50 protein-coding genes (1 of these 50 running past the window's edge) are annotated in these 57,671 nt (G+C 53.7%); 30 read left to right on the forward strand and 20 right to left on the reverse strand.

Annotated features, from left to right (window positions below):
- Positions 1 to 35 precede the first annotated feature (35 nt).
- Positions 36 to 242 carry a cold shock domain-containing protein CspD gene (gene cspD, locus ACF8D4_RS12970; protein WP_025011178.1) on the reverse strand — a complete coding sequence of 69 codons (207 nt, stop codon included), beginning with the start codon at positions 240 to 242 and terminating at the stop codon, positions 36 to 38.
- Positions 243 to 638: 396 nt separating this feature from the next.
- Here cspD and clpS point away from each other — a divergent pair, with 396 nt between their 5' ends.
- Positions 639 to 947, forward strand: coding sequence for an ATP-dependent Clp protease adapter ClpS (gene clpS, locus ACF8D4_RS12975; protein WP_025011177.1), 309 nt, complete (start codon positions 639 to 641; stop codon positions 945 to 947).
- A 33-nt stretch (positions 948 to 980) separates the two neighbouring features.
- Entirely contained in the window at positions 981 to 3,239 is a 2,259-nt protein-coding gene (clpA, locus tag ACF8D4_RS12980) for an ATP-dependent Clp protease ATP-binding subunit ClpA (RefSeq protein WP_028781435.1), read from the forward strand.
- 191 nt (positions 3,240 to 3,430) lie between these two features.
- On the opposite strand, the gene infA is transcribed toward clpA, so the two are convergent.
- The 3 genes from infA to aat all read right to left on the reverse strand — a co-directional run bounded on the left by infA (position 3,431) and on the right by aat (position 5,140).
- Entirely contained in the window at positions 3,431 to 3,649 is a 219-nt protein-coding gene (gene infA / locus ACF8D4_RS12985) for a translation initiation factor IF-1 (protein WP_005500725.1), read from the reverse strand.
- Positions 3,650 to 3,729: 80 nt separating this feature from the next.
- Positions 3,730 to 4,440, reverse strand: a complete 711-nt coding sequence (locus ACF8D4_RS12990) for an arginyltransferase (protein WP_025011175.1) — start codon at positions 4,438 to 4,440, stop codon at positions 3,730 to 3,732.
- Positions 4,430 to 5,140: a leucyl/phenylalanyl-tRNA--protein transferase gene (aat, locus tag ACF8D4_RS12995; protein ID WP_025011174.1), complete on the reverse strand. Its 711-nt coding sequence runs from the start codon at positions 5,138 to 5,140 to the stop codon at positions 4,430 to 4,432. The genes ACF8D4_RS12990 and aat overlap by 11 nt, the downstream gene beginning before the upstream one ends.
- A 53-nt stretch (positions 5,141 to 5,193) precedes the next feature.
- Between aat and ACF8D4_RS13000 the strand changes: the two genes are divergently transcribed.
- Positions 5,194 to 5,673, forward strand: coding sequence for a glycine zipper 2TM domain-containing protein (locus ACF8D4_RS13000; protein WP_025887702.1), 480 nt, complete (start codon positions 5,194 to 5,196; stop codon positions 5,671 to 5,673).
- Between the two features lie 76 nt (positions 5,674 to 5,749).
- Here ACF8D4_RS13000 and ACF8D4_RS13005 read toward each other — a convergent pair whose 3' ends face one another.
- A complete protein-coding gene (locus ACF8D4_RS13005; protein ID WP_025887704.1) occupies positions 5,750 to 6,103 on the reverse strand; it encodes a hypothetical protein in 354 nt (117 codons plus the stop codon).
- 237 nt (positions 6,104 to 6,340) lie between these two features.
- Between ACF8D4_RS13005 and ACF8D4_RS13010 the strand changes: the two genes are divergently transcribed.
- Complete coding sequence (locus ACF8D4_RS13010) at positions 6,341 to 7,093, forward strand: Nif3-like dinuclear metal center hexameric protein (RefSeq protein WP_044734619.1); 753 nt, start codon at positions 6,341 to 6,343, stop codon at positions 7,091 to 7,093.
- A gap of 68 nt (positions 7,094 to 7,161) precedes the next feature.
- Here the strand turns inward: ACF8D4_RS13010 and metG are convergent, their stop codons facing one another.
- The gene (gene metG / locus ACF8D4_RS13015) at positions 7,162 to 9,192 is read right to left on the reverse strand and encodes a methionine--tRNA ligase (protein ID WP_107004916.1); all 2,031 of its coding nucleotides are present in this window, start codon (positions 9,190 to 9,192) and stop codon (positions 7,162 to 7,164) included.
- A 159-nt stretch (positions 9,193 to 9,351) separates the two neighbouring features.
- Here metG and apbC point away from each other — a divergent pair, with 159 nt between their 5' ends.
- Genes apbC through ACF8D4_RS13060 form a run of 9 tightly spaced genes read left to right on the forward strand, consistent with a single transcriptional unit; the run spans position 9,352 to position 16,321 of the window.
- Complete coding sequence (gene apbC, locus ACF8D4_RS13020) at positions 9,352 to 10,467, forward strand: iron-sulfur cluster carrier protein ApbC (protein ID WP_025011170.1); 1,116 nt, start codon at positions 9,352 to 9,354, stop codon at positions 10,465 to 10,467.
- Positions 10,468 to 10,479: 12 nt separating this feature from the next.
- Positions 10,480 to 11,118: a uridine kinase gene (udk, locus tag ACF8D4_RS13025; protein WP_025887708.1), complete on the forward strand. Its 639-nt coding sequence runs from the start codon at positions 10,480 to 10,482 to the stop codon at positions 11,116 to 11,118.
- A 30-nt stretch (positions 11,119 to 11,148) separates the two neighbouring features.
- Positions 11,149 to 11,730 carry a dCTP deaminase gene (gene dcd, locus ACF8D4_RS13030; protein ID WP_045283850.1) on the forward strand — a complete coding sequence of 194 codons (582 nt, stop codon included), beginning with the start codon at positions 11,149 to 11,151 and terminating at the stop codon, positions 11,728 to 11,730.
- Positions 11,731 to 11,744: 14 nt separating this feature from the next.
- On the forward strand, positions 11,745 to 12,578 hold the full coding sequence (gene pabC / locus ACF8D4_RS13035) for an aminodeoxychorismate lyase (protein WP_144167626.1): 834 nt from the start codon (positions 11,745 to 11,747) through the stop codon (positions 12,576 to 12,578).
- A complete protein-coding gene (gene mltG, locus ACF8D4_RS13040) occupies positions 12,575 to 13,582 on the forward strand; it encodes an endolytic transglycosylase MltG (RefSeq protein WP_025011167.1) in 1,008 nt (335 codons plus the stop codon). The genes pabC and mltG overlap by 4 nt, the downstream gene beginning before the upstream one ends.
- On the forward strand, positions 13,582 to 14,214 hold the full coding sequence (gene tmk, locus ACF8D4_RS13045) for a dTMP kinase (RefSeq protein WP_025887713.1): 633 nt from the start codon (positions 13,582 to 13,584) through the stop codon (positions 14,212 to 14,214). Before mltG ends, tmk begins: the two co-directional genes overlap by 1 nt.
- A 25-nt stretch (positions 14,215 to 14,239) precedes the next feature.
- Complete coding sequence (gene holB, locus ACF8D4_RS13050; protein WP_392465224.1) at positions 14,240 to 15,151, forward strand: DNA polymerase III subunit delta'; 912 nt, start codon at positions 14,240 to 14,242, stop codon at positions 15,149 to 15,151.
- Between the two features lie 10 nt (positions 15,152 to 15,161).
- Entirely contained in the window at positions 15,162 to 15,488 is a 327-nt protein-coding gene (locus ACF8D4_RS13055; protein WP_025011164.1) for a PilZ domain-containing protein, read from the forward strand.
- Between the two features lie 44 nt (positions 15,489 to 15,532).
- A complete protein-coding gene (locus ACF8D4_RS13060) occupies positions 15,533 to 16,321 on the forward strand; it encodes a TatD family hydrolase (RefSeq protein WP_146507606.1) in 789 nt (262 codons plus the stop codon).
- 369 nt (positions 16,322 to 16,690) lie between these two features.
- Here the strand turns inward: ACF8D4_RS13060 and rsmF are convergent, their stop codons facing one another.
- Entirely contained in the window at positions 16,691 to 18,094 is a 1,404-nt protein-coding gene (gene rsmF / locus ACF8D4_RS13065; RefSeq protein ID WP_392465226.1) for a 16S rRNA (cytosine(1407)-C(5))-methyltransferase RsmF, read from the reverse strand.
- Positions 18,095 to 18,165: 71 nt separating this feature from the next.
- Here rsmF and ACF8D4_RS13070 point away from each other — a divergent pair, with 71 nt between their 5' ends.
- Positions 18,166 to 19,392 (forward strand): nucleoside recognition domain-containing protein, encoded by a 1,227-nt coding sequence (locus ACF8D4_RS13070; protein WP_107004913.1) that lies wholly within the window; start codon positions 18,166 to 18,168, stop codon positions 19,390 to 19,392.
- Positions 19,393 to 19,454: 62 nt separating this feature from the next.
- Here the strand turns inward: ACF8D4_RS13070 and ACF8D4_RS13075 are convergent, their stop codons facing one another.
- The 3 genes from ACF8D4_RS13075 to ACF8D4_RS13085 are packed head-to-tail and all read right to left on the reverse strand — an operon-like array spanning position 19,455 to position 23,329.
- The gene (locus ACF8D4_RS13075) at positions 19,455 to 22,076 is read right to left on the reverse strand and encodes an MlaD family protein (protein WP_392465227.1); all 2,622 of its coding nucleotides are present in this window, start codon (positions 22,074 to 22,076) and stop codon (positions 19,455 to 19,457) included.
- On the reverse strand, positions 22,054 to 22,692 hold the full coding sequence (locus tag ACF8D4_RS13080; RefSeq protein WP_025887715.1) for a paraquat-inducible protein A: 639 nt from the start codon (positions 22,690 to 22,692) through the stop codon (positions 22,054 to 22,056). The genes ACF8D4_RS13075 and ACF8D4_RS13080 overlap by 23 nt, the downstream gene beginning before the upstream one ends.
- Positions 22,682 to 23,329 carry a paraquat-inducible protein A gene (locus ACF8D4_RS13085; protein WP_037475773.1) on the reverse strand — a complete coding sequence of 216 codons (648 nt, stop codon included), beginning with the start codon at positions 23,327 to 23,329 and terminating at the stop codon, positions 22,682 to 22,684. The genes ACF8D4_RS13080 and ACF8D4_RS13085 overlap by 11 nt, the downstream gene beginning before the upstream one ends.
- Before the next feature lie 196 nt (positions 23,330 to 23,525).
- Here ACF8D4_RS13085 and ACF8D4_RS13090 point away from each other — a divergent pair, with 196 nt between their 5' ends.
- From ACF8D4_RS13090 to ACF8D4_RS13150, 13 genes are all read left to right on the forward strand, one after another.
- Positions 23,526 to 23,813, forward strand: coding sequence for a YebG family protein (locus tag ACF8D4_RS13090; RefSeq protein ID WP_025011161.1), 288 nt, complete (start codon positions 23,526 to 23,528; stop codon positions 23,811 to 23,813).
- A gap of 13 nt (positions 23,814 to 23,826) precedes the next feature.
- Positions 23,827 to 24,285, forward strand: coding sequence for a GAF domain-containing protein (locus ACF8D4_RS13095; protein ID WP_044734609.1), 459 nt, complete (start codon positions 23,827 to 23,829; stop codon positions 24,283 to 24,285).
- Positions 24,286 to 24,548: 263 nt separating this feature from the next.
- Positions 24,549 to 25,208 (forward strand): RNA chaperone ProQ, encoded by a 660-nt coding sequence (gene proQ / locus ACF8D4_RS13100; protein ID WP_025011159.1) that lies wholly within the window; start codon positions 24,549 to 24,551, stop codon positions 25,206 to 25,208.
- A gap of 30 nt (positions 25,209 to 25,238) precedes the next feature.
- On the forward strand, positions 25,239 to 27,302 hold the full coding sequence (gene prc, locus ACF8D4_RS13105; RefSeq protein ID WP_107004912.1) for a carboxy terminal-processing peptidase: 2,064 nt from the start codon (positions 25,239 to 25,241) through the stop codon (positions 27,300 to 27,302).
- Positions 27,303 to 27,427: 125 nt separating this feature from the next.
- Entirely contained in the window at positions 27,428 to 30,013 is a 2,586-nt protein-coding gene (pepN, locus tag ACF8D4_RS13110) for an aminopeptidase N (RefSeq protein ID WP_107004911.1), read from the forward strand.
- An 8-nt stretch (positions 30,014 to 30,021) separates the two neighbouring features.
- Entirely contained in the window at positions 30,022 to 30,237 is a 216-nt protein-coding gene (locus tag ACF8D4_RS13115) for a DUF2835 domain-containing protein (RefSeq protein ID WP_025011156.1), read from the forward strand.
- 315 nt (positions 30,238 to 30,552) lie between these two features.
- Complete coding sequence (locus tag ACF8D4_RS13120) at positions 30,553 to 32,607, forward strand: DUF1302 domain-containing protein (RefSeq protein WP_028781454.1); 2,055 nt, start codon at positions 30,553 to 30,555, stop codon at positions 32,605 to 32,607.
- A gap of 13 nt (positions 32,608 to 32,620) precedes the next feature.
- Complete coding sequence (locus ACF8D4_RS13125; RefSeq protein WP_025887720.1) at positions 32,621 to 33,988, forward strand: DUF1329 domain-containing protein; 1,368 nt, start codon at positions 32,621 to 32,623, stop codon at positions 33,986 to 33,988.
- An 89-nt stretch (positions 33,989 to 34,077) separates the two neighbouring features.
- Positions 34,078 to 35,118 (forward strand): YCF48-related protein, encoded by a 1,041-nt coding sequence (locus tag ACF8D4_RS13130; RefSeq protein WP_107004910.1) that lies wholly within the window; start codon positions 34,078 to 34,080, stop codon positions 35,116 to 35,118.
- 12 nt (positions 35,119 to 35,130) lie between these two features.
- Complete coding sequence (locus ACF8D4_RS13135) at positions 35,131 to 37,440, forward strand: RND family transporter (protein WP_392465231.1); 2,310 nt, start codon at positions 35,131 to 35,133, stop codon at positions 37,438 to 37,440.
- A 265-nt stretch (positions 37,441 to 37,705) separates the two neighbouring features.
- Entirely contained in the window at positions 37,706 to 42,553 is a 4,848-nt protein-coding gene (locus tag ACF8D4_RS13140; RefSeq protein WP_392465233.1) for an NAD-glutamate dehydrogenase, read from the forward strand.
- Between the two features lie 61 nt (positions 42,554 to 42,614).
- Positions 42,615 to 43,634 carry a quinone-dependent dihydroorotate dehydrogenase gene (gene pyrD, locus ACF8D4_RS13145; protein ID WP_028781458.1) on the forward strand — a complete coding sequence of 340 codons (1,020 nt, stop codon included), beginning with the start codon at positions 42,615 to 42,617 and terminating at the stop codon, positions 43,632 to 43,634.
- Between the two features lie 186 nt (positions 43,635 to 43,820).
- The gene (locus ACF8D4_RS13150; RefSeq protein ID WP_025011151.1) at positions 43,821 to 44,354 is read left to right on the forward strand and encodes a cell division protein ZapC; all 534 of its coding nucleotides are present in this window, start codon (positions 43,821 to 43,823) and stop codon (positions 44,352 to 44,354) included.
- A gap of 54 nt (positions 44,355 to 44,408) precedes the next feature.
- Here ACF8D4_RS13150 and ACF8D4_RS13155 read toward each other — a convergent pair whose 3' ends face one another.
- Entirely contained in the window at positions 44,409 to 45,290 is an 882-nt protein-coding gene (locus ACF8D4_RS13155; RefSeq protein ID WP_101059960.1) for a LysR family transcriptional regulator, read from the reverse strand.
- Positions 45,291 to 45,399: 109 nt separating this feature from the next.
- On the opposite strand from ACF8D4_RS13155, the gene ACF8D4_RS13160 reads away from it, so the two are divergent.
- Both ACF8D4_RS13160 and ACF8D4_RS13165 read left to right on the forward strand, forming a co-directional pair.
- Positions 45,400 to 46,263 carry an MBL fold metallo-hydrolase gene (locus ACF8D4_RS13160; protein WP_392465235.1) on the forward strand — a complete coding sequence of 288 codons (864 nt, stop codon included), beginning with the start codon at positions 45,400 to 45,402 and terminating at the stop codon, positions 46,261 to 46,263.
- Positions 46,257 to 47,003 (forward strand): DsbA family protein, encoded by a 747-nt coding sequence (locus ACF8D4_RS13165; RefSeq protein ID WP_101059958.1) that lies wholly within the window; start codon positions 46,257 to 46,259, stop codon positions 47,001 to 47,003. The genes ACF8D4_RS13160 and ACF8D4_RS13165 overlap by 7 nt, the downstream gene beginning before the upstream one ends.
- A 195-nt stretch (positions 47,004 to 47,198) precedes the next feature.
- Here the strand turns inward: ACF8D4_RS13165 and hisIE are convergent, their stop codons facing one another.
- From hisIE to hisG, 8 genes are all read right to left on the reverse strand, one after another.
- Positions 47,199 to 47,849 carry a bifunctional phosphoribosyl-AMP cyclohydrolase/phosphoribosyl-ATP diphosphatase HisIE gene (hisIE, locus tag ACF8D4_RS13170; protein ID WP_392465237.1) on the reverse strand — a complete coding sequence of 217 codons (651 nt, stop codon included), beginning with the start codon at positions 47,847 to 47,849 and terminating at the stop codon, positions 47,199 to 47,201.
- Positions 47,850 to 48,145: 296 nt separating this feature from the next.
- On the reverse strand, positions 48,146 to 48,919 hold the full coding sequence (gene hisF, locus ACF8D4_RS13175; protein WP_044734598.1) for an imidazole glycerol phosphate synthase subunit HisF: 774 nt from the start codon (positions 48,917 to 48,919) through the stop codon (positions 48,146 to 48,148).
- Positions 48,901 to 49,638 carry a 1-(5-phosphoribosyl)-5-[(5-phosphoribosylamino)methylideneamino]imidazole-4-carboxamide isomerase gene (hisA, locus tag ACF8D4_RS13180; protein ID WP_345855208.1) on the reverse strand — a complete coding sequence of 246 codons (738 nt, stop codon included), beginning with the start codon at positions 49,636 to 49,638 and terminating at the stop codon, positions 48,901 to 48,903. The genes hisF and hisA overlap by 19 nt, the downstream gene beginning before the upstream one ends.
- Positions 49,635 to 50,297 (reverse strand): imidazole glycerol phosphate synthase subunit HisH, encoded by a 663-nt coding sequence (gene hisH, locus ACF8D4_RS13185; RefSeq protein WP_392465239.1) that lies wholly within the window; start codon positions 50,295 to 50,297, stop codon positions 49,635 to 49,637. The genes hisA and hisH overlap by 4 nt, the downstream gene beginning before the upstream one ends.
- Positions 50,297 to 51,364, reverse strand: a complete 1,068-nt coding sequence (hisB, locus tag ACF8D4_RS13190) for a bifunctional histidinol-phosphatase/imidazoleglycerol-phosphate dehydratase HisB (RefSeq protein ID WP_392465241.1) — start codon at positions 51,362 to 51,364, stop codon at positions 50,297 to 50,299. Before hisB ends, hisH begins: the two co-directional genes overlap by 1 nt.
- A gap of 43 nt (positions 51,365 to 51,407) precedes the next feature.
- Positions 51,408 to 52,511 carry a histidinol-phosphate transaminase gene (gene hisC, locus ACF8D4_RS13195; RefSeq protein WP_392465242.1) on the reverse strand — a complete coding sequence of 368 codons (1,104 nt, stop codon included), beginning with the start codon at positions 52,509 to 52,511 and terminating at the stop codon, positions 51,408 to 51,410.
- A gap of 5 nt (positions 52,512 to 52,516) precedes the next feature.
- Positions 52,517 to 53,905 (reverse strand): histidinol dehydrogenase, encoded by a 1,389-nt coding sequence (gene hisD / locus ACF8D4_RS13200; RefSeq protein ID WP_392465244.1) that lies wholly within the window; start codon positions 53,903 to 53,905, stop codon positions 52,517 to 52,519.
- Positions 53,906 to 53,908: 3 nt separating this feature from the next.
- On the reverse strand, positions 53,909 to 54,805 hold the full coding sequence (hisG, locus tag ACF8D4_RS13205) for an ATP phosphoribosyltransferase (protein ID WP_025011635.1): 897 nt from the start codon (positions 54,803 to 54,805) through the stop codon (positions 53,909 to 53,911).
- A gap of 553 nt (positions 54,806 to 55,358) precedes the next feature.
- Here hisG and ACF8D4_RS13210 point away from each other — a divergent pair.
- A complete protein-coding gene (locus tag ACF8D4_RS13210; protein ID WP_392465246.1) occupies positions 55,359 to 57,299 on the forward strand; it encodes an ATP-dependent DNA helicase in 1,941 nt (646 codons plus the stop codon).
- A 120-nt stretch (positions 57,300 to 57,419) separates the two neighbouring features.
- Here ACF8D4_RS13210 and hemB read toward each other — a convergent pair whose 3' ends face one another.
- Positions 57,420 to 57,671, reverse strand: partial view of a porphobilinogen synthase gene (gene hemB, locus ACF8D4_RS13215; protein WP_062793790.1) — the end only. It continues 759 nt past the right edge of the window; only the last 252 of its 1,011 coding nucleotides appear in the window; the start codon falls outside the window, past its right edge — the gene reads right to left on this strand; the stop codon is at positions 57,420 to 57,422.

The following is a 57,671-nucleotide window of genomic DNA, read 5'->3' on the forward strand; positions in this document are numbered from 1 at the left end:
GATAACCCCGCCTTTTTTCATCTCTGTTCACCCGGTTATTTAACTGGAGAGATAGCCGAGGCATGCATACCTTTTGGGCCCTTCTCAACTTGAAATTCAACAGGTTGGCCTGCTTTTAGAGTTCTGTAGCCTTCCATTTCAATGGTTGAATAGTGCGCAAAAACATCCTCACCACCTTCATCAGGGCAGATAAACCCGAATCCTTTGGCGTTGTTGAACCATTTAACAGTTCCGCTTGCCATACTTCCACTTCCTTCTATTGTCTGCTTCCCAGTAAGATAGTAAAACTTTTGAGCGCTTTAGCAGGCGCTCAGATAACAGAATGTAAGCAGTGTTGCTGGATGTCAAGCTTAAGTTAACAAAAAAACAACATTGTATTTGTTACTGTGCGTATACGGTTTTGCCATGGTGGCACTTTATCGGTAATGCCTACCTGGAACATCTTAGGCTTATTCTCGGCGTATACGTTTTAACCGATTGAAAAATAAGCATGAGTTAGAAACGCCTTAGACAAGCGCCGCCGCGCCAGAGTATAGTGTGATAAAGGGCAATACCGCCCAGGGCCCGCCAAGCGGTACTTTGAGACATGGCCGGGCATAGTGTTGGTAGAAGCCAAGTTGAGAGGCTAATATTGAATCATGGGTAAGACTGGACAGATAGAACGTGTGGAGGAAGGGGTTGAGCAGGAATTGCAACCACCTCCAATGTATAAAGTGATTCTGAACAACGATGACTATACCCCAATGGACTTTGTTGTGGAGGTACTGCAGCTGTTCTTTCGCAAGAATGAACAGGAAGCCACAGACATTATGTTGACCATACATCATCAGGGAAAAGCGGTTTGCGGCGTTTACCCGTTCGGGATAGCCGAAACCAAAGTGGTTCAGGTGAATCAGTTTGCAAGACAAAACCAACATCCGTTACTGTGTTCGTTAGAGGAAGCTTAACCAGCCTGTCTCTGTAGTTTTTAGGGGGTGCGTATGCTGAACAAAGATCTTGAAGTGACCTTGAACCTGGCATTCCAACAAGCCAGAGATGCCCGTCACGAATATATGACGGTTGAGCACCTACTGCTGGCGCTGACCGATAACCCCGCCGCAAGGGATGCCTTGCTCGCCTGTGGCGCCAATATCGACCGACTCAAGGAGGAGGTCGCCAACTTTATTACCCAGACCACACCCATTATCAGCGATCCCGATGATGAACGTGAGACTCAGCCGACACTGGGTTTCCAGCGGGTGCTGCAACGGGCAGTGTTTCATGTGCAGTCGTCAGGCCGCAATGAGGTGACCGGCGCCAACGTGCTGGTAGCCATTTTCAGTGAGCAGGAGTCCCAGGCGGTTTATCTGCTGCGTCGTTACGATATTACCCGCCTGGATGTGGTGAATTATATTTCTCACGGCTTTGCCAAGAACGATGAGGCCGATGCTCCGGGGTCGCAGGAAAGCCTGGAAGATCAATCCGAAGCCACAGAAGAGCGCAGTATGCTGGCTCAGTTTGCCAGTAATCTCAATGAGATGGCCAAGCAGGGCAAGATAGATCCGCTTATCGGCCGCGATAACGAAATTGAACGCTCGATTCAAATTCTTTGCCGTCGCCGCAAGAATAACCCGCTGCTGGTGGGCGAGGCCGGCGTCGGAAAGACCGCCATCGCCGAAGGTTTGGCCTATCGGATAGTCAATGAGTCTGTGCCTGAGGTGATAAGCGAAGCGACCGTCTACTCTCTGGATCTCGGTGCGCTGTTGGCCGGCACCAAGTATCGCGGCGACTTCGAGAAACGCTTCAAGAGCCTGCTCAAGGAGTTAACAGCGGATCAGAATGCGATTCTGTTCATCGATGAAATTCACACTATTATCGGTGCCGGCGCGGCATCCGGTGGGGTGATGGATGCATCCAACCTGCTCAAGCCCTTGCTCTCCAGCGGTAATTTGCGCTGTATGGGCTCCACTACTTTTCAGGAATATCAAAGTATTTTTGAGAAGGACAGGGCACTGGCGCGGCGCTTCCAGAAGGTGGACATTCACGAGCCTTCGGTGGCCGAAACCACCAAGATACTTCAGGGGCTCAAGAGCCGTTATGAAGAACATCATGGGGTGCGTTATACCCTGGCGGCCTTGGCCAGCGCTGCCAGCCTGTCGGATAAGCATATCAACGACAGACATCTGCCGGACAAGGCCATCGATGTGATCGACGAAGCGGGGGCGCGGATGGCGATGATGCCACAGAGCAAACGCAAGAAAACCGTGGGTCAGAGCGAGATTGAAACCATTATCGCCAAGATGGCCAGGATCCCGGAAAAAACAGTGACTTCTTCCGAGAAGGACTTGCTGAAAAACCTGGAACGCAACCTGAAGATGGTGGTGTTCGGTCAGGACAAGGCGATAGAGAGTCTCAGCGCGGCGATTCGGCTGGCACGCAGTGGTCTTGGCAATGAAAACAAACCTGTGGGGAGCTTCCTGTTTGCCGGCCCAACCGGGGTGGGTAAGACAGAGGTGACCAATCAGTTGGCGGCTTGCCTCGGGCTCAAGCTTATCCGCTTCGATATGTCCGAATATATGGAAAGCCATACTGTGTCGCGTTTGATTGGCGCACCTCCGGGTTATGTCGGCTACGATCAGGGTGGTTTGCTGACCGATGCCGTGATCAAGACGCCTCACTGTGTGGTGCTGCTCGATGAAATCGAAAAGGCGCATCCGGATATCTATAACCTGCTGCTGCAGGTAATGGATCACGGTACTTTGACCGATAACAATGGGCGCAAGGCGGATTTCCGCAACGTGACCCTGGTGATGACCACCAACGCCGGGGTGCAGGAAACTGTGCGTAAGTCCATTGGCTTCAAACAGCAGGATCACAGCCAGGATGCGATGTCGGAGATCAATAAGGTGTTCTCGCCCGAGTTTCGCAACCGACTCGACTCCATTATCTGGTTCAACCATCTGGATATGACCATTATCGCCAAGGTGGTGGACAAGTTCCTGGTCGAGCTGCAGGCACAGTTGGATCAGAAAGGGGTGACGCTGGAAGTCAGTGATGAAGCCAGAACCTTGCTGGCCGAGAAGGGTTACGACAAGACCATGGGGGCCAGACCTATGGCCAGAGTGGTCAAGGATCTGCTGAAACGGCCGCTGGCCGATGAAATCCTGTTTGGTAAACTTGAGTCCGGTGGCATCGCCCATGTGGATGTCAAAGATGGCGAACTGGAAATCAACACGGAAGCGCCGGAGAAGATCTCCTGAGAAGCTAAGTCGAAACAAAAAAATGGCTGCCACTGGCAGCCATTTTTATTCTGAATCCTGACCCTTATCCGACACATTGATGCCTGGATAGACAACGGCAGGCCAGGTGCGCCTGCTGCGCAGTGGGTCGCCCCCATGGGCTCACCAGCAAAAAAACCGGCACAGCCGGCTTTTGAGAAATAACTGGGATCTTAGCGTGAGCGGAAGACGATGCGGCCTTTGCTCAAGTCGTATGGAGTCAGCTGCACAGTGACCTTGTCACCGGTCAGGATTCGGATGTAGTTTTTACGCATTTTACCGGAAATGTGAGCAGTCACAACGTGACCGTTTTCCAGTTCAACCCGAAACATTGTATTTGGCAAGGTTTCAAGGATAGTCCCTTGCATCTCAATGTTGTCTTCTTTCGCCATTAATCAGTTATCCCGTTAGCCTCGAATGTAAAAAACCGCCGTATCATGCCGCAAATTACAGCGGCTGTAAAGGGGAGGCCTCAGTGATTGTCGCTTTTCTGCCAGCCCTGAACGCCGAGGATCTCATAGGGGCGGTAGAGTCGCTTGTAACCCATTTTGTCGTGGTTATCTATTTGATATCCCAAATAGAGAAACGATTTCGACATCAATTTGCCCAGGCGGCATTGCAGCAGTACCAGTAAGATCCCGAGGGAGCGGTCGCTGTAGTCCGGGTCAAAGTAGCTGTAGATGGCTGACAGGCTCTGGGGCAGGAGATCTGTCACCGCCACGGCAACCAGTCGCTGACCATGCCAAAGTTCGATAAACACCGGGCTGAGCCACTCACAGGCGAGAAAATGACGGTACTGCTCTTCGCTCGGAGGATACATGGGGCCGTCACTGTGGCGGGCACAGATATAACGCTCATAGAGGGGATAGTGAGCCGGGGTTTCCTCGGTCACAATCCTAAAGTGCAGGTCACGGTTTTTGGCCAGGGTGCGTTTTTGTCTTTTGGACAGGCGAAATTCATCCAGGGGAACTCGGATGGGCTGACAAGCGTTGCAGTGGGGACAACGGGGCTTGTAGATGGCGCTGCCACTGCGGCGAAACCCCAGTGCCAACAGGCGCTCAAACAGTGACAAGTCCAGCTCATCTTCCTGGATCACCAATAACTGCTCCTGTTGTCCGCTCAGGTAGCTGCAGGCAAAGGGTTGGCTGAGGCCTATGGCAATGGCATGGTTATCAGAGTTCAAGTTTGACCTCGTCGGTTTGCCAGCAATCCCTGGCAAGACTACCGTCCCTGAATTGTTTCAAGAGTGCGAGAAAATCTTTACGCTTTAAACTTTTGGCTCCGAGGCTCTCAAGGTGCGGATTCATCACCTGGGCATCGATAAGCCTGAAACCCTGCTTGAGTGCATATTGGTGCAGGGCGATAAAGGCCGCCTTGGAGGCGTTGGTTTTACGGTGGAACATGGACTCGCCACAGAACACCTGACCCACGGCCAGGCCATACAGGCCACCTATCAGGCGACCATTGTCCCAGACCTCGAAGGAGTGGGCATGACCCAGGTGGTGCAGCTCCTGGTAGGCCAGACGTATCTCTCCGGTTATCCAGGTGCCGGGCTGATCTTTTCGCGGCATGGCGCAACCGGCCATCACATCGGCAAAGGCTCGGTCGATGCTGAAAGTCCAATCCTGTTTTTTCAAATACTTGCGTAGACTACGGGAGATATTGATGCTGCCAGGAACAAAGACGGCGCGGGGATCCGGAGACCACCAGAGAATGGGGTCATGGGTATTGAACCAGGGGAAAATGCCCTCGTAATAGGCGTTGAGTAACCGCCTGGGATGCAGGTCGCCGCCAATGGCCAATAGGCCGTTGGGATCCGTCAACGCCAGCTCAGGCGACGGGAAAGGATCCAACTCATGATTTAAGAAAGACAGTAGGTTCACAATTGCGTATGATTCTGCTCAGGGCCTTCTTATAAGTTAGCGGAAAAACAGCTATGTGGAAACTGATACTGAATGCAATGCTGCTGCTCTCATTGTCCCTCGCAGCGGGAACTCATACCCTCTATGCCGGTTATGACAGAAACCAGGCTCAGCCGGTTGAAAAAGTGCTCTACGGTCAGGTGGAGTCGGTACGAAAAATCACCGAGAAACAGCTGATGGAAGACAGAAATCGCGGCTGGAAAACCTTCGGTGGTGCCTTGCTCGGTGGCGTGATTGGTCATCAGTTCGGTGGCGGTAGTGGTCAGGATGTGGCGACTGTACTGGGTGCTCTGCTCGGCGCAGGCATTGGTCATCAATATGGTGACAGCAGTTACTATCGTGAACTCAAGTTGGTGGAGTTGATGATACGCCAGGAAGATGAAACCCAGGTGATGATCATACAGGATGAAGATCCCGGCATGACTTTCAAGGTAGGCGATGAAGTGCGGGTGGTTTATCTGCAGGGCAGTGTCCGGGTCGACCTGGCTATGTGAATTGACTATGTAAGCTTTGAACCAATAATAGATAAAACAAAGGCGCCATTGGGCGCCTTTGTTTTGGATGGAGTAATTAAAAACCGCGAGGCAGTTTGTGATTACCGGCTGCCAGTTTTTCACGCCACAGCTCTTTGGGGGTCTTGCCCCCCTGGCTACCGGCTTTGGCAGGCGCAACCTGTTTGGGTTTTGCCTTTGAGGCTGGCTTTGCTGCAGGCTTGGCCGCCTTGGGTTTTTCCTGCTTGGCTTCAGCCTTGGCCGGTTTGGTGCTATCTGCCAACATCTGTTCCAGTTCAGCGAAACGAAGTGATTTACCGCCATCGATTTTGTACCAGCTGCCATTTTGTTCAATGGTCACTGCTTTGCCCTGTTGTTCACTGAGAGCTTGCTGCAGTGTGCTGATAACTTCTTCTTTGGTCAGTTTTGCCATAATCATAACCTGTTTATTTTTAGAGTTACTTGAAGGTTTGCGATAATTTTATAAGTCAAAGGCCGGAAATGTCCAATTTGCCGGCCAAAAAGCAGCAAACTTGTGCCCAAGGGCGCAGCTTTTGGCCGCTTTGGGCGCTGAAACCGGCAATTAGGCTTAAATGTTGTGACCTCAATCCTTGGGCTCGCTGTGCTAGAATGGCGCCATATATCTGCAACTGAATCGACAGGGAACCCTATGAAAAGAGAGGAACTCAGACAATATCTGGGCGAGTTTTTACAACTGGACAAGTTTCGTGATTATGCCCCCAACGGTCTGCAGGTCGAGGGCAAGGCCGAAATTCGCAAAATAGTCACAGGTGTAACCGCTTGTCAGGCATTGATTGACCGGGCTGTTGAAGCCGGAGCCGATGCCCTATTGGTGCACCATGGTTTCTTCTGGAAGAATGAGCCCGAAGTGTTGACCGGAATGAAACAGCGCAGGATCAAGAGCTTGCTGCTTAACGACATTAACCTGTTCGGCTATCACTTGCCGCTTGATGCCCATCCGATGCTTGGCAATAACGCCGAATTGGGCCGGGTGCTTGGGGTCATTGAGCCGGAGGCGGTAGAAACCGTCGCCCAGGGTTTGCTTTGGCAAGGAGTGCTTGACTCACCCATGACAGCCAAAGACTTGAGTGCCTTGCTTGAGCAGCGTTTGGGGCAGGCGCCTCTGCATCTGGATGGCGGTGAAAGAAACATACAAAAACTGGCCTGGTGTACGGGCGGCGCCCAGGATTATATCGATGCCGCAGCGGCCTTGGGGGTAGATGCCTTTATCAGCGGTGAAGCCTCAGAGCGTACCTTTCACAGCGCGGTCGAGCAGGGGATCCATTATTTCGGCGCCGGTCACCATGCCACCGAGCGGTTTGGCATCAAGGCGCTGGGGGAGCATCTGGCACGGGAGTTTGAGCTGGAGCACGAGTTCATTGATATTCCCAATCCGGTATAACTATCAAGGGAATAGGAAAAAGGCCGCGATTGCGGCCTTTTTGATATGGGATAGATGCTACAAGAGTCTTATTTGACTCTCATTCCGGGTTGAGCGCCTTCATGGGGCTCGAGAACCCAGAGATCCTTGCCACCCGGGCCCGCGGCCAGCACCATACCTTCAGACAAGCCAAAGCGCATCTTGCGAGGAGCCAGGTTGGCCACCATTACTGTCAGTTTGCCTTCGAGATCTTCCGGGGCATAAGCCGACTTGATACCGGCAAATACCTGACGGGTTTCGCCGCCGAGATCCAGCTGTAATTTCAGTAGCTTGTTGGCTTCAGGCACATGCTCGGCCTTCTTGATCAATGCAATCCGCAGATCCAGCTTGGCAAAGTCGTCAAACTCTATGGTTGGGCTGATAGGGTCATCTGCCAATGGGCCGCTGGCCTTGGGCGTATCCTCGGTTGCCTTGAGGCTTTCCTTGGAGGCTTCCACCATGGCATTCACCTTATCGAGCTCGATGCGTTGCATCATGGGCTTGAACGGGTTGATTTGGTGACCGGCCATATCCAGTGCCAAGCCGCTCCAGCTGAGTTCCAGCTTGAGGAAGGCTTCAACATCGGCGGCCAAACGTGGCAGTACCGGCTTGAGATAAGTCACCAGAATACGGAATAAATTCAGCGCCACTGAGCATACCTGATGGGCGCGGGCCAGGGTTTCTTCGTTTTTCACCAACTGCCAAGGAGCTTCATCGGCAACGTAAGCGTTGGCGACATCGGCCAGCGCCATGATTTCACGCATCGCCTTGCCGTATTCGCGGCCTTCATACAGCTCGGCGATCAGTTCCTGTTTGGCCAGGAAGGACTCGGCCAGGCAGTTGTCTTCTACTTTAGCCAGTTTGGCGTCAAAACGCTTGACGATAAAGCCGGCGGTACGGCTCGCCAGGTTAACCAGCTTACCGACCAGATCTGAGTTGACTCTGGCGGCAAAGTCTTCCAGGTTCAGGTCCAGATCGTCAATGCGGCTGGAGAGCTTGGCGGCGTAGTAGTAGCGTAGATACTCGGGATCCAGATGATCCAGGTAAGTACGGGCCTTGATAAAGGTGCCCTTGGACTTGGACATCTTGGCGCCGTTGACAGTGACATAGCCGTGGGCATAGACACTGCTTGGCTGACGGTAGCCGGCGCCTTTGAGCATGGCTGGCCAAAATAGGCTGTGGAAATAGACAATGTCTTTGCCGATGAAGTGATACACCTCGGCCTTTGAGTCGACATTCCAGAACTCGTCAAAGTTCAGCTCCGGGCGCTTGTCGCAGAGGTTCTTGAATGAACCCATGTAGCCCACAGGTGCATCGAGCCAAACATAGAAGTATTTGCCCGGCGCATCGGGGATTTCAAAGCCAAAGTAGGGGGCATCACGGGTGATATCCCACTGCTGCAGGCCTTGCTCGAACCATTCATCCAGTTTGTTGGCCATTTCACTCTGCAGTGAACCTGAATGGGTCCACTCTTTGAGCATGGTTTCAAAGGCGGGCAGATCGAAGAAGAAGTGCTCTGTCTCTTTCATGACAGGTGTGGCACCGGAGACCGCCGAGCGCGGATTGATCAGCTCGGTTGGGCTGTAGGTGGCGCCACAGGCGTCACAGTTGTCGCCGTATTGGTCTTCAGACTTACACTTGGGGCAGGTGCCCTTGACGAATCTGTCCGGTAGGAACATGGACTTTTCCGGATCGAACAGCTGGGAAATAGTCTTGCTCTTGATATAACCGTTGTCGCGCAGTTTGAGGTAGATCTCACTGGCCAGCTGACGGTTCTCTTCGCTGTGGGTGCTGTGATAATTGTCAAAGGCAATATTGAACTCGGCAAAATCCTGCTGATGCTCTTGATTGACCTTGGCGATCATCTCTTCGGGTTGGATCCCCATCTGCTGAGCCTTGAGCATGATAGGTGTACCGTGGGCATCATCGGCACAGATATAATGGCACTCATGGCCACGGAGTTTTTGGAAGCGGGACCAGATATCTGTCTGTATGTACTCGAGCATGTGGCCCAGGTGAATGGGACCGTTGGCATATGGAAGCGCGCTGGTAACAAGGATTTTACGTTGTGTAGTTGCCATCTTTTCTCTGTTAAATCTAGGCCCTGAAAGAATGGCATAGATACTAACCGATTAATCTGGCTTTTTCATCAAAACCTGACATGAGTGTGTTAATTCTACTCTAATATTTACGGCATTATCTGATACACTTGGCCAAATTTATCAAAAGGGGATTGCGTTTTGTCTTCTGCTTCTCAGGACTATCGTCTCAGTGACGATCTGCTCGGTCCGGTTCTTGCCATTCTCAATGCGTTTCAGGATCCATACCTGGCCCAGGGTTTAGTCGATGCCGGTTGTATTCGTAAGTTGGATTTGGATGGTAAAAGGCTGCTGCTGACCATCTTGTATCCATATCCTTGTCAGACCCAATATCGCGACACAGTGATCGCGCTGACCAATGAATTGTCCAAGCTCGATGCCATCGACGAGGTGGAGTGTGAGATTGGCTTTGAGCCTTTCAGTTACTCGGCGCTAGGCAATATTGCGCCTATTCCCAATGTGAAGCAGGTGATTGCCGTTGCTTCCGGCAAGGGCGGCGTGGGCAAGTCAACCACAGCGGTTAACCTGGCCTTGGCCCTGGCGGCCGAAGGCGCCCGGGTGGGTATTCTGGATGCCGATATCTATGGCCCTTCCATTCCTCTGATGCTGGGGATCCCGACATTCAGACCCGTTTCCCCTGATGGCGTACATATGACAGCCGCCACGGCTCACGGTATCAGCGCCCAGAGCATAGGTTTCATGCTGACCGACGATCAGGCCGCGGTATGGCGTGGCCCCATGGCCGCCGGCGCTTTGGCGCAACTGCTCAACGAAACCCAGTGGCCTGAGCTGGATTACCTGATGATTGACATGCCTCCTGGCACGGGGGATATCCAACTGACCCTGTCACAAAAAGTGCCTGTCAGCGGCGCCGTGATAGTCACTACGCCTCAGGATATCGCCCTGGCCGATGCCAAGAAAGGCATCACCATGTTCCAGAAGGTGAACATCCCAGTCGTGGGTATTGTGGAGAACATGAGCTTCCATCTCTGTCCTGCCTGTGGCCATAAAGAGCATCCTTTCGGTACTCACGGCGGCAGCAAGATAGCCGAACGCTATCAAGTGCCTTTGCTGGGCGCCTTACCTCTGCATATCAATATCCGTGAGGATATGGATAACGGTGAGCCGACTGTGGTGGCCGCGCCTGAGGGTGAAGTCGCCGCCATTTACCGAGATATCGCCCGCCGTGTGGGTGCCCAACTGGCAAAACAAAAGAATCACAGCAGTATTTCAATCGCAATAGCAGATGATGAGTAAGGTTTTAGCAGCATGAATTCGCCACAGTGTGTCGTTATCGGGATAGCAGGGGCTTCGGCGTCAGGTAAAAGTTTGATCGCCAAGACCATATTTGAAGAGCTATGCCGAGACTTAGGGACAGATCAGATAGGGGTTATCAACGAAGATGCCTACTATCGGGATCAGAGCCATATGTCCATGGACGAGAGGGTCAAGACCAACTATGACCATCCCAAGGCGTTGGACCATGAACTGCTCGGTACTCACCTGGTAGCGCTCAAGCAGGGGCAAGCAGTGGATATTCCCTGCTATAGCTACGCCGAGCATACCCGCACCAGTGATACCTTGAAGATGACCCCTAAAAAGGTCATTATTCTCGAAGGTATTTTGCTGCTGACCGACCCTAAGCTGCGTGAACTGATGGATGCCAGCGTGTTTATGGACACGCCGCTGGATATCTGTCTGCTGCGGCGTCTGACCCGTGATGTGGCCGAGCGTGGCCGCACCATGGAGTCAGTGATCAGCCAGTATCAGAAAACGGTAAGACCCATGTTTCTGCAGTTTATCGAACCCTCAAAGCAGTATGCCGACATCATAGTGCCAAGGGGCGGCAAGAACCGGATTGCCACCGATATTCTCAAGGCCAGAATCCAGCATTTGCTGGCGAAATAACTACAAATATCCAGGGAGCTATAAGGCGAGATGCGATTAACTGATATCGAGATTGAACAATGTCTGGACGAGGGCAGCATAGTCATAGATCCCCGTCCCGGCATAGAGGCCATCAGTGGCGTGAGTGTTGATGTGCGTCTGGGTAACCAGTTTCGGGTGTTCAAGGATCACACTGCGCCTTATATAGATCTCAGTGGCCCCAAGGCCGAAGTGCAGGCCGCACTGGATAGAGTGATGAGCGAGCAGATAGATATTGCCGATGGCGAAGCCTTCTTTCTGCATCCGGGCGAGCTGGCGCTGGCGGTGACCTATGAGAGTGTTCATCTGCCTTCCGACATAGTCGGCTGGCTCGATGGCCGCTCATCACTGGCACGTCTGGGCTTGATGGTGCACGTGACCGCGCATCGTATCGATCCGGGCTGGCAGGGGCGGATTGTGCTCGAGTTTTACAACAGTGGTAAATTACCGCTGGCACTTCGTCCCATGATGACCATAGGGGCACTGAACTTTGAGCGTCTGGCCCGCCCTGTGGCCAGACCCTACAACACCCGCAAGAATGCCAAGTATCGCGATCAGCAGGACGCGGTCGCCAGTCGGATCAGCCAGGACTGAGCCCTGGGCTGCGCATGACAGGCGTCTGGGTTCAGGGCAAAGAGCAGGATAGCGTCTGCGTTCGCGATCGGGGCTTTACCTATGGTGATGGCCTGTTTGCAACCATGGCGGTGGATGGTAAGGGACAGATAGCCTTTCTGACCGAGCATCTTGCCCGCTTGACTCAGGGAGCGCTGCGCTTGGGTTTTGTCTGGCAGGCATCGGATGCCTTGCACTTAAGCCTCAAGCGCATCGCCGTCGCCAATCCCCATAGCTGCCTTAAGTTGCAGCTCACCCGGGGAGAGGGCGGCCGTGGTTATACGCCGCCGGCAGACGCTTTAATCACCGAAGTCATCAGCCTGGCGCCATTGCCGGCGCATTACCCAGATTGGCAGCAAAAAGGGATTGCCCTCAAGACCTCGGCCATCCGGCTTGGCAAACAGCCTAGGCTTGCCGGTATTAAACATCTCAACCGTCTGGAACAGGTGCTTATCAAGGCGCAGCCATTGCCTGAAGGCTTTGATGATTGGTTGGTACTGGATTGCGACGATTTACTGCTCGAGTCCTCGATGGCCAATCTGTTTCTGCTATTACCTAATGAACAAGGTAAACTGACGGCGTATTCACCGGCCATGAATTACTGCGGTGTCTCCGGAGTGATGCGACAGCAGTTGATCGTGGCCTTGCTCGACCAGGGCATTGACGTGCAGCTGTGCCCTATCAAAACAGAGATGCTGCAACGGGCGCGGCACCTCTTTATCAGTAACAGCCTGTTGGGTTTGGTCGATGTTATTGCTGTGGATCAGCGCAGCTTTGAACTCTGGCCCGGCAGCACACCTCTTCGCAAGGCACTTGCTATCCAATTATGAAAAAATGCTTAGTTGCGGCCCTGGCCTTTGTATTTACCCTGATGACTCTGGCGCTGGGCGTCGGTTTTTGGGGTTACAACGAACTCAACCGCTTTGCGGCCACCAAGCTGAAACTGGATGAACCCAGAGAGCTGTTGCTGAAACGAGGCACCTCCTTTTACCAGTTGGGGCAAGAGCTGCAAAATCAGCAGCTGTTGGAGTTTGACTGGCACTGGAAGCTCTGGGGTAAGCTTTACCCGCAGATGACTGCTATTCGCAGCGGTCTCTACCAGATTGAACCCGGCGACACACCTGTGTCTTTGCTGGAGCGGCTGGTGGCCGGTGACGAGAAGACATTCACCCTGACGCTGGTAGAGGGCAAGACTATTCGCGAGTGGCAAGCGTATCTGCAGACCTTGGCGCATCTCAAGGTCAGCGACAAGCCGTTTATCGATGTGCTCGAAGCCCAAGGGGATAGCAGCGGCTTGCCTGAAGGCAAGTTTTTCCCGGATACCTATCAGTATCGTGCCGGCACTGAGCTCAATACGTTGTTGACCCAAAGCTTTATCAAGATGCAGCAACAACTGGAGAGTATCTGGCAGCAGCGGGATCAGAGCATTCCGCTCAAGAGTCCCTATGAACTCTTGATCCTGGCCTCCATCATAGAAAAGGAAACCGGCCTGGCAGAGGAGCGCGGCAAGATAGCGGCAGTATTTGTTAATCGCTTGAAAAAACGCATGCGCTTGCAGACAGATCCCACAGTCATTTACGGCATGGGTGAGCGCTTTGATGGCAATATCACCCGTAAAGATCTGCGCGAAGAAACGCCATTTAACACCTACCGTATTTTTGGACTGCCGCCGACACCTATTGCCGCGCCCGGGCGGGAAGCCCTGCTGGCGGCCGCACACCCGGAAGCCGTGGAGTACCTCTACTTCGTTTCCCGCAATGACGGCAGTCATGTATTTTCCCGTACACTGGCCGAACATAACCGCGCCGTGAACCAGTATCAGAGAAAGAGATAATGCCACAAAAAGCCACTGCAAAATTTATCGTTATCGAGGGCCTGGAAGGCGCCGGTAAGTCCAGTGCCATCGCATTGGTACGAGACTTTATCGAAAAACATACCGGCAAGGCACCTGTCTGTACCCGTGAGCCGGGTGGTACCCCGTTGGCGGAGAAGATCCGCGACTTGGTGAAGGTGGCAGATGCAAGCGACCCTCTGTGTGATGAATCTGAATGCCTGCTGCTATATGCCGCCAGGGCGCAGCTGGTGGCCCGAGTGATCAAGCCGGCGCTGGCCGAGGGCAGTTGGGTGCTCGGCGACAGACACAACCTGTCGTCCCTGGCTTATCAGGGTGGTGGTCGGGGGTTGATGCCCTTGGTCAGCGCGGTCAGCGCCGCCACCCTTGGGGACTTTAAACCAGACTTGACCCTGTATCTCGACATAGAGCCAAGCCTTGGGCTAACCCGCGCCGCCAACCGTGGTGAGCTGGATCGAATCGAGCAGCAGGAACTGGCCTTCTTTGAACGCACCCGTGCCACCTATCTGAGCCTGGCACAACAGGACGACAGCATCGCGGTTATCGACGCCAGTCAGAGCATGGCCGAAGTGCATAAAGATATTCTGGCTGTGTTGCAAACCAAAGATTGGTAAGCACGCGGCATAAGGAGTGATGAAGATGGACATGCCTTGGTTGAGTGACGCCAAAGCCCGTTTTATGCAGCAACTGCACTCGGCTCAGATGCCTCATGCGTTACTGCTGGGGCTTTCCCAAGGCTATGGCGGCATGAAGCTAGCCGAAGAGATAGCTGCGGCGGCCCTGTGCAGCGAACCCTCAGCTCGGGGAGAGTGCGGTCATTGCAAGAGCTGCCAGCTGGTGCTCGCCGGTAACCATCCCGATTTTCATCTTCTCGAAGCCGATGGTAAACAGATAAAAGTGGATCAGGTGCGGGCGCTTTGTCAGGACCTCACCTCCACGGCGCAGCAAGGTGGGCGGCGCGTGGCGCTTATCGCCCAAAGTGAGCGCCTCAATCAAGCTGCGGCCAATGCCCTGCTGAAAACCCTGGAAGAGCCGGGGCAGGGGACGCTGATTATTCTACAGACCGACAGCACCGCCGGGCTGCTGCCGACCATATCCAGTCGTTGTCAGAGAGTGCAGGTAAAACTGCCGGACAATAGTGCCATTCAGTCCTGGCTGGCGCAGCAATTGCCGCTGCCGGCCGATGTTACCTGGTGTTTGCCCGTCGTCGGCGGGCCGCTAAAGTTGGCAGAGGTTTTGCAGTCTGACAGATACCAGACCTTATTGGATTATCGCCGCGATTGGCGCGCCAGTTTGTTAACGGGCCATCTGTGTGCTAGTTTGTTAACAGTGGGTGAAGAACAAATCTCTGATGTACTTAGAGTTTTATACTTGGTGTTACATAGAGAGCTGTTAACCACCGAAGGGGAGGACCCCTTGCTGCGGGCGCGAATAGCGACCCTGGCTGCCAAGGTGATGGATACCTGTAATCGTCTGAGCCAGATGCCGAGTGTCAACTACTTGGCGCTTTGCCAGAATTATGTCTTAGAATATAAGAGACTGAAAACTTAAAAAGTATCCTATGGTCGATCTGACAGTGAATTTTGACACCCTGCACCAGTTGTATCGTGCTTACATGCCTTTTATTCAGCCAGCGGGCCTGTTTGTGGCAACTACCGAGGGACATTTCCTCGGTCAGGAGATACAGATAGGTTATCGTTTGCCGGGCTCGACTCATGTCAATGAGTTTCAGGGGGTCGTGGTGTGGATCAACCCGCTCGGTGCTTCCGGAGGACGCCCGGCCGGTATAGGGGTTAAAATTCTCTCGGATCCCGAATCCCACAAGCATCATATCGAAAAACTCCTCTCCAGAGAGCTGGCCTCGGGTGATTTGACCTGCACTATGTAGGGCGCTATCCTTGCCGTCCTTTTCAATTGTGGGTGGATTTCCAAGTGTTAGTTGATTCCCATTGCCATCTCGATCGCCTCAAAGCCGCGCCGGATCCCGAAAGCCTCAGTCAGTTGCTCGATGCCGCCAAGGCTCGGGGGGTAGACTATTTTCTTTGTGTCAATGTCCGGCAAAAAGGTTTTGCAGAGATGAAGGCCAAAGTCGCCGGGTTTGAGCAGGTGTTCCTGTCATCCGGGGTGCATCCTTTGGATGTGAAAGAGGGATTGGATCTCAATGAACTCAAGCGTTATGCCGCCGACCCGAAAGTCGTGGCCATTGGCGAGACAGGGCTGGATTATTTCTATGCCGATGATACCAAGGCCTTGCAGCAACAATGCTTTGAGCAGCAAGTGGCACTGGCCAGAGAAGTGGCCAAGCCTTTGATTGTTCACACCCGGGATGCCAGAGAAGACACCATAGCCATACTGAAGAACGGTGGCGCCGAACAGTGCGGCGGGGTACTGCACTGCTTTACCGAGAACTGGGAAATGGCCAAGGCGGCTATGGATCTGGGCTTTTATATTTCGGTTTCCGGTATCGTCAGCTTTAAAAATGCCGCTGAGCTAAGAAGTGTTATCCGTAAAATCCCCAAAGACAGGTTGCTGGTCGAAACCGATTCGCCTTATCTGGCACCCGTGCCTCATCGGGGAAAAGAGAATCAGCCGGCCTTTGTTCGTGATGTCGCCGAGTTTGTTGCCGAGCTCAGAGGTGAGTCCTTTGAAAAGTTGGCCCAGTACACCACAGACAACTTTTTTACCTTGTTCAAGGATGCGGCCAAACTTGCGGCAAGATAGGCTAGAGGCTTAGGGATATCCAGCCACTGGTCATCTGCAAAAAAGCTGCAGATAAAAAAAGGCCCAAAACTATTCCAATTGTTTTGGGCCTAGGGGAATGGCTCATGGTTGAGCCGTGCGCTAATGTTGAGATCCGACAGGATTGGCTATCTCTGACTAAATATTAGCCGAACGCCGCTAAAAGAGGTATTTGGCCGGCAGATTTGTTAGCACCAATTGATATAAGATATAACAAAAATAGAGGTCGATTTAAGTAAGGGCACTTAAAAGAATGACTTAACAAGCCACTCTTTTAAGCATTCAGGCAAGTTTAATCGAAGGCGTGTCTGCAGCGGCGTTTACCTAATGCTTTCAGGACGGCCAAGGCTTTCAGGACAGGCAGATCTTGTCTTTGACCAGCTCCCGCGGCAGGTTGTTCTTCAGCCGGTTTCCCAGATGTTTACCCAACCCCAGCACTTGCCCGCCCCAGGTCAATACCAGCTCACCACGGGCCTTTTCACTGCCATCCAGCGCGATATCCCGGCCCATCAGATAAGCCTGAGCCTCAGGCTCTGTAACTTCATAACCCTTGTCGGCGGTTACTCCCAAGGCCATTAAGGCTTCATGGCGCAGTTTCAACCCATGCTTACTGTCATCGGCGAGCTTAAGACCGATACGTTGATAACGCATCTTGCCGATAAAGGGCTCAAAGCCGCTGGGAAACAGCCAGTACTCCAGATCCCGGATCCAGAGGCTGCCTTCGGGAAGTGTTTTGCCGAGCAACCGCTGCAGCTCGGCGGCGATGGCCTGTTGCTGTTTGGCACTGGCGGGACTGAAAGGAAACTGCTTTTGTTGTTTGGGTTCATCGCTTTCGCGCGCCACTGAACTCAGTTTACGCACCTTGGCAACAAAGAAACCTTCGCTGTCATAGATTTGCGGCCAAATATGCAGGAAGCCCTCGGCAGTGCAGGCTTTTTCCGCCCCGGCAAACAGTGACTCAAGTGACTCAAAAGCCACGGCAGCGCCATATTTTTGCTTGAGGTATTGCAGTACGGCCTGGTTTTCCTGGCTGTTGAGGGTACAGGTGGAGTACACCATTACCCCGCCTGGATTAAGTGCCAGAAAGGCGGAATCTATCAGATCCCTCTGGGTGGCGGCAATGTCGGCTATCTCCTGTGGATCCCAGTGTTTGAGGGCATCCGGATCCTTACGTACCGTGCCTTCACCGCTACAGGGGGCATCGAGCAACACCGCATCCATGGATTCATACTGGTATTGGCCGAACACCCTGGCATCGAAGTGGGTCAGGGCCGTATTGCTGACCCCCATTCTCTGCAGATTGGCATGCAGCACTTTGACGCGGCTGGAGGAGTATTCGTTGGCGATCAGCAAACCACCATTGGCCATCATGGCCGCCATTTGTGTGGTCTTGGATCCCGGCGCCGAGGCCATATCCAGCACCCGCTCCATTCCCGGCTCCAGCAGCGCCATGGGCGGCAGCATGGAGCTGGCCTCCTGAATGTAAAACAGCCCTTGCTGATGTTCGATACAATTTCCGGGTTGGCTATCGCCCGCCTGATACCAAAATCCCTCAGGGCACCAGGGAATGGTTTCGAACTGCCAGCCTTTGGCCCGCATTCTCGAGAGGAATTCATCGACGCTGATTTTGAGGGTGTTGACCCGCAAGGCTGCTCTCAGTGGTAAGCTGCAAAAGTGAATAAAATCCTCGAGCTTGAGATGTTCTGGCAGATCCTTGGCGATACTGTTGATAAAATTCTGATTTAATTGAACCATAAACAAAAAGGGTGACCCCGGGATGGCGGCAGTATAGCACACTCGGGCGCGGCGACTGTGGGGTGTTTTAGGTGTTGAACCGGGTTTGGAGTCTGTTCTTTATTATCGCGCTGGGAGCGATTTTGCTGCGTTTGATGAGCGGCGATGCGACCGTTCTCAATGAGTCTGTCACGGCGATGTTTGACAGCGCCAAATTGGCCGCGGAAATAGCCCTGGGATTGATTGGGGTGTTGACCCTGTGGATGGGGCTGATGCGCCTTGGGGAAAAAGCCGGAGTGGTTGCAGCCATCGCCTGGGTATTTGAGCCGCTGCTCAGCAAGTTGATGCCGGAAGTGCCAAGAGGCCACCCCGCCTATGGCAGCGTCACCATGAACCTGACCGCCAATATGCTGGGGTTGGACAATGCCGCCACACCATTGGGACTTAAGGCGATGGCGGATCTGCAAAGCCTGAACCCCGACAAGAAGACCGCCACCAATGCCCAGATCCTGTTTTTGGTGCTCAACACCTCTTCCGTGACTTTGGTACCCGTGACGGTTTTTCTGTACCGGGCGCAGCAAGGGGCGGCTGATCCTGCCGACATTTTCCTGCCGATTTTACTCTCTACCCTGGGCTCGACCCTGGCGGGTTTGAGTGTGGTGGCGCTGGTGCAAAGGATACGATTGCTGGATTGGGTGGTGCTGGGTTATGGCGCAATACTGCTCGGCGGTCTCAGTGCCGGAGTGATGTACCTGTTGACCCTGGGAGCCGAGCGGATCGGCGAAGTCTCCGCCATGTTGGGGAACGGTTTGCTGCTGGGGATCATCTTTGCCTTTGTGCTGGTGGCGCTGCTTAGGCGGGTGGCGGTTTACGATGAGTTTATCGAAGGTGCCAAGTCGGGGTTTGAACAGTCGGTGCGGCTCATTCCTTATCTGCTGGCCATGTTGTTGGCGATAGCCTTACTGCGCGCCTCCGGCGCGCTGGATTATCTACTCGGGGTTATTGCTGTTTTGGTGAGTCATATGGGGATGGATGGCCGCTTTATCGATGCCTTGCCAACCGCCCTGATGAAGCCTTTGAGCGGCTCAGGCGCCAGAGCCATGATGCTGGAAACCATGGCCCATTACGGCGTCGATTCTTTTGCCGGCAGGCTGGCGGCCATTTTCCAGGGTAGTACTGAAACCACTTTTTACGTGCTGGCGGTGTATTTTGGTGCCGTCGGTATCCGTAATGGCCGCCACGCATTGGCTTGTGGCTTGTTTGCCGATCTGGCGGGTATCTGCACTGCTATAGTTGTATGCTATTGGTTTTATGGCTGAGGCGATACATAGGTAGGATTATAGAGTTAAAAAACGGGGCTCATCTGAGCCCCGTTTGGGTTTTATGGCTGGCTGAGTCTTGGGCGCCAGTTGAGCCAGTCGCGCTCGGGTTTGTCATGAAGTGGCATCAGACTCTGGTTTTCAAGCGGTTTGCTGCTTTGATTGTCGAGCTCAGTGACCACTCCTATGCCGCCGGCGAGTATGGTTTCCAATGAGCCGGTTTCGATTTGGGCTCCGGAAAACAGCCCCAAATCGACCCGAATACCGGACAAGTCGTAGAACCTGCTGCTCTGGTTGATAAGATGCCGATAAGGCGCGGCAATTTGGGTCTGGATCCAGACTTCATCGCCCTTGGGCGCCAGTCTATAGCTGGTTACATCGCCAATTTGAATGCCGCGAAAGAAGATCCCTGTGCCTATGTTGACCGAGCCCAGGCTGGCCTTGCTCAGCACCAGTTGCAGCGCATCGGCCTCTGGGGCTACCGCCGTATGTACTTGGCCGTTGAACTGCCGGCTCACTTTGCTGGCCTGGCCGGGAAGAGCACTGATATAGGCGCCGGTCAGCAGGGTTTCCGGTGCCTTTATGCCCTTAAGGGATATTTCGGCATTGACCAGGCTGAAGCGACTATCGCTTTTGAGAAACGGCTCGGCATAGCGGCCATAGAGGAAGGCACTGAGTTGCTGGCTGTTGAGATCGTCACTCAAGGTTACCCGGGTGACTTCACCTATCTGATGACCCTGATAGCGGATAGCGGCACCTGGTTTGATAGTGGCACTGGCCGGGAAACTCAGCCCAATGGCAACGGCTTGATTGCGCGCCAGTGACTCGGAAGCATAAAGCTGCTTATTGTTGGGCTCGCCTTGCTCCAAAAAGCCCAAACTGATGCTGCCTTTGATGGCACCGGCCAGCGGCGCGACATCCAGCTTGACTCCCGAAAGCCCAGCATCGATTGACACCGCCTGGTTACGCCAAAACACGGCATTGGGTTTGAGCAGGGGCGCAAAGGTATGGTCTATGGCGAGCGCAATGGCAAATCTGTCATCCTGGCTCTGCCAGCTGACCTGTTTCACCTGTCCTATTTGCATCTTCTTGTAGTAAACAGGTGCACCCGGGCTCAAGTCGGCGCCATCATCGCTGTAGAGCTGCCATTTTAGCTGCTCCATGCCTTGGTAATAGTGGCCGGCCTCGGCACTCGAGGCAAACAGCGGCAACGGCTTGGAAAGATCGGCGCCCTTGCGGCTTTGGCCGCGTCTTAAGCTGACACTGCCCTTGGTGAGGGTCGTAAAATCGCCGCTCTTGAGGCTGACCCCGTCCAGTGAGGCGTTGAAGTCCAGCGCGGCTTCGGCGATGAAGTCACTGCCTTGGGTAAGCAGCGGGGCAAACTCGGGCAACACCTCGGCCTGGTACTCGACCGAGTTAAAGTCCCGGCTCAGGGCAACCGAAGTGACCTTGCCTATGGCGATCTTCTTGTACCTCAGCTCGGCATCTGGGCTGATGCCGGGGTTTTCATCGGCTCTAAGCGTTATCTTTAACGCCTTGGCCTTGCTGAGATCTGGCGCCTGCTCGGCCAAGGCGTAACGGGTTTGGGCCTCGCCCGTACCCGGGAGAAAGGCGATGGCATCGCCGCTCAGCAATCGGCCCGGGTGTTTTATGCCGGACAGTGACAGCTCGGCGCCTTCACGCCAAAACTGCGCCGTGCCGGTCAAAAGACTCGAGTAGGGGGCGTCCAGCCGGGCATGCAGCGCCACGCCGTCATCGGCCAGCACTATTTCTTCGATTTCCCCTATAGGCAAACCGCGGTAGAGAATGGGGCTGCCCTTGTTGAGGCCATCGGCGTTTTTTGCCGACAGAATAAAGCTGGCGCCGCCACTGGCTTCTGTTTCATTGTCATATAGGGTGAAACTATCGCCGTTTACTGCGTTCTTTGAGCTTTCGGGGGAATCAAAGTTGATGCCGCCGGCGAGTATCGCCGCCAGGCTCTCTGCGCTGACCTTAACGCCGGAAAGTGAGGCGTTGATCTCTATGCCGGAGACATTCCAAAAGCGGGAATCTTTCTTGACCAGATAGGCATATTGCTCCTGAATAAAGGCACTCAGCTGCAGCTTGTCACTGTTGTCGAGTCGATAGCTGACCACACTGCCAACCGGTACCTGGCGATAGAATACCGGAGAGCCCACATCCAGTGAGCCGAGGCGATCGGCGCTCAGTTCAACCACTAAGCCATCATTACTGGGCAGCACGGCCGGGGCAGAGCGCTCGGCCTCGTAGCTGTAACGTGAATCGCCGTCTCCGGGTTGAATACCTATATAGTTTCCCGAGAACAAGGCATCCAAACCTTCGACACCTGTGATGGATGCCTTGGGGGTCACCAGCCAGAACTTGGTTTCATCCCTGAGGAAAGGCTCGGCGCGGTAGTCCATCAATACATCGACGTTAACGCCCTGCAGCTCTTCATCGATGGAGATATCCACCACCTTGCCGACGGTCAGGCCCTGATAGCGCACCAGTGTCTTGCCTACATCCATACCACTGGCACTGGGGAAGTGGATCCGCACCTCAATGCCGGATTCCTTGATGCTCTTCAGCCCCAGCCAAGCGCCCAAGGCCAACGCCACTATAGGTAACAGCCAGATGGGGGAAAAAAGCTTCTTTTTGACTATTTTAGGCTTTTCGATTTGCGTCATCTTCTGTGTCCAGTTGATCCCAAAGTAAACGTGTGTCCAACACCTTGGCCGCAAGTTGGGTAAAGAGGATGACCAAGGCAAACGCAGTTGCTGCCGGCGCCGGCTTGGCGTCCAGCAATTGCCCCATATTAACCAGGGCAACGGTAATGGATATGACAAACAGATCCAGCATAGACCAGCGTCCAATCCATTCTATGATATGAAACCCGGCCATCAGTGGCCGTTTGGGGATAGGCAGGTTGAAACTGATCGCCGTCAGATAGAAAGCCAGGCCGATAATCTTCAGCCAGGGCACCAGAATACTGGCGGTAAAGACTATGATGGCGATGGGTAACATGTCCGACTGTACCAGATGGGTGATGCCGGAAAAAATGGTGTCGTAGGTGACTTTGCCCTGTTTGGTGAGCATGGTAATGGGATAGATGTTGGCTGGGATCAACAAGATGGCTGCAGTGATCAGCAAGGCCCAGCTTTTTTGCAGACTGGTTTCGTCCCTTAGCCTGAGTGGGTTTTGGCAGCGGCTGCAGTACTCATCCTCTATCAGGTTGAGTTTCTTGCAGGCAGGGCAGGTGCACAGGCCCATGTCTTTGCCCTGGATCTGCTTTCTAGCTTTCATCGAGAAAACTCCACATATGCTCCAGGTTATATTCGCGCTGCAGGAAGAGAGTCACCAAAAACAGCATGGTAAAACAAAAGGTTCCCATGCCAAAGTAAACATCGGAGAAGTCGGACAACTGAAAGGCGGAAACCAGGAAACTGATCACATAAATTTCCAGCATGGTCATTTGCGACAGCAGGCCTTGCTTCTTGAGCAGCCAGGTGAGAACCCCTCGCCAGAAGTGATGCTGCACCAGACCTGTCTTGATGATCAGTACCTGAACAAAAATCGACAGATTGAGTACTCCTGGGGCTATTACCGCCGCCACCAATACGGCAATTCCCACTATCCAATAACCTTGGTCAATTACCGCCAGGGCACCTTGGTATGCGGTCGTGGTTCTGACACTGCCGAGAAAGTGCATTTCCAATACTGGCAGTAGCATGGCGGGCAGATAAAACAGCAGGGCACTGATACATAACGCCAGCATGCCATTGATAGAGCAATAGGGCGCATCATAAAGCGCTGTATGGCATCTGGGACAAAGCGCTCTGACACCGGAGGGCAAGGCGCGTTTACTCACAGCCAAATCACAGGCGCGACAGAGCACTAAGCTGCAGTCCGGTTTGTTGTCGCTTGGAGTATAAGCTTTCAAATGCTGGATATGTCCTGTTCTGGCCATGGTGACCCAAGCTTAGTCGTCAACACACTAACTGCGTTGCGCGTGGGTCCATTGGAGTTAATCGACAAAACAAACTCGCAAATACTATCAGAAAGACCGCGTCTCTTGCATCTATAGCGCATTTTATGTCACTCTATGTACTGTATATTTAAACAGTGTGAGGAAGGTCATGGCCGTTATAACTCAGTACGTTGTGGTCAGAGAAGGGGTTGAGAAGATGACATTTACATCTAAGAAGGAGGCAGACGCCTACGATAAGATGCTCGACATCGCGGATAACTTAATCCCCTTTATTCAAGCCAGTGAATTGGAACTGGATGATAATACAGCGGAAAAACTTGCTTTTTATTTAGCTTCTCATAAAGATACACTGGCGAATCTGCTCAAGGGCGCCCCGGTAAAAGCACCGGCCCCCGCCAAGAGCAGTAAGAAGAAGACAGAACCAGAAAAGGCATAACCCGGGAATACAGATGAAAGCTCAGTTTTACGATACGCTCAACCGTCAGGTACAGGCACTGTTTGCCGGTGAAGACGATGTCATTTGTGCCATGGCCAATTTCTCAGCTTTGCTGAATGAACACCTTGAAGACATCAATTGGGTGGGCTTCTATCTGCTCAAGGGTGAGCAACTGGTGCTTGGGCCCTTTCAAGGGAAACTGGCCTGTACCCGAATTCCAATGGGTAAAGGTGTCTGTGGCACCGCGGCCGCCAAGGCCGAGACTCAGTTGGTTGAGGATGTACATCAGTTTGCCGGACATATCGCCTGTGATGCCGCCAGCAACTCGGAAATTGTGATCCCTGTTTACCAAAAGGGCGAACTGATTGCCGTGCTGGATATCGACAGTCCCAGCCTGTCGCGCTTCGATAAAGAGGATCAAACCGGGCTGGAGACCCTGGTGCAGAGTCTGGAAAAGTGCTTATTTGGTTAATTCCCGTACAATCTGCCACAATTGGTGGTCGCATTAAGGCGCGTGCAGCTTATAATAGGCGGCCGCTCTGAGGGCCAAATGACCGTTTGTGGTGCTTGGCCGTATCAGGCTGAAATGTTAAGTTTTGTGTAATGCCTTTGGCAATGGCCGAATGCATGCTAATTTGTACGTTATCCCCCAAGGGGTTAACGAAGATGAACGACGCCGTGAGTACAGCAGACCTAACTGACCACTGACGTCCCCTGTTAACTGTGGAAGTAATGATGGAATCAACAGAAAAGTTGACCGACACCAACGCTATTCTGGCGTATTTGTATGAAACATTCCCTTTGTGCTTTATTGCCGAAGGAGAAACCAAACCACTGAAGATAGGACTGTTTCAGGATTTGGCTGAAAGGTTGGCTGATGATTCCAAAGTCAGTAAGACCCAACTTAGGGTCGCCCTGAGACGCTACACCAACAGTTGGCGTTATCTGAAGTGCATCAAGGAAGGGGCTCAGAGGGTGGATCTCGATGGTAACCCTTGCGGCGAACTGGACCCAGAGCATATTGAACATGCCAAGGCGACGCTGAAAGAGAGTCAGGAAAAAGCCAAGGCTCGCCGTGCTGCCGAGCCAGCCAAAGAAGGTGAAGCCAAAAAAGCCAAGCCTGCGCGTAAGCCTCGTCCTCAAGGGGACAAGCCCCGCAACGAGCGCCCACGCAGCGATAAAAAGGCGGCCCGTAAGCCTGGCAAGCCTGCCGCTCCAGCCGTGGAATTGGTACCAGCCGTATTGGAAGAGCTGAAACCTTCACAGCGAGTGAATGTCAAATTGGGTATGACACCGGTAGCCGGTGTGATCCTCGACATCAATAAAGAAGATGTTCACGTCCAACTGGATTCCGGCCTGTCAGTTAAGGTCCGCGTGGAACATATTCTGCTGTAAAATCATCAAATAGAAAGGAGTAACTTGCTGATGCGAAAATTTATTCTTGCTGCATCGATCGCCAGTGTCTTTATGGGATCCCAGGCGCTGGCTATCTCACCGGCAGTCCCGGTCAGCGAGTTACCCCATTTGCAACAGGAGCCGCAACACAAGGTTGCCAGTAAACGGATAACCGGCCTGTTCAGTCGCTCCCATTATCACAGATTCGATCTGGATGATGCCTTCTCGCAGCAGATCTTCAAACGCTTTCTTGAACAACTCGACTACCGCCGCAATGTATTGTTGCAGAGCGATATCGACAGTTTTAAGGTTTATGCCAATCAGTTTGACGATATGGTACGCAGCGGCGATCTGGAACCGGCGTACAAGATGTACGATCTGGTGCAGCAGCGCCGTTACGAGCGTTTTGTCTATGCCTTGAGTCTGCTCGACAAAGAGATGGACTTTAATCAGGCCGGCGATGCTTATGTCTTTGATCGTAAAGATGCCGCCTGGCCCAAAGACGAGGCCGAGCTCAACGAGCTGTGGCGTCAGCGGGTCAAGTACGATGCCCTCAACCTCAAGCTGACCGGTAAAGAGTGGCCGGAGATTGTTGATGTGCTGGGTAAGCGCTACAACAATGCCATCAAGCGCTTGAAGCAAACCAACAGTGAAGACGTGTTCCAGGGGCTGATGAATGCATTTGCCCGCAGTGTCGAACCGCACACCAGTTACCTGTCTCCCCGTAATGCCGAACGTTTCCAGATGGAGATGAACCTTAGCCTGGAAGGGATAGGCGCCGTATTGCAGATGGAAGATGACTACACAGTTATCAAGAGTCTGGTGGCCGGTGGTCCTGCTGCGCTGAGTGAGAAGCTGGCGCCTGAAGACAGAATTGTCGGTGTAGGTCAGGAAGGCAAGGAGATGGTCGATGTTATCGGCTGGCGTCTGGATGATGTAGTCGACCTGATCAAAGGCCCTAAAGGTAGCAAGGTGACTCTGCAGGTGCTGCCCAAGAAAGGCGGCTCCAATGCCAAACCCATCAATGTGACTGTGGTGCGGGACAAAATTCGTCTTGAAGACAGGGCGGCGACTTCCAAGATAGTCGAGCCGGAAACCGGTCCTTACGCTCAGCGTAAAATTGGTGTTATCCAGATCCCCGGCTTCTATATGGACTTATCCCGCGATGTGGCCAAGGAGTTGCAAACACTCAATGAAGCCAAGGTTGAAGGTGTGATTATTGACTTGCGTGGTAACGGTGGTGGCGCCTTGACCGAAGCGACTTTGCTTACCGGGCTGTTTATCGATCAGGGGCCTGTGGTGCAAATTCGTGACGCCAACGGTCGCATCAGCGAAAACCGTGACAACGATGGCAAGAGCTATTATGACGGTCCACTCACAGTGATGGTTGACCGTTACTCGGCCTCGGCATCGGAAATTTTTGCCGCTGCGCTGCAGGATTATGGCCGCGCCTTGATTATCGGTGAGTCTACCTTCGGTAAAGGCACAGTGCAGCAGCACAAGAGCCTTGGCCGTATCTACGACCTGTATGAAAAGCCGGTTGGCCATGTGCAGTACACTATAGCCAAGTTCTACCGTATTAATGGTGGCAGCACTCAGTTGAAAGGTGTGACTCCGGATATTCCGTTCCCCAGTGCGTTGGAGCCGGGGGAATATGGTGAGGCGGAAGAAGACAATGCACTGCCATGGGATAAGGTGCCTGTAGCCAAGTACCAGCCTTTGGGTGAAATCGGCGCAGAGATGGTCAGCAATCTTGCGAAACGCCACGAGAGTCGGATTAAGCAGGACGTCGAGTTCGGTTATATACTGCAGGACATCGGCGAGTTCAAGAAACACCATAAAGAGAAGAGTGTTTCTCTGGTGGAAAGTGAGCGCTTGGCCGAGCGGGATAAGGACGATCAGAAACAGTTGGCCCGCCTCAACGAACGTCGGGTTGACCATGGTCTCGAACCCTTGAAGTCTCTGGATGACGATGAAAATGTCTCCGAAGACGAGAAGAAAATCGAGACTCCGGATGCCTTCCTCGATGAAGCCGTCTATATCACTCTGGATATGGTGGACTATCAGAGATTGGCAAAAAACAGCGCAAATTGATGCTGGCTCCAGGAAACATAAAAACGCGCTGATTGCGCGTTTTTTGTTTGCTCCCAGCGCGAACAGAGGCAAGATCAGTCAACGAACTCAGCGACTGCCAGTGCCCAACGAATTAAGGATGACCTATGTCTGAAGCACAAACCATTTCCCCGCAACAACTGCAGGCCAAGCACCTGGCCGATTATCGTCTACCGGCATTTTTGATCCCCGAACTGTCACTCTCATTTCAGCTTGAACCCAAGCAAACCCGAGTGACGGCCGTCAGCCGGGTAAAGCGCAACGGCAGTCACAATGAGCCTCTGCAGCTTGATGGTGACGAGCTGGAACTGGAGCAGCTGTTGGTCAATGGTGAACCGGCCGACTATCGCCTCGAGCCGGGTAAACTACTGCTTGAAACCGAACTCAACGAATTTGAATTGACTCTGGTGACTCGCATCAGCCCGGCCGATAACTCGGCACTGGAAGGCCTGTACATGTCCGATGGCGCCTATTGCACTCAGTGTGAGGCGGAAGGTTTCAGGCGCATCACCTATTTTCTCGACCGTCCCGATGTGCTGGCCAAATACCAGGTACGTATCGAAGCCGACAAGGCGTTTCCTTTCCTGCTCTCCAACGGCAACTTGCTGGAGAAAGGGGAGATGGCCGATGGTCGTCATTTCGCCGTCTGGCAAGACCCTTTCCCTAAACCCGCTTACCTGTTTGCCTTGGTTGCCGGTGACTTTGACCTGCTGGAAGACAGCTTTACCACCCGCTCCGGCAGAGAGGTCAAACTGCAGGTGTTTGTCGACAAGGGCAACCTGCACAAGGCCGGACACGCCATGGCTTCACTTAAAAAGGCGATGGCCTGGGACGAGTCACGCTTTGATCTCGAGTACGATCTCGATATCTACATGGTGGTGGCTGTGGACTTCTTCAACATGGGCGCCATGGAAAACAAGGGCCTGAACATCTTCAACACCAAGTATGTGTTGGCGGATAGAGACACGGCGACCGATGATGACTTTCACGGTATAGAATCTGTGATTGGTCACGAATATTTCCACAACTGGACCGGCAACCGGGTAACTTGCCGCGATTGGTTCCAACTGAGCCTGAAAGAGGGCTTGACTGTATTTCGCGATCAGGAATTCAGCTCAGATCTCGGCTCCCGGGCCGTCAACCGTATTCATGCCATCAAGGTCATCAAGAACCAGCAGTTCGCCGAGGATTCTGGCCCGATGTCGCATCCTATTCGCCCCGAAAGCGTGATAGAGATGAATAATTTCTACACAGTCACTGTTTACAACAAGGGCGCCGAGGTGATCCGCATGATGCACACCCTGCTGGGTGAGCAGGCCTTCCAGGCAGGGATGAAGCTCTATTTCGAGCGCCACGACGGCCAGGCGGTTACCTGTGATGACTTTGTCGCTGCTATGGAAGATGCCTCAGGTAAAGATCTGACTCAATTCCGCCTTTGGTATAGCCAGGCGGGCACCCCTCAGGTGACAGTGACCGATGAGTATGAGGCAAGCACAGCGACTTACCGCCTGCACCTCAAACAGTTCACCCCAGTGCGCGCCGGTGAAGCGGCCAAGGCAGCGTTGCATATTCCGTTCAGCCTGGAACTGCTGGGCAATGACGGCAACGCCTTGGTCAACCAAGTGTTTGATTTTACCCAGGCCGAGCAGACTCTGGAGTTCAAGGATATCAGTGCCCGTCCGATCCCTTCGCTGTTGCAGGACTTTTCGGCGCCGGTGAAGCTCAAGTATGACTACAGCACAGTGCAGCTGCTCTGCTTACTGCGCCATGCCGGCAGTGAAGTGGCCCGCTGGGAAGCGGCGATGAGTCTCTTCAGCCGCGCTGTTTGGGCCAATGTGACTTTACTTGAACAAGGGCAGGGGATGCATCTGGATCCTCGGGTTGTCGACGGCTTCAGAGGTGTGATACTGGACGAAGCTTTGGATAAGGGCCTTGTGGCCGAAATTCTCAAGCTGCTTTCAGTGTCTTCCTTGATTGAGCAGGCCGATAAGGTTGAATTGGATGCCCTGTTGCTGGCTCGCGACTTTGTGATTGAAGCCATCGCCACTGGCTGTGAAGATGAGCTGCTGGCCCGTTATCGTCAATTGCTGCCACTGGATGAGGCTGCCGCCCGCAGTTTGAAAAACACTCTGCTTTGGCTGCTGGCCAAAGTCTCTGATGAGCATGAGTCTTTGATTGAACAGCAGTTTGCATCGGCCTCTGGCATGACAGATGCGCTGGGCGCGCTGCTTGCCGCCAATGATGCCGATTGTGATTGCCGCAATACCCTGATGCAGGCATTCGAGCAGCGCTGGAACCAGACCCCTCTGGTGATGGACAAGTGGTTCAGCCTGCAGGCGATGGCCGAAGATGATGAGGTGATCGCCAGACTCGAGACCCTGTTGCAACATCCAGCTTTTAGTCTGAATAATCCCAACCGGGTTCGTTCCCTGGTGGGCAGTTTTGCTGCGGCCAATGTGCGCCAATTCCACCGCCAGGACGGCAAGGGATATGCTTTCCTTACCGTCATGCTCAAACAGCTCAATCGCCTCAACCCGCAAGTGGCTGCACGGATCATTACTCCGCTGATCCAGTTTGCCAAGTTTGACGCCGGGCGTCAGGCCAAAATGAAGGCTTGCCTGCAGGAGTTGTTGGCTATGCCTGAGCTGTCACGGGATCTTTATGAGAAGGTCAGCCGCGCACTGGAAGACTGAGCTTAAAGATGGAATTTTACTTTCGCCTCAATCTGAGTTATCAGGACTTTTTACCTTACTATCAAGGTATTGCTGAAAATGTTGAGGTCAGGGAAAAGGGTGGCAAGATCCTCTGGATCAACGGCCGTCGTCTACGTCCTTTTCTGACCGCCGATGGTATTCACGGTGAATTCCATCTCAGATTGGACCGGGATGGAAAGTTCATTTCCCTGAAACAACTTTAGAGTAATTACTTAAAACGGTCGACTAAATCAGTCGGCCGTTTTTTACAGCTGTAACAAAGGTTAATTCATTGAAATTAATTGGGTTATAGCTGTTAACCTTCACTGTCGTTTGCATACTCAACAAAAATTTAAATCCCTGCGCCTTTCCTGAATGACGGATCCGTCTTAAGTCCTCAAATCTGCACAATAAATTTCTCAGTATCCGCCTTGCTCATCAGCATTAATTGCTGTAACAATGGTGTTACCTGTGAGCTAACAAGATGTTGGTTGAGACTCCTATAACAATTAATCCAGCAGGTTACGGAGAAGCGATAAATGAAAACAGTGATAAACCGTTTTAACAAGTCGGCGCTCGCTTTGGGGGTGGCGTCGGCACTGAGTTTAGGGATGATCCCCAGTGTCGAAGCGGTGTCTTTCAAATGGGGCGATGTGGATGGCTCCTTTGATTCGACCTGGACCTTGGGCGCCAGTTGGCGCGTGGAAGGACGTGACTGGGATGGTCAGATAGGTAAGGTTAACCATCCCAGATTCGACTGGAGTGGCTATTCCGCTTTTACTGATACCAAGTACACGGCTGCCGAGATCTGGGCGCAGCCCGGTTCTTATTCCAGCAACAATGACTTGAGTAATCTCCTCTATTCCAAGGGTGATACCACCTCGGAAATCTTCAAGGGGCTGCACGAGCTGTCGCTCAAGTATGAGAATTTCGGTATTTTCGCCCGCGGCATGTATTTCTACGATCGTAAGCTGAACGACAGAATTTACGATTTCAATGATCCTCTGACCGGCAACCGCTACGACCCTTGCGCCGACAAGCGCGCCGAGGAAGTGCAGTGTAAGGATATACGTCTGCTGGATGCCTTCGTCTATGCCAACTTCGATTTCAACGATGGTGCCAATCCACTGACTATCCGTGTGGGTAATCAAGTGGTGTCATGGGGGGAAAGCACACTGATTTCCCATGGTATTGCGGTGATCAACCCGGTTGATTTGAACATACTCAACGCGCCGGGCGCCGAACTGAAGGAAGCCTTCAGGCCACAGGGTATGGTGTGGGCCTCTTTTGGGGTGACCGAAAACTTGTCGCTGGAAGCTTTCTATCAGTATGACTGGGAGCCTATCTGGGTTCCGACTCCCGGGTCGATTTTCGGCACCAATGACTTTGTCGGTTACGGTGGCTACAACCAAAACGCTCAGCTCGGCTTCAACGCCAACCCGGATATCAATCTCGACTTCCTGACCCAGGAATATAACCGTCTGTCCAACATGATAGCCTCCGGACAGAATATTCCGACCGAGCAGTTGGTGCAGATGGCACTGGCTTATCCCACCAAGGTGACATTGGTGGAAGATGAAGCCGCTCCCAGCGATTCCGGTCAGTACGGTATCAAACTGGGTTATTACGCTCCGGAGCTGGGTGAAACCGAGTTTGGCTTGTACTACATGAACTACCATAGCCGTCGCCCACTCATTAGTGGTACCACGGCGGACTTCAGTACAGGCGCGCTGCTGTCAGATATGGCGGTGCTTGGGCAAAACGCCGGCAATATTAACCGTGAAGTGCTGCTGAGCCTGGACAGCTTCTCCAAGGCCCAGGTGGTTTATCCTGAAGATATCAAGCTCTATGGCTTTAGCTTCAACACCTTGCTTGGCGATACCTCTGTAGCCGGTGAAATCGCACACCGCCAGGATGAGCCACTGCAGATTGATGATGTGGAACTGCTATTTGCCGCTATGCCACAACAGCTTGCCAACGCAGGGCTGAGACCGGATCTTGATGGTTTGTCCCAGTACACTTCCTATGTCAAGGATGTCGGTCCAGGTGAATACGCCGAAGGTTATATTCGTCTCGATACCACTCAAGCGCAGATGACCTTTACCCACTTGTTCGGTCCCACCTTGGGTACCGATAATCTGACCATGCTCGCCGAAGTCGGTGGGGTATGGATCCACGATATGCCAAGTTTTGATGAACTCAGGCTCAATGGTCCAGGCACAGGTCGCAGCGGCGGCAATCCGGATATGCCTGGCATCATAGAGGCGTTGCACAATGGCCCTGAAACCAATCCGTTCCCGACAGATTTCGCCTGGGGTTACCGGATTGTCGCCAAGGCCGATTTCAACAACGTGTTCTCCGGCATCAATATGTCACCTCGAGTGATTTTCTCCCATGACGTTGAGGGTATCACCCCGGATCCTATGTTCCTGTTTACCGAAGGTCGCAAGTCCGTGGCACTGGGACTCAGTTTTGACTACCAGAGCCGCTGGGGCGCGGATCTTTCCTATAACAGTTTCTTCGGTGGGGTAGGCACAACCAACGCGATGGCCGATCGCGATTATGTGTCTTTCAACGTTAAGTTTTCGATCTGATAAGGACAATAAAATGAGAACTATAGCTATATTGTCTGCTGCTGTGATCCTGGCTTTGGGGGCCACCACAGCTGTAGAAGCCAAGATTTCCGAGGCCGATGCGGCAAAATTGGGTACCAGTCTGACTCCACTCGGGGCTGAGAAGGGCCCCAATGCCGATGGCAGTATTCCGGCTTGGGACGGCGGTATTACCACACCTCCAGCGGGCTATCAAAAGGGCATGCACCATCCCGATCCTTTCCCGGATGACAAGCCGCTGGCGACGGTTACCGCGGCCAACAAGGATCAATACAAGGAGTTTTTGACGCCTGGTCAGCTGAAGATGTTCGAAACCTATCCAGATAGTTTCAAAATGAACATCTACCAGACCCGGCGTACCGCTTCTGTGCCTCAGTTTGTCTATGATGCCACCAAGGCCAATGCTACCCGTGCAACTCTGGTAGCCGAGGGCAATGGTGTCGATGGCGCTTCCATAGGTATTCCTTTCCCTGAGCCGGCCAATGGCCTTGAAGCCATCTGGAACCATATCCTCAGATTCCGCGGTATTGATATCGAAACCGAGCGTAGCCAAGCCGCGCCTACCGCCAGCGGCGATTATACTCTGGTGGAAATGGCCGAAGAGATACGCTTCGAATATTCACGCCCGGATGCCAGTCTCGAAGAGTTGAAAAAAAACAATATCTTGTTTGAATTCAAACAGGTAGTTACCCAGCCCGCGCGTCTTGCCGGTACCGCGCTATTGGTGAAGGAAACCATGGATCAGGAAAAGGAACCCCGCCAGGCCTGGACTTACAACACAGGGCAGCGCCGGGTGAGAAAGGCGCCCAACGTGGCCTTCGACACACCAGGTACGGTTTCCGATGGCCTGCGCACCACGGATGATTTCGATATGTTCAATGGTTCGCCTTCCCGTTACAACTGGGAACTACTTGGCAAGAAAGAGATCTTCATTCCTTATAACGACTACCGTCTGCACTCGGATAAGGTCAAGTACAGTGAGTTGCTCAAGCCAGGTCACCTGAACCCTGACTATGTGCGTTATGAAAAGCACAGAGTCTGGGTGGTCAAGGCCAGCTTGAAAGAGGGAATGCGCCACATCTACAAGACCCGGGTTTTCTATCTGGATGAGGATTCCTGGCAGGTATCAATCGCCGATCTGTACGACAACCGTGACGAACTGTATCGGGTTGCCATGGCTCATGGCCTGAACTACTACGAGGTGCCGACTCACTGGAGTACCCTCGAGGTGTATCACGATCTGCAGTCCCGTCGCTATATCGCCATAGGTTTGGATAACGAAGGCCGTATGTATGACTTCGATGCCAAGTTGTCCGAGGCCAACTTCACCCCGGCAGCGCTGCGCCGCGAAGGGATACGTTAAGCCTGTGGCATCTGTAATGGGTGGCTGAGGTCACCCAGTTGGAAATTCCAGGGGCGCGTGCGCCCCTTTCAACCCTAAGGAAGTCTGTAATGTCGTATCGCATGCTTCAAGCAGCGGCTCTGGGCCTTGGCATACTCACATTCCAGGGCGCGATTTCGCCCCTTCACGCCGAAACGCAATCTGCAACCGGGGCTCTGACCGGCCAGCTGCAGCCTTTGGCGGTTCACTCTTTGATGTTGGATATTGCTCAGGCCGGCAGCACTATGGTGGCGGTCGGTGAGCGGGGTCATATCTTAAGGCTCAGCGCCGATGCCAATCAGTGGCAACAGGTGGCGACACCGAGTCAGGCGCAGTTGACCAAGGTATTTTTTCTCGATGCCAACCATGGCTGGGCCGTGGGCCATGATGCCACCATTCTTGCCACCCAAGATGGCGGGCTCTCCTGGCTGCAACAGTTCAGTTCGCCAGAGCTTGCCCGGCCCTTGTTGGATGTTTGGTTTGCCGACTCGCAAAACGGAATAGCCGTTGGCGCCTATGGTCTATTTCTGCGCACCACAGATGGTGGCCAAAGCTGGCAGAAAGAATTTCATCCCGAGCTCTTGAGCCAAGATGACGCCTATTATCTGGCGGATCTCAAACAGCAGGATGAAGAGGCCTATCAGGCCGAGTCTGACTCTATTCTGCCCCATTTCAATCGGGTCATCGCCCTTGAAGATAAGCGCTTGCTTATGGTCGGGGAGCTGGGAATGGTAGCTATTTCCGAAGATGGCGGCCGTTTGTGGCAGCGACTGGAGTTTATTTATGACGGCTCTTTGTTCAATGCCATAGAAAGGGATAAACAGCTCTATGTGTTTGGTCTGCGAGGGCATGCCTTCAGCGCACCGGAAGATATGAGTCAGTGGCAGGAGATAAAGATGCCGCTTGAGTCGACCCTCAATGCGGCAGCGCCGGTCAAAGGGAGCCTGCTGCTGGTCGGCAATGGCGGCGCTGTGATTCGTTTGGATAACAACTTACACGCTGAGCTGGTAACCCAGCGCAGAGGGGAAAACTTATCGGCAGTTGCCGTTGACCCCAAGGGCCGGTTATGGATAGCCGGAACCAAAGGGCTTTTCGAACTAAAACAACAATAAAGGGCCATTATTATGTTAGACAGACTGGTCAATGGGATTGAGAGTTTTCTCTTTCGCAATCGTATCGGAGTGATACTGCTGTTTGCGCTGACCACGGTATTTCTGGGCTTTCAGGCCAGTCAGCTGAAAATGGATGCGGCATTTGTCAAAAACATTCCGCTGCATCATCCCTATATGCAGACCTACCTCAAACACCAGAAGCAGTTTGGCGGTGCCAACTCCATCATGGTGGCGGTAGAAGACAGCAGCGGTAATATTTTCAATCCGGCGTTTTTCGACACCCTGAAGAATGTGCATGATCAACTGTTCTTTATTCCCGGGGTAGAGCGCTCTCAGGTGAAATCCCTGTTTTCGCCGTCGACACGTTTTACCGAAGTGGTGGAAGACGGCTTTGCCGGAGGGCCAGTGATCCCGGCGGATTTCAGTACGACAGAAGCCGGGCTTGAGCGGGTCAGAGGCAATATCGAAAAGGCCGGCATAGTCGGCCGTCTGGTGGCAGAGGACTACAGCGCTGCCATGGTGACGGCGCAGCTGATGGACTTTGATCCGCAAACCGGCGAGCCATTGGACACTTTGGCGTTTGCTGCCCAACTGGAAGAGCAGCTCAGAGGTCAGTTTGAAAAAGATGGCATCAAGATTCACATCATAGGTTTTGCCAAGATGGCCGGCGATGTGGCAGATGGGGCCAAAGGGGTACTGCTGTTTTTCCTGATAGCCATTTTAGTCACGGCCCTGATGGTGTATCTCTTCTCCCGCTCTATGGTGTTGACCCTGCTGCCTTTGGTGTGCAGCTTGATTGCCGTGGTCTGGCAGCTTGGTCTCTTGACCGTGGTGGGCTTTGGCTTGGATCCCATGTCGATTCTGGTGCCGTTTTTGGTATTTGCCATAGGTGTCAGCCACGGGGTACAGATGATCAACGCCATCCGCAAGCGGGTCGCCGATGGTCAGAGTACCAAGGTGGCGGCGGCTTCGGCGTTTCGTAGCCTCTTGGTACCGGGCGGGGTCGCCTTGCTGTCGGATACCATAGGGTTTATGACCTTGCTGGCAATCGATATCGGCATTATTCGCGAGCTGGCTATTTCCGCATCGCTTGGGGTGGCGGTGATCATCCTGACCAACCTGGTGCTCTTGCCTTTGGTGATCTCCTTCTTCCAGATAAAGGCCGAGAAAGCGGACGCTGGCACCGAGGCCAAGACAGCGGCCTTTTGGCAAAAGCTCACCTGTTTTGCCACTCCAAAATATGCTGTGGTGGTGGTAGCTGCCACTGCGCTGCTTTATCTGGGCGGGTTGCAGCAAGCCGGCAAGATGCAAATCGGCGATCTTCAGGGCGGAGCACCGGCGCTGCATCAGGACTCCCGCTATAACCAGGACACCTTCTTTATTACCGATCATTTCTCTATCACCACAGACGTGATGAGTGTGATAGTGGAAGCCTATCCCGAGGCCTGTACCTATCACTCGGCGCTGGAGAAGATTGACAGGTTCGAATGGTTGGCGCGCAACACCCCAGGGGTTGAGTTTACCGCCAGTATCGCCTCGGTGGCACGCCAGGTGAATGCCGGTTTCAACGAGGGTAGCCCCAAGTGGCAGGTATTGCCCAGGAGCCCGGCCAGCCTGGCACAGTTGGTGTCACAAATTCCTACCAGCACAGGCCTGCTGAACGGCGATTGCTCTGTGATGCCTGTTTATCTGTTTCTTAAGGATCATAAGGCGGAAACCATAGAGCAGGTGGTGAACAAGGTGAAGCTGCTGGCCGCCGAAATGGACGACGACAAGCTGAGCTTTAAACTCGCTTCCGGCCCGGTCGGGGTGATGGCGGCAACCAACGAGGCCGTGGCCGAGGCGCAGCTGCCTATGATGCTGTATGTCTATGGCGCGGTGTTTATCCTCTGCCTGATAAGCTTCCGCTCACTGAAAGCCACGGTTGCAGTGATTCTGCCTCTGTATGTGGTATCGACACTGGCGCAGGCACTGATGACCTGGCTGGATATAGGCCTGACGGTGAGCACCTTGCCGGTTATTGCCCTCGGGGTGGGTATTGGGGTGGACTATGGCATCTATATCCTGTCGACCATGGCCGTGAAACTGCGCGATGGTATGGCGGTGCAGCAGGCCTATTTCGAAGCCTTGATGGAGCGGGGCTGTGCGGTCATCTTCACTGGCCTGACCTTGGCTATTGGGGTGAGCACCTGGTTCTTCTCTGCACTTAAGTTCCAGATGGATATGGGAATTTTGCTTACCTTTATGTTTGTGGTCAACATGCTCGGGGCCATAATTATCCTGCCTGCGCTGGCGGCACTTTTCTGGCGCAAACACAGTTAGTGATGGGGGCAGGGGAAGAAGTTTCTCCTGCCCTTGCTGCATAGTTAGTCTGTTATTCCGATTACTTCTTCACCACTCCCTTCAATATCCCGTCATTGCTGGATTTGTACAGGATGTACCACTAAAATTTTGCTCGAATTATGGTGTGTTTAGTAATACACTGCGCGGCATGACCTCGGTCACAAAAAATTCAGGCCCGGGTCATTCGTCGAAGCATCCATATAATGAAAAAAGCGCTGCCATAGACGCTTAAGGAAACAGCAAAATGGCCTTGAAAGATGCAATGCCTTCAGTACTGCTTGAAAAGGTAGTCAGTTTAATCCACTCCAAAGTCCCTAAAGCACAAGCAAATCAGGTGGAACAGTTCGCCACCTGCCTCTACGCTCACATGTCCAAGGACGATCTCCTGGCCCGTAACGATAGCGATCTCTACGGTGCCGTCCTGAGTCTTTGGAATGCCCTGAACAGCACGCCTTGTGGGGAAACTCACTTAAGGGTATTTAACCCAAGCCAGGCCAAGCACGGCTGGCAATCAACCCACTCCATTATAGAAGTTGTGCAGCCCGATATGCCCTTCCTGGTGGATTCTGTGGGTATGGCCCTCAACCGTTTGGGGATCACGGCTCATATGATGTTGCATACGCCACTGGCCATTGAGCGCCAGGGCACAGACATCAAGCGGGTCAGCTTTGTTAACGACAGCAAGGAAGACAGCGACAAGGTGGCGGTATTCCTGATCGAAATCGACCGCCAAAGCAGCGACAAGGACATAAAACAACTCGAAAAAGAGATAGAGTCCGTGCTCGGTGATGTCGCCGCCGCCGTCAATGACTGGCGCGCCATGTCCGATAAGCTGGCAGAAGTGGCTGAAGAGCTGCCAAAGCGCCCATTCCCCGGTGAGAAAGCCGAACTTGAAGAAGCGACTCGCTTCCTTAACTATTTGAACAACCATCATTTTACTCTGATGGGTTATCGTCGCTACGACCTGCGAAAAGTCGAGGGTGACGTTGAGCTGGTGCCGGATATGGCAAGCAGCCTGGGCTTGATGAACAAACCCGGCAAGGCGCAGCCAGAGCACGGTTTGATGCTGTCTTCTTTCTCTGAATCGGCTCGCCGCGAAGCGCTGGACAACAGTTTGCTGATCCTGACCAAGAGCAGTGCCAAGAGCCGGGTTCACAGACCCGCCTATGTCGACTATATCGGCGTCAAACGTTTCGATGAGGCCGGTAATGTCGTCGGTGAAGACAGATTCATCGGCCTGTATGCCTCCAATCTGTACAACCGCAGCCCGAAAGAGATCCCCCTGCTGGCCGAGAAAGTCCAGCGGGTGATGGACAAGTCAGGACTGGCACCGCGCTCCCACGACTATAAAGCGTTGATGAATATTCTGGAAAATCTGCCAAGGGACGAGATTATTCAGGCAAGCGTCGAAGAGTTGTCGCACATGGCGCATGGCGTGTTGGAGATGCAGGATAGAGATAAACTCAAGCTGTTTGTCCGTAAAGACGGTTTCGGCCGCTTCCTGTCCTGTTTGGTGTATGTCTCCAAAGACAGATACAACACCCGTCTGCGTGAAGATACTCAAAGGATCTTCGCCCAAACCTTTAACAGTAATGAAGAGGTGGAGTTTACCACTTACTTCTCCGAGTCGAGCTTGGCCCGTACCCACTACATAGTTAAAGTCGACAACAACAATAATTTGGAACTCGATGTGGCTGCCATAGAAAACAATCTGATTGAAGCCGCTCGCTCATGGGAAGATAAACTTCAGAGCGCGCTCAACAATTCACTGGGTGAAGAGCAGGGCACTCGCCTGTTCAAGCGTTATCTGACCGCATTCCCGCAGAGTTACAAAGACGACGTGCTGCCGACTTCGGCCGTGGTGGATCTGCAGCAACTGGAAGCGCTGGACGATGACCATAAGCTGGGCATGTTGTTCTATCAGCCACAGGAAGCGGCGCCCGGCAGCAACAAGGTACGTTTGAAGCTGTTCCACAAGGATGAGCCTATCCATTTGTCGGATGTGCTGCCTATGCTGGAAAACTTCGGTCTCAGGGTGATCAATGAGCGTCCCTATGAAGTGAAGAGCACAGATGGTGCAACCTTCTGGATCCTCGACTTCCTGATGACAGTACAGGGCGGCGCCACTGAAAACCTGGCAGACAGCCAGGACAGATTCCAGACCGCGCTGGCTCAGGTTTGGCAGAAAAAACTGGAAGACGACGGCTTCAACCGTATGGTGCTGGCTACCGGGCTTTCCGGCCGCGAAGTGTCAGTGCTGCGCGCTTATGCCAAGTATATGCGTCAAATAGATGCGACCTTCAGCCAGGCTTACATCGAAGAAACCTTCAGCCGTTATCCGCAGATTGCCGATTCGCTGGTGAAGATGTTTATTCGTAAGTTCAATCCCAAGCTGAAGACCCGCACGCTGGATAAGTTTATCGAGCAGATCAATCTGCGTCTCGATGACGTATCCAGCCTGGATGATGACCGTATCATTCGCCGCTATCTGGATCTTATCAACGCCACGTTGAGAACCAACTTCTATCAGCAAGATGCCGCCGGCCAGCCGAAGGATTATATCTCCTTCAAGTTTGCCCCCAACCAGATCCCTGAAATGCCCAAGCCGCTGCCGAAGTTTGAAATCTTCGTCTACAGCCCAAGGGTTGAAGGTGTGCATCTGCGTGGTGGTAAAGTGGCCCGTGGTGGTCTGCGCTGGTCTGATCGCCGCGAGGACTTCCGTACCGAAGTGCTGGGTCTGGTGAAGGCACAGCAGGTTAAGAACACTGTGATTGTGCCCGTAGGTGCCAAGGGTGGCTTTGTTTGTAAACAACTGCCGACCGAAGGCGGCCGTGAAGCCTTCTTCAACGAAGGTCAGGAATGCTACCGGATCTTTATCCGTGGTCTGCTGGATATCACAGACAATATCGTCAACGGCGACCTGGTTCCTCCTGTGGATGTGGTGCGTCACGATGAAGACGACCCTTACCTGGTGGTTGCCGCCGATAAGGGCACGGCGACCTTCTCTGACACCGCCAACGCCATTGCCATCGAATATGGCTTCTGGCTGGGTGATGCCTTCGCGTCCGGTGGTTCCAACGGTTATGACCACAAGAAGATGGGCATCACCGCCCGCGGCGCCTGGGAGTCGGTGAAACGTCACTTCCGCGAAGTAGGTATCGATTGCCAGACCACAGATTTCACCTGTGTGGGTATAGGTGACATGGCCGGTGACGTATTCGGTAACGGCATGCTCTTGTCTGAGCACACCCAACTGGTGGCGGCTTTCAACCACATGCATATCTTTATTGACCCAACGCCGGACTCAGCGACCAGCTTTGTCGAGCGTCAGCGTCTGTTTAATCTGCCTCGCTCCAGCTGGGAAGACTATAACAAGGAGCTGATCTCCAAAGGCGGTGGTATCTTTGCCCGTAGCGCAAAATCCATCAGTTTGACGCCGGAAATCAAGAAGATGCTGGCGACCGACAAGGATGCTATGACGCCGACTGAGCTGATCAAGTGCCTGCTGAAAATGCCGGTAGACCTGATCTGGAACGGCGGTATCGGTACTTATGTCAAAGCGAGCAGTGAAACCCATGCCGAAGTCGGCGACCGCGCCAACGACGGTTTGAGGGTCAACGGTGGCGAGCTTAAGGCCAAGATCATAGGTGAAGGCGGTAACCTGGGTTGTACTCAGCTCGGCCGTATCGAATACGCTGCCAATGGTGGCCGTATCAACACCGACTTTGTCGATAACGTGGGTGGTGTGGACTGTTCGGATAACGAAGTTAACATCAAAATTCTGCTCAACGCCCTGGTGGCCGAAGGCGAGATGACTCTCAAGCAGCGTAACCGCTTGCTGGAAGAGATGACAGATGAAGTCGCTCAGATAGTGCTGCAGGACTGTAAAGATCAGACTCGCACCATCTCTGTGACTCAGGTGCGCGGCGCCGAGCAGCTCAAAGAGCAGATCCGCTTCATCAACTACCTGGAAAAAGAAGGTAAGTTGGACCGGGCACTGGAATTCCTGCCTACAGAAGAGGAGCTGTCCGAGCGTCTGGCCAGCGGCCGTGGTTTGACCCGTCCTGAGCTGTCGGTATTGGTGGCTTACGCCAAGATGGTGCTCAAGGAGCAACTGCTGACACCTGTGATCACAGATGACGCCTGGTTGAGCCAACTGCTGGTGGATTACTTCCCTGGCAAGCTGCAGCAGAAGTATGCCGACAAGATGACTCAGCATCCGCTGCGCGGTGAGATCATTGCTACCTCGCTGGCCAATGAACTGGTTAACGATATGGGGCTTAATTTCGTTCAGCGTATGCAGGATGAGACAGGCGCCTCAGTTGCCGATGCCGCCATTTGTTACACTATGGCTCGCGAAGTGTTTGGTTTGGCAGATTTAACCAAAGCCATTACTGACTTGAACGGCATAGTACCCGCGGTTGTTCAGGGCGAGATGCTGCACCAGCTGCGCCGTAACATGCGCCGTGCCTGTCGCTGGTTCCTGCGTAACCGTAGCCGCGCCATGAGCATAGAGCAGGTTGTTGCCTTCTATAAGCCGGTGTTCGACGAGCTGAAAGCCAATATCCGCTCTTATCTGGTAGCCGATGAGCTGGCGGGTATTGAAGAGGATATCGCCGCACTGGAAAAAGAAGCCGTGCCTCATGAGGTGGCCAGTCTGGTTGCCAACATGAGTACGCTGTTCTCGGCACTGGATATCGCTCAGATAGCTCAGCTGGAATCCAAGCCGGTTTCACTGGTGGCAGAAACTTACTTCAAGTTGGGCGCCAGAATCGATCTGCACTGGTTCCTGGAGCAGATCGGTGGTCAGCCGGTGGCCAACCACTGGCAGGCACTGGCCAGAGCAGCCTTCCGTGAGGAGCTGGATTGGCAGCAAAGAGCACTGACATCGGCGGTACTGCGCAGCTGTACCGACAGCTGTGAGTCCGATGCCATTATCGAACAATGGGTCGAACTCAATCAGGGCTTGCTGGAGCGCTGGTTCCACATGCTGGCTGACTTCAAGACATCGCAAACCCATGAATTTGCGAAGTTCTCAGTAGCGCTACGTGAACTGAATCTGCTGATCCTGCACTGCGAAGGGCAGAAGTAAGCTATTATAACAATAAGAGCCCTGGCAAACGCCGGGGCTTTTTTTAGGTCTAGGAGAAACCATGTTTTACAAACTCGCACAAAAAGTCATGTTTCAGATGGATCCTGAGCGCGCCCACAACTTTGCCATCAGTAGTCTCAGAACCACAGGTAACTCACCGCTGAACTGCTTTTATGCACAGCATCTTGCCCCGGCCCCGGTCGAATTCATGGGGCTGACATTCCCTAATCCCGTCGGTTTGGCCGCCGGTATGGATAAAGACGGTGAATGTATCGATGCCTTTCATGCCATGGGATTTGGTCATATTGAAGTGGGAACTGTGACCCCAAGACCGCAACCCGGTAACGATAAACCTCGGCTTTTCCGGATTAAGCCGGCCAAGGCTATTATCAATCGCATGGGCTTTAATAATCTCGGCGTGGATAATCTGGTGGCTAATCTCAAGGCTAAAAAATCCAATGCCATGGTCGGTGTCAATATAGGTAAAAATAAAGATACACCGGTAGAGCAGGGGAAAGATGATTATCTGATCTGTATGGACAAGGTTTATGCCTATGCCGATTACATCGCGGTTAATATTTCTTCTCCCAATACACCCGGCCTGCGTACCATGCAATATGGCGAATTATTGGACGACTTGCTGGCGAGCTTAAAAAACAAACAAACAGAACTGGCAGAAAAGCATGGCAAGTATGTACCCATAGCATTAAAAATAGCGCCGGATCTAACCGAAGAAGAGATCGAAAAGATCGCCGAGTCATTATTGAAACATAAGTTTGATGGTGCCATAGCGACCAATACCACTTTGACCCGTGATGGGGTCAGTGGCCTGGCCAACTCCAACGAGACAGGTGGCCTCAGCGGTAAGCCGCTGAACAAGTTGTCGACCAAGGTGATCAAATATTTGGCGCAGTGTTTGAAAGGTGAGATCCCGATCCTGGGGGTAGGCGGTATTAATAGCGCCGAGGATGCTCTGGATAAATTGGATGCAGGAGCAAGCATGGTGCAGATCTATTCCGGCTTTATCTATCAAGGGCCAAAATTAATTAAAGATATTGTTGACGCTTATAGATCCAAATAAGTTAAAAAACACTCAAAGGGATCGCAATTGCGATCCTTTTTTATTTGAATTGATCGTTTTTTGATCTAAAGGATCTGTCTAAGATATTGTTATCTCAATCTAATATCTAAAACTTTTTTTGATATTGGGTAAAATATCATCTATTATTCCGTTTGTAATAAATCACAGGTCTTATTGGATTGCGTTATGTTATTAATGCCAAACAGAGATTGGCAATGGAGATATAACGATTCGTATGGTGTCCTTAGCGTATCGTTAGGTTCGGAAATGGAATTTCTGACTCCTTATAAAGCCAAGACTTTGATACCGGATGCAATGAAAGAAGCAGAATTTAGCGTCGAGCACGCCAAGTTCTATATTGACCTGCTTGATCGTCTAACCAAATCACTGTCATTGACGGATGCACAAGTGGTTCAACTGGCATTGAATGCTACCGCTGCTCACTTTATGCAAAAACCGCAGATGCCTAAGTCATGGTTCTTCGACACCAGTGCTGTCTGTGTTTACAGTGAGCCGGGAAAGATGTTTGATCTCAAATGTCGTGGAGAGCGTGTGCTGGTGATGGTGGTTGAGACCGGGCTGCAGGCTTCTTTGGTAATGATGTTGGCCAACGAATGTCGACTCAGCGATGTCAAAACCCTGACCCGCTTTGAAACCATCAAGGTGATGCACGATCGTCTGCATCCGCTCAGGGCACAGCAGCAGATAGTTGCTGCCTGACAAGGGTTGTCAGCGAGTATGAACGGGGCCTATGGCCCCGTTTTTGGTTTGTCTTCAGCCTGAGAATGTCTGGCTCAAGTGGTCAATCAAGGCTCTCAGTGCCACCGGCATATGCTCTCTTGAGCTATAGAGAGCGTAGGCCGTCATGACCCTCGGTGTCCAATCCGGCAGCAAGCATTGCAAGCTGCCATCTTTGAGTGCCTCAGCCAGCAGATAATCGGGCAGTTGGGCGATACCGCTGCCGGCCTGAGCCGCCCTGAGTAACACTGTCGCTTCATTGGCCACCAGTTGGCAGTTGACCGCTACAGATTCGTTCTGCTCTCCCTTGGAAAGATGCCAAAGATTGCGATTGAAATGGCGGTAGCCAAGGCACAGGTGTTGGCGAAGATCCCTGGGGTGCTGCGGCGCCGAATACTGTTTGAGGTATTCAGGAGAAGCCACCAGCTGCGAATTCACCCTGATAAGCGGCTTGCCAATCAACAAGGGATCCGGGCTTGAAGCAATACGGATCACCAGATCGACCCTTTCCGCCACCAGATCCACAGCGCGATCGCTCACATCCAACTCGATTTCCACCCCGGGATTAAGCCTGATGAATTGCGCGAGGCTCGCTGCCAGTCGTGCGTGTGCGAATGACATGCTACTGCTTATTCTCAGTTTGCCGGTCAATTGTCTGCGTCTCTCGCTTAGGCTGATTTCCAATGCCTCACGGGTCGAGAGTAACTGGCGACAATATGTCAGGCACTGATTCCCGGCATCTGTAAGGGTTACACTGCGGGTGGTGCGATTGAGTAATCTGGCGCCCAACCAATCCTCAAGCGTCTTGATATGGCGGGTTACCATGGCGCGCGACATCTCAAGCCGCTCGGCGGTAGCGGTAAAGCTGCCACTGGCGGCCAGATCCACAAAGACTTCGGCGGCGGTTAATCTGTCCATCTGCGATTACTTGTCCGGATTATGCAACAATATTGCGCAATTTTAGCCGTATATCTGCATTAATTGAAATCATAAACTGGCCAACGTTGAAATTCACCGGAGTAAAACCATGCTTAAATCACTCGTATTGGCCGCCAGTTTAGTGTTGCCATTTTCTTTACACGCCGAATCGGACGCCCTCGACTTCAAAGTCTATAATGCCGACGGTAACAGCTTTCATGTCAACGCCACCCTGATAACCGGTGAAAAGGAAGCCATTTTGGTCGACACAGGCTTCACCCGCGCCGATGCCTTGCGACTGGCCGCCGAGATTCTGGACAGTGGCAAGCAGTTGACCACTGTATTCGTCAGCCAGGCGGATCCTGACTATTACTTCGGGGTTGCCACACTCAAACAGTTTTTCCCTAAAGCAAAATACCTGACGACCCCGGCAGTGCACGCACAAATTTCGGCCAAACTGGAAGACAAGCTGAGCTTTTGGATCCCCAGAATGGGTAGCAATGCCCCCCTCAAGGCGCAGCTGCCAGAGATATTTAAAGGCAGTCAATTAATGCTTGAAGGCAAGGCGATTGAGATAAAAGGTGACCAGGGAATGCTGGCTGACAGGCCATACCTCTGGGTACCTTCCAGCAAAACCATTCTCGGCAATGTGGCCGTCTCCGGGGGCTTGCACCTGTGGATGGCTGATAGTCAGAGCCAGAGTGAGCGAGCGGCCTGGAAGGCGCAGCTTGCGGAAATGGCGGCGCTTAAACCTGCCAAGGTGATCCCCGGGCACATGTTGTCTGAATCTTTTCTCGAGCAGGACAATATTGCCGCGACACTCAAGTACCTGCAGGATTTCGAACAAGCCGAAGCCGACACGCAAACCAGCGCTGAGCTTATTGACACCATGCAGCGTCTGTACCCGAATGCCGGGCTTGCTATGGCATTGGAGATAGGTGCCAAGGTCAGCAAGGGCGAGATGAAATGGTGAGGCTGCACTACTTTTTTGACCCCTTGTGCGGCTGGTGCCATGGTGCGGCGCCCCTCATTCATGCCCTGAGTGCCAGACTCCCGATAGTTTTGCACGCCGGCGGCCTGATGGAGGCAACAAGAATAACGCCCGGTCTCAGGCAACATATCCTCAGCCACGACAGCAAAATTGCCAAGCTGACCGGGCAGCCCTTTGGCGACGATTACACTCAGGGTTTGCTTCAATGCCCTGACGCCGTGTTGGACTCGGGACCGGCCATTGCCGCCATCCTGCTCGCCGAAAAGGCGGCAGGGCAGGGATTGGCGCTGCTGGAGATATTGCAGCGTGGCCATTATGTTCAGGGTTTAAGGCTTGCCGAGCCTGAAGTGTTACTGCAACTGCTGACGGAGCTGCCGAGTCTCCAGGTACTGGGACGCGAGAAATTGGCTAGCGATCTGACGGCGTTTATGAAAGCAAACTCAGCCGGGCAGATATCGCCGCTGGCGAGCCATATCGCCCAGAGCCGGGCCATGATGGCTAAGCTCGGATTGGCTGGCTTTCCGTCGCTGGTTCTGGAAAGCGAAATCGGTGAGTGGCACCCTGTGCCTTTGAACCGCTTCTACGGCCAGACAGAGGCAATGCTGGGTTGGTTTGACTCAAGTTTTGCCAAACAGCTCTCTGGGATTGGCGCCAAGAGAGATAATCCGAAAGCCGCGCCAAGCGCTCCGGCGGCTTGTATCCTGGGAGGCGGCTGCGATTAAGCTTTCCGCATGGATTAGAGAGGGCTTAAGGGCGTTGGAAGGGGCTGCAATCTTACTCTTGGCTTAAGTAGAAGCAGTGTAAGCTTGCGATAAAAGCTGACAGCAGAAGGGGATGAATACCTATTGGTTGCATTCATCCTCTTCTCTTTTGCTTTGTTCGTTGGTACTGTGCCACAGCCTTATGTTGGCTTTGCTTTAACCCTGTGCCGCTTTGGCCTGGGTGTGGCGTTTGGCCAGGTTGGCATGGATATCATCGAGGGACAGTTGCTGATCTTCCAGCAGTACCAAGAGGTGATAGAGGAGATCCGAGGCTTCATTCACCAACTCTTCGCGATCATGAGTGGCCGCCGCCAGCGCGGTTTCCAATCCCTCTTCGCCCACCTTCTGGGCAATGCGCTTGGTACCACGCTGAAACAGCGAAGCGGTGTAGCTCTCGTTGGGGTTTTCTTCCTTTCGGGAGGCTATAAGGCTTTGCAGGCGATTGATAAAGGGGTGCACTTCGCCGCAGGCCGGATTATCCCAGCAGCTGTCAGTCCCCTTGTGGCAGGTGGGGCCTATGGGGTTGGCCTGCAGCAGCAGGCTGTCGTTGTCACAGTCCACTCCTATGCTGACCAATTGCAGCAGATTGCCTGAGCTTTCACCCTTGGTCCAGAGCCGCTGTTTGCTGCGGCTGTAGAAGGTCACCAGGCCTTTGCTCAGGGTGACATCCAGGGCTTCGCGGTTCATATAACCCAGCATCAACACCTTGCCACTGTGAAAGTTCTGTACTACGGCCGGCAGTAATCCTTGTTGTTTGTCCCAGTCCAACTGTTTGAGCCAGTCGGCATTGTTTGTCTCGGTTGTCATATCAAATACCTGTATTGGGTTGTGGGGCTTATGGAAGGTGCGAACAAGTCCCATGTGTGCTCTGCGTCGGCTTACAGGCCTGGATGCAAGGCGTGGTTCGCAGCAAATGGCCCTAGTCCTTTGTAAGAAGCACAACACAGCAGATAGGCCTGTAAGCCACGCCCTTTGGGGCTTTCACAGCAACCGGCTCTCTGCGTTATCCGACTTTGACAGGCCCCGGCATGCCTTCAGTCAGATACCTTGAACGCCAATTGCTGTGCAAGCCAGAGTGCCACGAGGACTTATTCGCACCTTCCTTAGCTGCGAATGGCGACGCCACTTTGCTTGAGAAAGGCTTTCAGCGCCTGGATCTCTATGATCCCCTTGTGAAATACGCTGGCGGCCAGGGCGGCATCGACCTTGGCTTTGTCGAAGACCTCGAGAAAATGCGCCATGGTGCCGGCACCGCCGGAGGCGATAAGCGGCACATCACAGACGGCTCTCACTTTGGCGAGCTGCTCGATATCATAACCCTGGCGCACCCCATCTTGGTTCATCACATTGAGGACGATTTCGCCGCAGCCCTGGCGTTGCACCTCTTCGACCCAATCCAAGGTGTGCCATTGGGTGTCGCGGGTCGCCGCTTCATCGCCGGTAAACTGTTTCACCTTATAGCTGTTGTCATTGGCATCGAAGAAAGAGTCTATACCCACCACTATGCACTGGCGGCCGAATTCATCCTGCAGCCTGCGAATAAGGCTGGGATCCGACAGTGCAGGTGAATTGATGGAGATCTTGTCGGCACCGAATGCCAGCAGCTCGCGTGCCTGGGCCAGGGTCTTGATGCCACCGGCCACACAGAAGGGGATGTCTATCTGCTGCGCCACCCGGCTAACCCAGGACTTATCCACCACCCGCGAGTGGGCGCTGGCGGTGATATCATAGAACACCAGTTCATCGGCGCCTTCGGCGGCATATCTGGCCGCCAGCGGCACGATGTCACCTATGGTTTCGTGGTTACGAAACTGCACGCCTTTGACCACCTTACCGTCCCGTACATCGAGACAAGGGACTATACGTTTTGCCAGCATGCGATCGCCTCCTCTACGCTGAATTCACCGGTGAGCAAGGCCTTGCCGATAATCAGGCCGCTGGCGCCGGAATCCCTGACCGCGGCCACATCATCCAGACTGGCGATACCGCCGGAGGCCTGCCAGGCGATATCGGGAAAGGTCTGCGCCAATTCGCGGTACAGGGCCGTGTTGGCCCCCGTCATAGTGCCATCACGACTGATGTCGGTGACCAAGGCATGTTTAAGGCCCAAAGGGGCAAATTGGGCCACCAGAGATTCCAGGGTTTTGCCACCGCCACTCTGCCAGCCGTGAACCGCCACTATTTTCTCGCCCGCGGCATTGATATTGACATCCAGCGCCAGACAGATGGCATCCGGGCCGTATTGCTCGAGCCAGGCGCCAACCAGTTTGGGCTCACGCACCGCCAATGAACCTATCACTACCCGGGAAACCCCGGCCTTGAATAGTTCATCGAGCTGACGCTGACTGCGCACGCCGCCGCCCACTTGCAGTGGCGTATCCAGGGCGGCCGCGAGCGAAGCTATCAGGCTGCTCTGGCAGCGCTCAGGGTTCTTGGCGCCGGTCAAGTCCACCAGATGCAAGAGCGAAGCGCCCTGGGCCTGATAAGCGAGCAGTTGAGCCTCAGGTTGCAGATTGAAGCGGGTCTCCTGTTGGTAATCGCCCTGAAACAAGCGCACTACCTGACCTTCTATAAGATCGATTGCCGGTATAATCATGCTACAGCTCCGTTAAAATCATCCTGGGTCAGAGTGAGAAAGTTAGCCAGGATAAGGCTGCCGATAGCGGCGCTCTTTTCCGGGTGAAACTGCACTCCCATAAAGTTGTCTTTGGCAATGGCGGCGCTGAAACGCTCGCCGTAACAGCATTCGGCTATGGTGGCCGCGGAAGGCGCGGCGCAAAAGGAATGGACGAAATAGCAGTAGCTGCCTTCATCGATACCGGCAAACAGCGGGTGTGCCTGGCCGTTGGCATCAAGTACGGGGCTCAGTTGATCCCAGCCCATATGTGGACGGGGCAACCCCTTGCAGTCGAGCTGGCGTATAGTGCCCGGGATCAGCCCAAGACACTGGCATTCATCGGCATCCTCGCCACTTTCCTGCGAGCTGTCACACATGAGCTGCATACCGAGACATACTCCCAGCACCGGCTGTTTCAGCGCCTTGATAACAGGAATTAACTGCTTTTCAGTGAGCGCCGCCATGGCGGCTCTGGCTGTGCCCACCCCGGGAAGCACCACTCTTTCGGCGCTGCGGATAACCTCGGCATCATCACTGATACAGACTTCGGCGCCGAGGCGCTCAAAAGCGTATTTCACCGAGCTTAAGTTGGCGCAGCCGGTATCAATTATCACTGTCTTGGCGACGGCTTGGGTCATTACAACACTCCCTTACTGGAAGGCAAGGCATCGCCTTCAACCTTGATGGCCTGGCGCAGAGTGCGCCCCAGCACCTTGAACAGCGCCTCTACCTTGTGGTGGTCGTTGTCGCCCTCGCAGCCAAGGTGCAGGGTGCAGCGCAGGCCGTCGGCAAAGGAGCGAAAGAAGTGCGCTACCATCTCTGTGGCCAGCTCACCGACCTTTTCCCGCTCAAATACGGCGTTGAACTTGAGGAAGGGACGACCGGAGAGATCCAGCAGGCAGTCGCCGCGGGCTTCATCCATGGGCAGGGAAAAGCCGAAACGGGCAATACCGCGTTTATCACCCAGCGCCTGACGCAAAGCATCGCCCAGCGCCAGCGCGGTATCTTCCACACTGTGGTGATCGTCTATCTCAAGATCGCCGTCAACCTTGACCGCCAGTTTGAAATTGCCGTGGGTGGCAATCTGATCCAGCATGTGATCGAAAAAGCCTATGCCGGTATTGATGTCGCTGCTGCCGGCGCGGTCGAGATCCACCTCGACCCGAATGTCGGTCTCTTTGGTGGTGCGCACCACAGTTGCCTGGCGACCCCGGCTCAAGAGGGCATCACAGATATCGCCCCAGTTGAGCTTTTCCCTGTCATAGCGATAGCCGGTCAAGCCCATGGCCTCGGCCAGGGCAGTATCGGTTTCCCGATCACCAATAACTGCCGAGCGGGTGAAATCCACCAGGCCCTGGGTCAGAAACTCTTTTACCAACCCGAGTTTGGGTTTGCGGCAACTGCAGTTTTCATCGTTGAAGTGAGGGCAAATCAACACCTCGCTGAAGTTGACCCCCTGGCTTGAAAAAATCTGCATCATCAGATTGTGGGGGGCATCGAAGTCTTCTTTCGGGAAGGAGGGGGTGCCCAGGCCATCCTGATTGGAGACCATCACCAAGCGGTAACCGGCGCTTTGCAGTTTGAGCAGCGCCGGAATAACGCCGGGTTCAAACACCAGCTTATCCAGTCTGTCCACCTGTTTGTCGGTTTGCGGCTCTTCAATAAGGGTGCCGTCGCGGTCGATAAAGAGTATTTTCTGGCTCATTGATGTTTCCTTGTGCCGGCCGCTGCCGGGCTGATTATTATCGTTATTGCACCTGGCTCAGGGCGGCTAGCAGCCGCTCGGTATCTGAGTCATCGCTGAAACTGAAACGTATGGCGTCGACAAGACGCGGATCCCGGTAGCTGCGGGCGACTATGCCAAAGTGCTGCAATTGCTCACGCACCTTGGGGGCATCGGCGAAATACGCCAGCAGATAGTTGCCGCCACTTGGCAGTACCCGGGCACCGAGTCTTTCCAGCGCCGCAGCCACTCTTTGCCCCTGGGTCTTGAGCAGCGCCACATCGGCCTGCATTCTGGCTATGCCCTCAGGGCTTAATGCCAAAGCCGCCAAGCGTGCCACAGGGACAGGTACCGGGTAGGGGGCCAGCACCTGTTTTACCATCTCGATAATGCCTTCATTGGCCAGCATAAAGCCGCAGCGGGCTCCGGCCAGGGCAAACGCCTTGGATAGGGTGCGCAGCACGACCAGGTTGGGATACTCCTTGAGCAAAGAGGCGGCGCTCAGCTCGGGACTGAATTCAATATAGGCTTCATCCACTACCACCAGCGTGTCTGGCATGGCCTCGAGCACCCGCAGAATTTCACCCTGGCTTACCCAGGTGCCTGTGGGGTTGTTGGGGTTGCAGATAAACAGCAGTTTGGCGCCTTGGGCCTGGGTTAACGCTTTGGGCAACTGAAAGTTGTCATCCAACGACAGCGCCTTGACCTCGACATTGAAGGTCGCGGCGCTGATGGCGTACATGCCGTAGGTGGGGCCAAAGAGGGCGATGCTGTCTGCCCCCGGGGTGCAAAAGGTGCGGATCAGCAACTCTATCGCTTCATCGGCGCCGCGGCTGCAGATGAGCTGCAAATCTGAGACTCCGGCATAGGCGGCATAGGCGGCTATCACCTCTGGCGGCTGGCACTCGGGGTAGCGGTTGACCCGGTCGATATCCGTGTGGTTGAAGGGGGATTCGTTGGCGTTGATCCAGACTTCCCCCTGGCCGCCAAGGCGCCTGGCGCTTTGATAGGGTTCGAGTGCCAAGAGCTCGGGGCGAGCCAGAGTAGCGGCAAGCTCGCGGCTTTGGCGGGTAACGGCTATTGTTCCTTTCTTGGCATCCGCAGTGGGGGTATTGATGGCTGCAGGCATGGCTTTTATTCCTCCATACTCGCGGACGGCGCGCGCGATGATGAAACACTCTCGGATAAAGCACTTGGGGATGAAGCACTCTCGGTTGAACCTTCGGGGCCGGATACCCCAAGAGAGGCCAGACGCAGGGCAACGGCATTGCTGTGAGCGTCAAGCTGCTCTGCCTGGGCCAGGGTCATTACCGAGGGCCCCAAGGCGCACAGACCTTCGGCACTCAGCTCCTGCACGGTAAAGCGGCGGCAGAAATCCGCCAGTGACAGGCTGGATACCGACCGGCTGTAGCCGTAAGTGGGCAGAACATGGTTGGTTCCGCTGGCGTAATCACCCACAGATTCCGGGGTGTAGGGGCCGAGAAACACCGAGCCGGCGGCGCGAATTTGTGCCAGCAGCGCTCTTGGGCTGCGGGTCTGGATGATAAGGTGCTCGGGGCCATAGCGGTTGGAAACGGCTGCAGCTTTATCCAGTGAATCGAGCAGTAAAATACGGCTTTCGGCCAATGCCTGGCGGGCAATGTCGGCGCGGGGCAGGGCCGCAAGCTGCTTGTCCAGCTCTTGGATGACGGCTTTTGCCAGCGATTCACAACTAGAGAGCAATATCACCTGAGAGTCGGGACCGTGCTCGGCCTGTGACAAGAGATCGGCCGCAACAAAGGCTGGATTGGCAGTCTCATCGGCGATGACCAGCACTTCGGATGGCCCCGCCGGCATGTCGATACTGACTCGCGCCCTGGGATCCTGGGACAACTGGCGCTTAGCTTCGGTGACATAACGGTTGCCGGGGCCAAATATCTTGTCCACCGGTGTTATGGTCTCCGTGCCCAATGCCAGCGCGGCAATGGCCTGGGCGCCACCGGATTGGTAAATCTCTTCGATGCCGCATTCGCTGGCGGCGTAGATGATGGCGCTGTCTATTGGTGCCGGGCTTATCAAGACCCTGCGGCGACAACCGGCAATTCGGGCCGGCAGCGCCAGCATCAACACAGTGGAAATCAGCGGCGCGCTGCCGCCCGGTATATAGAGGCCGACGCTGTCTATGGCCTCACTTCTGAGTTCACAGCGTACTCCGGCCTGGGTATTGATATCCAAAGTCTGGGGTTGCTGCGCGCTGTGGAACACATCTATGTTGGCCATGGCGGTCTTGATGGCGTCTTTGAGCTCAGGGCTAACGTCCTGGGCTGCGGCCTTTATCTGCGCCTGACTGAGGGCGATATTCTCAAGGGGGATATTATCAAAGCGCTCACTGTACTCCCTGAGGGCTTGGTCTCCCTTGGCGGCGACGGCCTCAATGATCTCGCCGACGCTCTGCTCGAGCGCTTTGCTGCTTACCAGGGAGGAGCGCTGGAGTGCAGCGGCCTGCTCGCTTTCGCTCAGTGTGTCCCATACCAGATACTGCATGCTTCACCCCATCATCTTTTCAATTGGCATTACCAGAATCGAGCTGGCACCGAGCTTGGTCAGCTCTTCCATTGTGTCCCAGAACAGATCTTCTGTGCTGACCGCGTGGATGGCGACCCGGTTGCTGTCATCGTTGAGCGGCAACACTGTGGGGTTCTCGGCGCCGGGCAGCAGGGCAACAATCTGCTCCAGGGTTTCAGTGGGAGCGTGCAGCAGGATATATTTGCTTTCACGGGCACGGATGACGCCGTTGACCCGGCTCATCAGCTTGTCGATCAAGGCCTGTTTGGCCGGGGTTTGGGTTTGCTGTGATTGGATGACACAGGCCATGGAGCGAAAGATCACTTCGGTCTCGTACAGGCCGTTGGCTTCCAAAGTGGCGCCGGTGGAAACCAGATCGCAGATCCCGTCGGCGAGTCCGGCACGGGGGGCGACTTCTACCGAACCCTTGAGCATACAGTCTCGATAACTTATGCCTTTATTTTGCATAAAACGGCGAAGCAGGTTGGGGTAGGAAGTGGCAATTCGCAAGCCTTCCAGTGAGGCGGCGTCCTGATAAGGGAACTCACTGGGTACCGCCAGCGACAGACGGCAGGCGCCGAAGTCCAGTTGTCTGAGTTTGTTGCAGGCCGAAGGTTTGCCCAGTGTCTGCCGTTCTATCTGCTCCTCTTCCAGCACATTCTCGCCAATGATCCCTAAATCGACCACGCCATCCATGACCAGGCCGGGAATGTCGTCATCACGTACCCGCAGCAGATCCAGCGGCATATTGTCGGCGTGGGCTATCAGACGCTGTTCATTGACGGTGAATTTTACGCCGCAGTTTTTCAGCAGTTGTTGTGATTCTTTCGAAAGCCGGCCCGATTTCTGGATGGCGATGCGCAGTCGATTTGAAGTCATAGTGGTCATTCCTGTTGGTCAATTCAATCTTGGTTAAAAAACTCAAATCCGGAAACGAAAAACCCCCGGAATTCCTTCCAGGGGTTTTCAGATCTTATGAATCAACCGCCAGAAGGAATGAACCTTCGGCAGTCAGCTCCGAAGGCTACCGCTCGTGGTGGTGATGATGGATAGCGTTGCGAAGCTGTGTCATGTAATAAATCCTGTGATTTCACGCTGTAATTTTGCAGCGCATAAACATTCAATTCTGAGCCAATTCGGCTGGTGTGTTTTAAGCTAATCCCTTTGACTGGAATTTGCAACACCCAAAATCAAAAAATGTCTGCTGCTTGAAAAGGATTCATCAAGCGGCCCGCTTGGGCATAAGTTTGCGAATCGTTAGCTAAAGAGTTGGTGTAAGTGGCTATGTTAACTATGTCAGCTATGTCAATGCCAACTCTGTCAACTATGCCAACTCTGTCGGGTAGAGCGGCTTGGCGATAAGGTTTGTCCCTTGTATCCGTCACTCAAATAGCGATAATGCACGCCATACCCCAGGGCAAAATGGAGCACAATGCGTAATCGACTCGTCAGCGAAACGGCACTGGCCTTCGCCCCGGGCGGCCCTTTGGCCTCCAATATCAGGGGCTTCAAGCCTAGAGAGCCGCAACTGGAGATGGCCCGCGAAGTGGCCCAGTTACTCTATGGGTCAAGCGGCGCTGCAGTGCCTTTGGTGCTCGAAGCCGGCACCGGGGTTGGCAAGACCTTCGGTTATCTGATCCCGGCGCTGCTCTCCGGCAAGCAGGTGATTGTCTCCACCGGCTCAAAGAACCTGCAAGAACAGCTGTTTTATAAAGATCTGCCGGCCTTGCTGCAGATGCTGGATCTGCAAGTTCGGGTGGCGCTGCTCAAAGGGCGCAACAATTATCTGTGTCAGTTGTTGCTGGAGCAGCAGTTGGATGGCGCCCAGAGCCGCAGCCCGGAAGTGCTCGATGATCTGCTCAGGATAAATCAATGGGCCGCGGCCAGCACAGATGGCGATCTCGGTACTCTGGCCACGGTTTCCGAACAGTCGCCGGCACTGGCGCTGGTGGCTTCTTCGAAAGAGCGCTGCACCGGCAAGCGCTGCGCCTTCTATGACAGCTGCTTTACCCGCAAGGCCAGACAGAAGAGCCTGGAAGCCAGGATTATCGTGGTTAACCATCATCTGTTTTTTGCCGACAGGATCCTCAAGGATACCGGCTTTGCCGAGTTGTTGCCCGATGCCGATGCGGTGATTTTCGATGAGGCTCACCTGCTCGCCGATATTGCCGTAACCTACTTTGGTCGCCAGCTGTCGCTCGCGACCATGCAGCGAGTGCTTGAGCGGGTGGAAGCGGTATATCAACAGGAACTCAGGGATACTTCACAACTGAGCGATCTCGCCAGGCGCTGCGGCTCCCGCCTGGCGGATTGGGCGCAGATGACCCAGGCTTCAGGGCAAAGCGACTGGCGCCCCTTGTTGGCCGATAAAGAACTTGCGAGGCAATGCTGGCAGCTGCTCGAAGAGTTTCGGGCGCTGGAGCGGGTGATGCTGGCCAATATCGGTCGCAGTGATGAACTGGATGATTGCCTGGAAAAATGGCTAGATTACTGTAGGCAGCTGGAGCAGTTTTTCAACTGTGAAGATCAAAGTGCGGCTTACAGTATAGAGCAGGGCAGTCGCCTGCCGACGCTGAGAATGGCGCCTATTGATGTTGCCAAGGCGTGTCAGGCGCTGTTTGAGGTGCAAACCCGATGGCTATTTACCTCGGCAACGCTACAGGTGAATCGCAGTCTGAACCATTTTTGCCGGACATTAGGGCTTAAGGGGGCCAGGGAGCTTATTCTCGACAGCCCTTTTGACTATCGGCGCCAGGCGATTTTGTGTGTCCCCAGGGAGCTTGGGGATGTGCGCTCTGAAGGGGATTATCAGTTTCGGCGCCTGCTTGAGGTGTGCGAGCAGGCGATTAATGCTGCCAAGGGCCGAACCTTTATTTTGTTTACCAGTCACAGGATGCTCCAACGGGTGGCGCAGGCGCTTCATGGTCGCAGCCGTTATCCACTCTTGGTGCAAGGCAGCGCTGGTAAGCAGACCTTGCTGAAAAAGTTTCGTCAGCTGGGTAATGCCGTGCTGCTGGGCACCGGCAGTTTTTGGGAAGGCGTGGATGTGCGCGGCAAGTTACTCTCTTGCGTGATAATCGACAAACTGCCCTTTGTGTCTCCGGACGATAATCTCTATCGCGCCAGAGCCGCAGAGATCAGTAAGCGACAGGGTGACCCCTTTGTGGAGTTGGCCTTGCCCCAGGCTGTGATAGCACTCAAACAGGGTGTTGGACGGCTCATTCGTGACGAGAGCGACCGCGGTGTGCTAATTCTCTGTGATAATCGCATCGTCAATCGCAGCTATGGTCAGGCATTTCTCAACTCCTTGCCTCCCATGTACAGGACCCGCAATTTGCAATCTGCCTTGTCTTTTCTTGAAGGGATAGGTTGATTAAAAACAGTTAGATACTGTATTTTAGAGTGTTAATTCAATTTTTGGAACAAATAAATTGATAGTAAAAAGGCGCCTAAAACTAGGCGCCTTTTGCTCTCTGTCTCTCTGTACTGGCTATTAGTCGCGATCTGCGGCCAGCCAGGAAGCAAATTGCTTGGTGTAGTAGCTGACAATCAAGCTGGCACCGGCGCGTTTGAAGCCGACAAAGCTTTCGGTAACCACAGCTCTTTCGTCCAGAGCGCCGGCCAGAGCCGCGAACTTGATCCCGGCATATTCACCGCCCACATGATAAGCCGCCAAAGGCAACTCGGTACGCTCTCTCAATTGTGACAACACATCCAGATAAGGCGTACCTGGTTTAACCATCAG

It is taken from the genome of Shewanella sp. YQ_9 (assembly GCF_043103185.1).
In the GTDB taxonomy this organism is placed as follows: Bacteria; Pseudomonadota; Gammaproteobacteria; order Enterobacterales; family Shewanellaceae; genus Shewanella; species Shewanella algae.

Excerpts from the sequence above, each read along its gene's own strand:
- cspD (WP_025011178.1), bottom strand. The coding sequence starts at position 242 with ATGGCAAGCGGAACTGTTAAATGGTTCAACAACGCCAAAGGATTCGGG.
- clpS (WP_025011177.1), top strand. The coding sequence starts at position 639 with ATGGGTAAGACTGGACAGATAGAACGTGTGGAGGAAGGGGTTGAGCAG.
- clpA (WP_028781435.1), top strand. The coding sequence starts at position 981 with ATGCTGAACAAAGATCTTGAAGTGACCTTGAACCTGGCATTCCAACAA.
- infA (WP_005500725.1), bottom strand. The coding sequence starts at position 3,649 with ATGGCGAAAGAAGACAACATTGAGATGCAAGGGACTATCCTTGAAACC.
- ACF8D4_RS13000 (WP_025887702.1), top strand. The coding sequence starts at position 5,194 with ATGTGGAAACTGATACTGAATGCAATGCTGCTGCTCTCATTGTCCCTC.
- ACF8D4_RS13005 (WP_025887704.1), bottom strand. The coding sequence starts at position 6,103 with ATGGCAAAACTGACCAAAGAAGAAGTTATCAGCACACTGCAGCAAGCT.
- ACF8D4_RS13010 (WP_044734619.1), top strand. The coding sequence starts at position 6,341 with ATGAAAAGAGAGGAACTCAGACAATATCTGGGCGAGTTTTTACAACTG.
- metG (WP_107004916.1), bottom strand. The coding sequence starts at position 9,192 with ATGGCAACTACACAACGTAAAATCCTTGTTACCAGCGCGCTTCCATAT.
- udk (WP_025887708.1), top strand. The coding sequence starts at position 10,480 with ATGAATTCGCCACAGTGTGTCGTTATCGGGATAGCAGGGGCTTCGGCG.
- dcd (WP_045283850.1), top strand. The coding sequence starts at position 11,149 with ATGCGATTAACTGATATCGAGATTGAACAATGTCTGGACGAGGGCAGC.
- pabC (WP_144167626.1), top strand. The coding sequence starts at position 11,745 with ATGACAGGCGTCTGGGTTCAGGGCAAAGAGCAGGATAGCGTCTGCGTT.
- mltG (WP_025011167.1), top strand. The coding sequence starts at position 12,575 with ATGAAAAAATGCTTAGTTGCGGCCCTGGCCTTTGTATTTACCCTGATG.
- tmk (WP_025887713.1), top strand. The coding sequence starts at position 13,582 with ATGCCACAAAAAGCCACTGCAAAATTTATCGTTATCGAGGGCCTGGAA.
- holB (WP_392465224.1), top strand. The coding sequence starts at position 14,240 with ATGGACATGCCTTGGTTGAGTGACGCCAAAGCCCGTTTTATGCAGCAA.
- ACF8D4_RS13055 (WP_025011164.1), top strand. The coding sequence starts at position 15,162 with ATGGTCGATCTGACAGTGAATTTTGACACCCTGCACCAGTTGTATCGT.
- rsmF (WP_392465226.1), bottom strand. The coding sequence starts at position 18,094 with ATGGTTCAATTAAATCAGAATTTTATCAACAGTATCGCCAAGGATCTG.
- ACF8D4_RS13075 (WP_392465227.1), bottom strand. The coding sequence starts at position 22,076 with ATGACGCAAATCGAAAAGCCTAAAATAGTCAAAAAGAAGCTTTTTTCC.
- ACF8D4_RS13080 (WP_025887715.1), bottom strand. The coding sequence starts at position 22,692 with ATGAAAGCTAGAAAGCAGATCCAGGGCAAAGACATGGGCCTGTGCACC.
- ACF8D4_RS13090 (WP_025011161.1), top strand. The coding sequence starts at position 23,526 with ATGGCCGTTATAACTCAGTACGTTGTGGTCAGAGAAGGGGTTGAGAAG.
- ACF8D4_RS13095 (WP_044734609.1), top strand. The coding sequence starts at position 23,827 with ATGAAAGCTCAGTTTTACGATACGCTCAACCGTCAGGTACAGGCACTG.
- proQ (WP_025011159.1), top strand. The coding sequence starts at position 24,549 with ATGGAATCAACAGAAAAGTTGACCGACACCAACGCTATTCTGGCGTAT.
- prc (WP_107004912.1), top strand. The coding sequence starts at position 25,239 with ATGCGAAAATTTATTCTTGCTGCATCGATCGCCAGTGTCTTTATGGGA.
- pepN (WP_107004911.1), top strand. The coding sequence starts at position 27,428 with ATGTCTGAAGCACAAACCATTTCCCCGCAACAACTGCAGGCCAAGCAC.
- ACF8D4_RS13115 (WP_025011156.1), top strand. The coding sequence starts at position 30,022 with ATGGAATTTTACTTTCGCCTCAATCTGAGTTATCAGGACTTTTTACCT.
- ACF8D4_RS13120 (WP_028781454.1), top strand. The coding sequence starts at position 30,553 with ATGAAAACAGTGATAAACCGTTTTAACAAGTCGGCGCTCGCTTTGGGG.
- ACF8D4_RS13125 (WP_025887720.1), top strand. The coding sequence starts at position 32,621 with ATGAGAACTATAGCTATATTGTCTGCTGCTGTGATCCTGGCTTTGGGG.
- ACF8D4_RS13130 (WP_107004910.1), top strand. The coding sequence starts at position 34,078 with ATGTCGTATCGCATGCTTCAAGCAGCGGCTCTGGGCCTTGGCATACTC.
- ACF8D4_RS13135 (WP_392465231.1), top strand. The coding sequence starts at position 35,131 with ATGTTAGACAGACTGGTCAATGGGATTGAGAGTTTTCTCTTTCGCAAT.
- ACF8D4_RS13140 (WP_392465233.1), top strand. The coding sequence starts at position 37,706 with ATGGCCTTGAAAGATGCAATGCCTTCAGTACTGCTTGAAAAGGTAGTC.
- pyrD (WP_028781458.1), top strand. The coding sequence starts at position 42,615 with ATGTTTTACAAACTCGCACAAAAAGTCATGTTTCAGATGGATCCTGAG.
- ACF8D4_RS13150 (WP_025011151.1), top strand. The coding sequence starts at position 43,821 with ATGTTATTAATGCCAAACAGAGATTGGCAATGGAGATATAACGATTCG.
- ACF8D4_RS13155 (WP_101059960.1), bottom strand. The coding sequence starts at position 45,290 with ATGGACAGATTAACCGCCGCCGAAGTCTTTGTGGATCTGGCCGCCAGT.
- ACF8D4_RS13160 (WP_392465235.1), top strand. The coding sequence starts at position 45,400 with ATGCTTAAATCACTCGTATTGGCCGCCAGTTTAGTGTTGCCATTTTCT.
- ACF8D4_RS13165 (WP_101059958.1), top strand. The coding sequence starts at position 46,257 with ATGGTGAGGCTGCACTACTTTTTTGACCCCTTGTGCGGCTGGTGCCAT.
- hisIE (WP_392465237.1), bottom strand. The coding sequence starts at position 47,849 with ATGACAACCGAGACAAACAATGCCGACTGGCTCAAACAGTTGGACTGG.
- hisF (WP_044734598.1), bottom strand. The coding sequence starts at position 48,919 with ATGCTGGCAAAACGTATAGTCCCTTGTCTCGATGTACGGGACGGTAAG.
- hisA (WP_345855208.1), bottom strand. The coding sequence starts at position 49,638 with ATGATTATACCGGCAATCGATCTTATAGAAGGTCAGGTAGTGCGCTTG.
- hisH (WP_392465239.1), bottom strand. The coding sequence starts at position 50,297 with ATGACCCAAGCCGTCGCCAAGACAGTGATAATTGATACCGGCTGCGCC.
- hisB (WP_392465241.1), bottom strand. The coding sequence starts at position 51,364 with ATGAGCCAGAAAATACTCTTTATCGACCGCGACGGCACCCTTATTGAA.
- hisC (WP_392465242.1), bottom strand. The coding sequence starts at position 52,511 with ATGCCTGCAGCCATCAATACCCCCACTGCGGATGCCAAGAAAGGAACA.
- hisD (WP_392465244.1), bottom strand. The coding sequence starts at position 53,905 with ATGCAGTATCTGGTATGGGACACACTGAGCGAAAGCGAGCAGGCCGCT.
- hisG (WP_025011635.1), bottom strand. The coding sequence starts at position 54,805 with ATGACTTCAAATCGACTGCGCATCGCCATCCAGAAATCGGGCCGGCTT.
- ACF8D4_RS13210 (WP_392465246.1), top strand. The coding sequence starts at position 55,359 with ATGCGTAATCGACTCGTCAGCGAAACGGCACTGGCCTTCGCCCCGGGC.